This window comes from Mesorhizobium sp. A556 (assembly GCF_054489545.1).
On record NZ_JBTMXA010000015.1, the window covers coordinates 1 to 55089 of the forward strand.

Genomic DNA, 55089 nt, shown 5'->3' on the forward strand with positions numbered 1-55089 from the left:
ATTGCCATCAGCGACCTCTTCGGGTGCAATCCCGCGATGGATGCGTTCCATGTCTGCCGACAGCGCCCTGACGCGTTCCATCTCGAACGCAAACATCGGATCGTTTTTTTTGTTCTGGGTGAACAGCAGCATCTGCAAGCTCCAGTCTCGGTCAGCAGGTTCAGAAACGAATCCTGTGGTCACGAAATCGATGCGACAGGCATATGGCGTCGCTCAGTTGGCGTCTAGACGCCTAAGCTGATTTTTATGGTGAGCGAGAAACGCTCGGGTCCGGGGTCCATTGTCATGCGAAGTCAACAATTGGGCGGCACTTGAAAGCGGCTGCTGGAATTCGAAAAGACTGCCGTATAAAGTCACCGGATGGATGCTTCCTACGAATTTCTACGCGCCGCCCGTGCCTTGCTTGGCATGACCAACGTCAATTTGGCGGAGAAGGCAGGCGTCAGTAAACGATCGCTTGTTCGCATCGAGGCCGGTGAGACGGTGCGGCCCGAAATACGGAAACGCGTTCAGGCGGTATTCGAGGAAGCAGGAATTACCTTCATACCCGATGACCGCGTGTCCGGACCGGGGATGCGCGTTTGGCGGGACATCATTCAGAAAGGAAACTGAGATTCTGACACGTCGATCGTGTAGTCACAGGCGCTGGCAACGACCAGTGAAGTAGGGATTATGCTCTGACACTGCCCGCAGGGGCCAGCTTGGTGAGGCGACTAGGCACCCTCCAAGACTTGGTTGAGAATCGGTGCTGCAAGGGCCGCTTTGTCCCGAGATATAGGGACTGTATATGCCGTAGCGCTGGGTGTGCCTCAAAGGGTTAGAAGACGAATAACGACGCTTCTGGAGAGGCGCCTTTCTTCGATCGCGCGCCAGCCAAAAGTTCGGATGCCCCCTGAGCCTGCCGACCGCGGGGTTCTGTCAGGCTTCCGGCCGCCGCTGGCCACCGAGAACACGCCGCAATTCGTGGCCTGCCGACCCAGATCGTAGTATGCTGGAAACAGTGCCCATCTGGGATACAGATTGGGTACGGTTCTGGGATACAGTCTCAAAATCTGTGGATACGTTAGTGAGGAAAAACAAAGGATTAGCAAAGGTATGGCGCCCGTAGACGGCGCCAACGACGCACGCTACCCGCTCCAGCTTGCTGCACAAGGCTTTGAGCCAGATCCGCAAACCGCTCCAAATAGACAGTTTTACAGCCGGTTTTGCCGAATCGGTTCCGTTTAGGTTCTGGCGAAGGGCAGTGCATGTCTGACTACGTGAAGCAGAGAATGGGTGAAATCCGCGCGGACCACGACAGCAAAGAGGGCGAGCGCATGGCTGCTAATAAGGCCGCTGTGAAGATCGAACGCCAACAAGCCGCGCGTAGGGAGATGTCGAGCGCGGCCATGTCTATTTTCTCCGAGCGAGCAACGCCGTCAAGATCGGCTTCTCCACGGATGTTCGGAAGCGGTTCGAAACCCTTCGAACGGCCTGTGCCCTTGTGCAGCGGATGGCCGAAGCCGGGAATGGCGCGCCGGTCGGCACGGTAGCGGCGAACGACGGTTGCCGCTGCTGCATCGATGCCGGCCTGCGAGGCGTCCTGCTCATCGACGATTTCCTGCAGCAGCACACCCGCCGATTCCGGCGCGCCCAGAATGACCGAGCCGCAGCCGAGCAGACCGGCGGCCACCGCCCCCTGCAGGGCTTCCGGGGCCGCCGCCAGCGTCATGCGAGCGGCCTGCACGCTCGGTACCATGCCGTGTTCGGCGATCGCCACCAGCGTGGCATCGAGCACGCGCCGCTGCACATCGGTCGGCATGGAGCCGGTGACGAGCAGCCACATATGCTCCGTGAACGAAATCGAGCCGATCAGATCCTCGACCAGATCGTGCCCTCGCACGATGATGGTCTCGGCGTTCGAGGTACAGATGGACTGGAAGGGAGCGTCCTGCTTGCCGATCTTCATGGGCTTTTCTCCCTACTGTCAGGCTTGCGCCGGTTCGGCAGTTTTGGCGTGATGGTGGATCCATCGGTGAAACTTCTGCATGTAGCCGTGCAGGAAGTCCCTGGTGGTGGCGTCGGTGATTTCGCCCTCCGGCGTGATCAGGTCCGGCGTAAGGGTGAGATAAACCTCCGGCTGACCCATGGTCGGCATGTCGAGATAGCCCAGGATCGCGCGCAGATGCTGCTGGGCCGCGACAGTCCCCAACCGCCCGGAGGATGCGCCGGCGATCGCCACCGGTTTGCCCGTCCAGGCATTGGCGCCGGCCGGCCGAGACAGCCAATCCAGGGCATTCTTCAGCATGGCGGTGATCGAACGGTTGTGCTCGGGCGTGACGATGAGCACGCCATCCACGGCGTCGATTTCCGTCCATAGCCTTCTTACCTGCGGCGGCAAGCCAGCTTCGAGCACATCCTGGTCGAACAACGGCAGATCATCGATCCGGGGCACGGTGAAGGAAAGCTCTTCGCCCGCAAGGTGCGTCATCGCAGCCGCAAGGCTCCGGTTCAGCGAGCCAGGCCTAGCACTGCCCACCAGCACGGCGACGCGCAACTTCCTCACGGCCAATCATCCTCCCTGTCCATGCCCGGTCGTGCTTTTCGCTCGATCTTCTCGGCATATTTATTTCGCTAAGCGAATTTAATTTCGGAAGATGACTATAGCGCCGGCAAGCTGTCAAGCCCCACCGGGAGACTTTTGCGAATCCGCAAACGTGCGGGCTCCGGCCCACAGGGGACCGGAGCCCGCGAAGGCTCAAGGCTGTCTAAAGTGGAAAATCAGTGGGGGAGGAGGGAGTGCAGCAACGCCGGATAGCGCATCATCAGGCCGGAAATGCGCGAAGCGGCCACCTGCATTTCGGCCAGCCGATCTCTCAGCAGATCCTCCGGCTTCAATCTCGGGGAATAGCCGGACGTATTGATGGCGGCGACGACACGCCCCGTGCTGTCCTTGACCGGCACGGCCAGGGCGGTAATGCCGTAGTCGAGCTGATCCACCGTGATCGAATAACCCTTGGCGCGCACATCGGAGAGCGTCGCGCGCAATGCCTTAGGATCGGTGACCGTCACGTCGGTCAGCGAACGCAGCTCGACGCCGGCGAAATAGGCATCGATCTCGCCCGCCGGCAGATAGGCCAGCAGCACCCGTCCCATCGACGTCGCATAGGCCGGATAGGTCACGCCGACGCTTGCCATGCGCCGCGCCGCACGCGCTTCCGACAGATGAGCGATATAGAGCACGTTCGGCCCGTCGAGCACGCCGACATTGGCCGCATCGCCGAACAGCTCGGTGATGCGGAACAATTCGGGCATGATGGTTTCATCGACGCGCATGGCCTTAAGGTAAGCCGAGCCCAGCGTCAGGATCCGGGGTGCCAGCAGGAAATGCTTGTTGTTGCGCCGCACGAAGCCCAGCGCCTCCAGCGTATGCAGATTGCGCCGCACGGTGGCCGGCGCCATGTCGACCTTACGCGCCAGTTCCGTCAGCGTCATTTCCGGATTCTGGTCATCGAACGCCTCAATGACCGCAAGCCCCCGCGCCAGCGCTTCCACATATTCGGCGTTTTTCTCTTCGGCCATAGGTGATCCGACATCTTGAGCTACGACAAGGAACCAATCGTGTCCCTGATTCCTGCCGCAGGACATTGTAACTGCGACATGACCGATTGAACAATATTTCGTCTAGCGAATGCAAGCCTTCAGACCCACCGCCCGATTGAAGGCCCCAGGGTCATGTCTGGATGGCACCGCACCGAATGCGCTCAGGGCCCTCACTCACCGAAGAAATTGCATGCACCGCAATGCCGACGGCAAGGCCGATGATGTGTTCTGCTGTCGTTGGCACTCTTGATGCCTCGATGCGCCACCATGCATAGCCGCTAAACGGCAAGAACAGGACGACGGCCGTGATGAGGCCGGGATTATAGCTGCGGGAGTGGATGGCGCTGGCTACACGGACAACGGCGTTGATCAGCATGAGGTAGACCGCGATCAGGCCTAACCCAAGATCGACACCCCAGGCCAGATAAATGACGACGACATCCAAAACCCAAACCGCGCCGATGTTAATGACGAAGACGGCAGCCGGCGTGAGCACCTCCTCGCCGTGCCCGACCATGCGGTTGACATAGAGCCGGAAGCGGTCGCCATCATGTTCCTCGTACTGATGCAGCATATAGATCGGCAGCAGCAGGAAGATGGCGGTGAAAGGCGGACTCCAACCGTTGGCGAGGAGCGGCGTCAGCGCCAGGATCATGATGCCGGCAAGAAAGCCACCGTCCAGTACGTGAATAACCGTCCCATGATCAGCCCCTCTTCCAAGATAGTAATTACTGCATGGTCCCGGCCGCACGGTTCACCGACGAGAAGCGCACCTTCGTGTCGGAAGCCAGCGTTTACCGGCTTCTCAAGGCCCACGACCTGATCACCAGCCCGGCTTATTTGCTGATCAAGACGGCCGATGCGTTCCACGCCAAGACTACGCGGACAAACGAGATGTGGCAGACAGGCTTCACCTGCTTCAAGATCATTGGCTGGGGCTGGATGTACTTGTCCACCGTGCCCTGGAAGCTGTGCAGCACGATGACCGGGCGATCCGCACCTTGTCGGAATGACCGGGGTGCGGTTGCGCCAAGGCACAGGTCTTTATTGCCGATGGGGGCTTCCGGCTCGAAGGCTCGCCGGAAGCGCGCCGATCATTTTGAAACGGCAACCAGTGCTTTTTGTCGGCTCCGGCCCGGCCTTGCGCCGTCACCGTTCAGCCGGCTTGGTTCCGCCAGTGCCTTGATCTTCTTTTCCTGGCGCTCACGGCCATATGACGTGATCCCGATCACGCTCGAGGTTCGGGGACCATCTTCGCGGCCGTCTTTCGGCTGCCTGGAGGCTATCTGGCCGTTTGCGCACGCCAACTGCGCTTCTGCCACGCCCGTCGCCGCCACCGCACTTCCGAGTTGCTGTTTCAACGCGGCGACCTCGCCGGCCTCCGCGATGCTCCTCCTGACTGCGGTTTCGAGCTTGGCCTTCATGACTTCGGCCTCCGCCCTGAAGCGCTCGTTCGTAGCTACATGGCGGTTCTGTACTTCTTCGAGATCGGCTTCCAGGGTCATCATGCGCTCCTGGCCTTCAGCCAACCGCACCTGGGAAATTTCGGACTGCTTCTGCAGGCGCCGACATTCCTTCTCGGTGTTGTCGTGGCGCATGCGCAAATCCGCCATTTCGGCTGCTTCGGCTTTACGAATCGCGGCGGTTTCGCTGAGTTTCATCTCGAGTTCGGAATAATGCTGCTCGACCGCCGCCAGGCTGATTTGCTGGTTCACGCATTTCTGGCGCAGCAACTCGTTTTCGCGGGCATAGCGGTCGACCGTGGTTGTCTTTGTGGCGAGTTCGTAGATGAGTGTCGTCTTCTCGCTGTCTGCCTGCGCAAGTGCGTCGCGTATCTCAACGGCTTCGATCTGGGATCGGCCGAGCGCAATTTTCACGTCGTCATAGTCCTTGATCAGGAGCTCTATCCGGCGCTTGCTGGCTTCCTCCGCGCTTTCCAACTGGCTTTGCGCGTGTTTTGCCTGTTCGAGTTGTTCCGACAGGCGACGATTTTCGCTCGAAAAGGCGTCGTTCGCCTCTTCGAAATCATTCGCCCTGAGAACGCCTGACCGCAGGCTGCCGAGAAGGCGGTTCGCTGTCACGTGAGCGGCCCCTATGGCGGCCAGCGTCGTGTCGAGGACTTCCAGGCCTGAGGCGGAAGCGCGCATCTCACCCTCGAAAGCGGCAAGTGCGGCAAGGCTGGCCTGGGTGATGGAGGTATGTTTTGGTTCAGTCGGGGCTGCATCCGTCACGTCGTCTCCAGCCGGTTCCAGATCGGGAATGCGTTCCCAGTCACCGGGCAGTTCTTCCGTAACATTATCCTCCAGTACATCTTCCAGCTCGTCTTCGAAGCTGGCAAATTCCATCTCTGGAACTCGAATTTCTTCGTGGGATACCGTGGCTTTGTATTTCGTCATGCCGAACATGCAACTGCCTCCGCTCTACTCAATTAACGGGAGCTTTCATCACGTCTCTCGTCGAACTGTTTACGTTGTGTAAAGCATGTAATCTTTATTTCACAGGGATGTTTAATGTCGTAGTTAATATGATCGTTCAAATTTATGCTATTTTTCCTAAATCTGAAAATTAGTCTTGGCGAGCAAGGTCCATTCTCCTCCTACTCGTGAATTCAGCAAGGCTACGGGGTGCCTCACAGGCACACTTTGCCGGGCACGCGCGAGATCGGCGCAGATTGTCCCGTGGCATGACCGATGCGGTCGGGGCCGGACGAGTCATCGACCTGGCGCAGACAGACTCGGTGGACTTCTATCGCTTCCGGCGGAAGACTTCTATCTAGCCATAAAGCGTTCTACCTACACTGTTGGTATATGCCCTCATGGGATGAAAGGGGCGTCATGTTCACCATTGAGGCGCTTGCGACGTTCAGGCAAGAGGTCAAGAAAAGCCGGTTCCTGGCGGTTGCCGGACCTGTGTCGAGCGAAGAGGCCGCAAAGCAGTTCGTGGCCGCACACTCGGATTCTGCCGCGAACCACAATTGCTGGGCATGGCGTGTCGGCCAGAACTACCGCTTCAGCGATGACGGAGAGCCAGGAGGCACCGCTGGCAAGCCCATTTTGCAGGCGCTGGACGGTCAGTCGCTCGACAATCTCGCCGTCGTGGTCACGCGCTGGTTCGGAGGCATCCTGCTCGGTAGCGGCGGGCTCATGCGCGCCTATGGTGGAACCGCTGCGGCTTGCCTGCGGGCCGCCCAAAAAATCCCGATCGTCGTGACCGTCGACACGTCGTTCATGTGTGGATTTTCCGATCTGGCAATGGTCCAGGCACGGCTATCGACCTTGCCCGATGTCCGGATCCTATCCGAGAATTTCGTCGCGAGCGGCGCGGAACTGGCGGTTGCGCTCCCCGAAGCCGAGGCCTCGTCCATCGTAAAAATGATCGTCGATCTTACCAGCGGTCGCGCACGGGTCTTGTAGGGCACCAGACTTCGCGGCCAATCGACAGTCGGGCTATGCCGCCGGCAAAATGCCGAACTCTTCAGGACTGAGCATGAGGTCCGCCAGCGTATAGCGGTCGACCGTGGCCGTGAAGGCCGCGAGCGCCTCCGAAAGAACGCCGCGCAGGCGGCAGCGCGGCGAGATGAGGCAGCGGTCGTCGCTGCGGAAACATTCGACCAGCGCGAAATCCGGCTCGGTCGCCCGCAAGACGTCGCCCAGGCAAATCCTCTCCGGCGCCATCGCCAAAGTAAGGCCGCCAGAGCGGCCGCGCACTGCCCTCAAAAAGCCCCCGCGCGTCAATTGATTGGCGACCTTCATCAAGTGGGCGCGCGAAATTCCGTAGAGTTTCGCAGTCTCCTCGATCGTGACCAGCCTGTCGCCCCGTGCGCCGGCATACATCAGCAGACGCAGCGCGTAGTCTGAAAAATCGGTCAATCGCATCTTGAATTCCTTGGCAACGGGTGCTGCTCGACAATAGACCATAGCCAATAACGGCAGGTCGCGCTCCGATCAAACATGCCTCGCTCAACGCGCAAGGCGGCGCGCCGCCGCTGCAGCCAGCACGCAAAGCACCGCCAGCTTGACGATTTGCAGCGCGATATAGACGACATGCAAGCTGGATTCGGGCGGCTGCTGCCCGGTGATGATCAAGCCGACGCGCTGGTCGAGAACCGGCAGCAGCCAAATCGTTTCGACCACGACCATGGCGGCCACGACGACCGCGACGGCAAGCGAAAGCCATGCTCTTGGCCCGCTCACGACAAGAGCAAGCAACAGGATGGCCAGCGCCCATTCGACCTTGTTGAAGACGCCGAAGGTTTGACGTCCGACGTCGAGCGCAACGGCGAGCGACAGGCTCGGCGCCAGGAATTTCGCCGGCGTCGCCAGGAACGAGACGCCGAGCAGGAGACCGATCCACAGCATGGCCACCACCAATTCGAGCACCAAACGACCGCGCTTGTCGACCCGATCCGCCATTGCAATTTCCTTGCCGATAATAATATGTATATTAAATATACCTTTTTATGGAGGCACGCAAGGAACCCTCGATGGCCGGAGCGCGGTTGCCGACGATTGTCGAGGTCTTACAGGAGGATAAAACGATGGCACCGAACGTTCGCCTGAAAACGGTCGAGGACGCTAGCCCGATGCCGTCGCCAGTAACTGCTGCACCCGGCGCGACGATAGAATTCGCCACCGAAGACATCGTCGTGGACGCGACGCTTGTCGCAAGCCTGCTGAAACTTGCCCCGCAGGATGTTCCCGAACTGATGCGGAGCAAGGCCATCACGTCGATCTGCGAACGCGGCATCGACGACCATGAAGGCGAATACCGCCTGAGCTTTTTCTTTCAAAATCGCCGCGCACGCCTCACAATCGACGGCAAGGGCAATGTCCTTCGTCGCTCGGTCATCGATTTCGGCGATGTGGCCCTGCCCCGGCAATTGCACAGCGTGGGTAGCTGAGCGGCCTGGCCGGTTCATGCCCTGACGCAAAACGAGGATCCGTCATGCCTTTCAACGAACGTTCCAAACACATCACGCAAGGCGTGGCACGCTCGCCCAACCGGGCTATGTATTACGCGCTCGGCTACGAAGAGGCCGATTTCGACAAGCCGATGATCGGCATCGCCAACGGCCACTCCACCATCACGCCGTGCAATGCCGGCCTGCAGCCGCTTGCCGACGCGGCTATCGCCGCCATCAGGGACGCGGGCGCGAACCCGCAGGTGTTCGGCACGCCGACCATTTCCGACGGCATGTCGATGGGCACCGAAGGCATGAAATATTCGCTGGTGTCGCGCGAGGTAATCGCCGACTGCGTCGAGCTTTCAGTGCAGGGCCAGTGGATGGACGGGGTGCTGGTGCTGGGCGGCTGCGACAAGAACATGCCGGGCGGCATGATCGGCATGTTGCGCGCCAACGCGCCGGCGATCTACGTCTATGGCGGCACCATCAAGCCCGGCCGCTGGAAGGGGCAGGACCTGTCCATCGTCTCGTCGTTCGAGGCGGTCGGCGCGTTCATGGCCGGCACGATGAGCAAGGAGGATTTCGATGGCATCGAGCGCAACGCCTGTCCCTCCACCGGCTCGTGCGGCGGCATGTATACCGCCAACACGATGAGTTCCTCGTTCGAGGCGCTCGGCATGTCGCTCATGTATTCCTCGACCATGGCCAGCCCCGACCATGAGAAGCTCGAAAGTGCCGCCGAATCCGGCCGCGTACTGGTCGAGGCGGTGAAGAAGAACATCAAGCCGCTCGACATCGTCACCCGCGAAAGCATCGAGAATGCGGTGGCGCTGATCATGGCGATCGGCGGCTCGACCAACGCAGTGCTGCATTATCTCGCCATCGCGCATGCCGCCGAAATCGAATGGACGCTGGACGATTTCGAGCGCGTGCGCCGCAAGGTGCCGGTGTTGTGCGACCTGAAGCCTTCCGGACACTATATGGCGGTCGACCTGCACCAGGCCGGCGGCATCCCGCAGGTGTTGAAGCTTCTGCTCAATGCCGGCCTGCTGCACGGCGGCTGCCTGACCATCACCGGCCGGACGCTCGCCGAGGAACTGGCCGATGTGCCCGACGCACTGCGCGCGGATCAGCATGTCATCAAGCCGATCTCGGAAGCGCTATACCGCGAAGGCCATCTCGCCATCCTGAAAGGCAACCTTGCCAAGGATGGCGCGGTCGCCAAGATCACCGGCCTGAAAAACCCGGTGATCACCGGCCCGGCGCGCGTCTTCGACGACGAGCAATCGGCGATGGAAGCGATCCTTGCCGACAGGATCAGGCCGGGCGACGTGGTGGTGCTGCGCTATCTCGGGCCGAAAGGCGGACCGGGCATGCCGGAGATGCTCGCCCCGACTTCCGCGCTGGTCGGGCGCGGCCTCGGCGAAAGCGTCGGCCTCATCACCGACGGGCGCTTTTCCGGCGGCACCTGGGGCATGGTGGTCGGCCATGTCGCGCCGGAGGCCTATGAGGGCGGCACGATAGCGCTGGTCGAGGAGGGCGACCCGATCACCATCGACGCGCACAGGCTCCTGCTGCAACTGGACGTAGACGAAGCCGAGATCGCCCGCCGGCGGGCGGCATGGGTGCAGCCGGAACCGCGCTACAAACGAGGGGTTCTGGCCAAATTTTCCGCGCTGGCTCGCCCGGCCAACGAGGGCGCCATCACCGGCTAGGCCCACCCTGCCCGACGGCCGGACCGGCCTCTATCTTCCGGACCGCGCCGTACTATTTTCAGGCAGGACAGTCGCTTCTCTTAAAACATACATTGACGATACCTCTTTTGAGGCGTAGACAAAATCACCAGCCACCGGCTGGCCCTGTAGGGCTTTTTCCAACGTCCTTTCTCGTGTGGGTATCCAGTCTGGACCTCACTTACGAAGAATTCTGGCCGACCAAAATCAAGGAGCGAACTCATGTCCGATGTCACCGAGACCGTTGTCGATGTGCGCATGCTGGTACCGGCGCAGCGCCACGCCAAGATCTTCCAGCTCGTCGACGACCTCGCGGCGGGCGCGTCTTTCACTCTGGTGAACGACCACGATCCGAAGCCGCTTTACTATCAGCTTGAGGCCGAGCATCCGAAGCAGTTCTCATGGACCTACCTGGAGAGCGGTCCGCAGGTGTGGCGGGTCGCGATAGGCAAGCTCGCCGCCTGAAAGCGCCGCCGAGCGGGCGCGCCGAAACGGCGGCGCACGCCCAGCAGCTCCGATTGCCGAATGTCGATCGGTCCCAAGCCTCAACCCAAGGAGAATTTCCGTTGAACGGCGTCTCGCTGTCCCGCTGGACAATGTCTTACTTCGCCGCGGCGGTCGTTTCTCTCATCGCCGCCTTGAGCCTGATGGCGGCGGGTTATGGTTTCCCCCACACGCCCATCGACGCGCCCGAAACGCTCGTCGTCGTGCACCTTGTCGCGATCGGCTGGTTGAGCCTGCTCATGTGCGGTGCGATGTTCCAGTTCGTGCCGGTCCTGATCGCCCGTCCGCTCATCCACGACCGACTTCCCCTGCCGGCGCTCGCCTGCCTGCTGTGCGGGCTTGCCGCGCTGCTCTGCGGCTTTCTGTGGCTCGGCGGAACGATCGATACGACGCTGCCCCTGTTTCCCATCGCCGCGGTTCTGCTGGGGTGCGGTTTCGCGCTCGTCTTGTGGAGCCTCGCGCATACGCTGATAGTGGCCCGGCCGCTGCCCTTGCCGGCGCGGTTCGTCGGCATCGCGCTGGTCAGCGTAGCGCTGACGGCTGCCCTTGGCATCGTCTTTGCACTGGTACGCGGCGGCATGCCGCTTGCACCGCACATGGTCGATCTTGCCGTAGCGGGCGTGCCGGTTCACGCAATAGCCGGCCTTGGCGGCTGGCTCACTTTCGCGGCGATGGGCGTCAGCTACCGCCTGCTTGCCATGTTCATGCTCGCGCCGGAACTTGACCGGCGGGGCAGCCGCGCGGCGCTTCATCTTGGAACAGGCGCGCTCGCCATCGCCATTCTTGGCGCAATTGCCGCCATTTGCCTCGGCTGGGACCGCAATGCCTTCCTGCTTGTCGCCGGCGTGCCAGCGCTCGGGGCGTTGGCGCTCTATGGCCGGGATATGCTCAGCCTCTATCGCCAGCGCAGGCGGCGCGTCATCGAGCTGAACGCCTGGATGGCCGTGCTGGCTTTCGCTTCGCTTGGCCTTGCTGTCCTGCTCGCAATCGCCCTGCTGGTTCTGAACAGCCTTCAACAACAGGTGGGCGCGCTCGTCTTCCTGATCGCTTTCGGCTGGCTGTCGGGGCTGGGGCTGGCCAAGCTCTACAAGATCATACCGTTCATGACCTGGCTGGAATGCTACGGGCCGATCCTCGGTAAGAAGCCGACGCCGCGCGTGCAGGACCTTGTGGTGGAGAAGCGGGCGCGAAAGTGGTTCTACCTGTATTTCCTGGCCGTCTGGCTCGGCACCATTGCCCTTCTGTGTGGGCAGTTGCTGGCGTTCCAGCTTGCCGTTGGCGTTATTCTGGTCGCCGTGCTGGGGATCGCCGTGCAATTCGTGCGCGCCCGCATACTCGCCGACGTGAAGGCGGAAAGCCGTCTGGCCAACGAGGCGCCCAGGCCGGCGCTGCTGTATTCCTTTGCAAGCAAACCATGATGTGAAAGAGGATGACGCAACCATGACGACGACATTCGTGGATCTCGATGTCCGCCCCGCGCTGAAGGCGGGCGAAGAACCTTTCGGCCAGATCATGGCGGCGGCCTCGGCGCTTTCGCCCGGTCAAGGTCTGCGGCTTCTGGCGACATTCAAGCCGGTGCCGCTGTTTCAGGTGCTGGGCTCCAAGGGCTTTTCGCATGAATCGCGGGAGATCGGCGGCGGGGATTGGGAAGTCCTGTTCACGCCCACAAATCAGACCAAGCCAGCCGACACACCACCGGTTTCCGCCGAAGCTTCCGATAGCGGCCATTGGCCCGAACCCGCCCGCCACGTCGACAACCGGGATCTCGACCCGCCTGAGCCGATGGTGCGCATCCTGGCGGCGGTCGAGGCGATGAAACAGGGCGAAGTCTTGTCGGCGCTGTTGTGTCGCGAGCCGATCTTCTTGCTGCCCGAACTCGCCAAGCGCGGCCATGAATGGCGCGGCGGTTTCGAACCCGACGCGACGAGCTACAAGCTTCTTGTCCGGATCGGGCGGGCGGAGGCGGTGGCCAAATGACCGTTGAGGCAACCGACTTCCTCACCGACCAGATCAGGGAGGCGCTGCGCCTGGTGATCGACCCCGAGCTTGGCGACAACATCATCGAACTGGGGCTGGTCTACTATGTCGCGGTGCAGGATGGCGGCGTCGCCAACATCGTCATGACGACGACCACGCGGGGATGCCCGGCGACCGAGTACCTCAAGAACGGCGCGCGCGAAGGCGCATGGACAATCCCGGGGGTTGAATTCGTCGACGTGACCCTGACCTACGAGCCGCCCTGGACACCGCAGATGATGACGTCGGCCGCGCGGCGGCGGCTCGACATCGCGGATGGTGATGACCGATGAGTTGCGGCATAAGTGGACACGCCGACACGGCCACTCGAGATCGCCAGCGAACCCCGTCGCCGATATCCTGCTTGAAAGTGTCGCGGCTCTGGCGGCCAGCGGGGATATCGACCGCGCTTGCCGCCTTGCCGGCCGTGCCTATGTCGCCTTGCGGCTGAGCGAGCCGTGGACAGCCCGTCGCTTCGACGTTCTGTTGCACCGGTTGACGCGCATGTCTGACAAAGCATGAGCGTCCATTCTACTGGCCTGCCCCTTCCTTGACGATGTCGTCCAGCAGGTCGTTGACTTGGTCGCGGCCGTCGCCCTTGGGCAGGCGGCGGAAACCGACCACGACCGTGCCGGGCTTGGCTTGCGCCTCATAGGCGAAGACGATGTAGGGACAAAAGGCGATGTTGCCGATATCGGCCTCCATCACCGCGCGCGAGACCACCGCCGAACAGAACTGCATGAACTCGGCGTTCTTGTAGAGCGCCTTGGCCGCGCCGACATCGCCGGCAGTGCGCTTCAGCATCTCGCCGATATGGCCGTGATAATCGACATTGTAGCCGCGATTGATGATGGCGTCCTGAATGTCCGCCGTCACATCGGCGAAGGGGACGTCCGTCTCATAGGTCGTGACCAGTTCATCGGCATTGGCAGCACCGGCAAGTCCGAGCAACGAACCGGCAAACACGGCGGCGGCAAGGGCCGCGATCCTCAGTCTGGTCATTTCGTCCTCCCTAAGCGCTGCCCGGCTTGCTTTCGGCGCGGGTCTTGCGATTATACATAGAAGAGTCGCTATGTTTAGGCATAATATCGATGCGCCGGCTTTTTGGGGCGTTGCGGTGCGGAGCCGGCCGAATAGAGCGCAGAGGAACGCCGATGGAAAACCGTCAGACGCAATTCAGGGCCGCTTTCGGGCGCAGGGACGTGTTCAAGCTGGCGGGCGCGGCGGCCGCATCGCTGGCATTTGCCGGCCGGGCGCTGGCCGTCGGCCGGCTGACGCTGGGCGACGCGGAAATCGTCACCGTCAATGACGGCACGCTGACCTTGCCGATGAGCTATTCCTATGGCGACGCGCCGCAACCCGAACTTGTCCGCCTGCTTGCCGACAACGCCATGCCGACCGACACCCTGCGGCCGGACTGCAATGTGACGATCCTGAAACGCGGCAACCGTCTCGCCGTCTTCGACGCCGGCTCCGGGCCGAATTTCATGGCGACTGCCGGCCGGCTCGTCGCCAATCTCGCCGAGGCGGGAATAGACCCGGCCGCCGTCACCGACGTCGTCTTCACCCATGCGCATCCAGACCATATTTGGGGCGTGACCGACGATTTCGACGAACTGGTTTTCGCCAATGCAAGCTATCACATCGGCCAGGAGGAACATGATTTCTGGTCATCGCCGGATGCGCTGCAGGCGGTTCCCGCCGACCGGCAAAGCTTTGTCGTCGGCGCCCAGTCTCGCTTCGAGGCGATCCGCGACCGGCTGACTTTTTTGAAGGCCGGGGCCGAGGTTCTGCCCGGCGTCGAGGCTGTCTCGACGCCCGGCCACACACCCGGCCATATGAGTTATATCGTTCATTCGGGGGCCGATCAGCTCGTGGTGGTCGGCGACGTGATCACCCAATCGATCGTCTCGTTCGCGCATCCCGAATGGCCGGCCGGCGCCGACCAGGACCCGACACTCGCGATCGAAACACGAAAGGCGCTGCTCGACCGGCTGGCCGGCGACCGCTCGCGCGTCGTCGGCTACCATTTCCCGCATCCGGCGACAGGCATGGTGGAACGCGGCGGCGGCGCTTACCGGTTTGTCGCGGGTTAAAGCATGCCTCCCGAAAGTGGGAACCGGTTTCGGGGTAAAGACATGCGAGAAAACAAGGACCTGAAGCTCGGCAAGAATTTGAAAAATCTCGACGGGCTTCAGGAATTCCTGAACCGCGCCGCCAGGCCGCCGAAGGCGGCGAAGGGCGAGCCTTCCAGCAGATAGGCGAGGCCCATGCGCGCGCCGAGCACGATGGAGGCCATGGCGAGCGGCGCGGAGATAGCCAGTACCGACACGGCGCTGATGCCCTGGCCGATGGTGCAGCCCATGGCGAAGATGCCGCCCGCGCCCATCAGGAAACCGCCGACCAGATGGCGGCCGAGTTCGCGGGCGTCGTCGCAGGCTTCCCAGCGGATGTCGCGGCGGCGCCACGCGCAGAGCGCCGCGCCGAGAATGACGCCGGCGACGAGGCCGACTCCATAGTCGGGCAGAACGCCGGTGAAAGTGATTATTTGCAGGATGGAATCGCCGACCGGGGCGACGAAGGAGGCCGATTCGATCTGCACCGGAGCGAAGGAATGGCGGCTCGCCAGCGTCGTCGCCAGCCAGCCGAAGGCGACCACCAGGCCGATTGCCGTTCCGGTGGCGATCAGGCCCGACCGGGCGCGGTAGGAGCGCGCCGCAAACACCCATGCCAGCATCGCCGCGGCGACCACTGCTGCGACCGCCAGGCGCATGTCGACGCCGGCAAGGCTCGACAGGATTGCCCCGAGCGACTGGTCGCCGGCGAAGGAAAGGTCGGCCGCCAGACGGTCGACGATTTCGACCCGTCCCTGCGCGACGAGACCGCGCTGCGCCGAAAGCGCCGACAGGCCGAGAACGGCCAGCACCACCAGCGAGCGCAGGCTGCCGCCCCCAAGCCGCACCAGCGCGCCGAAGCCGCATGTGCCCGCCAGCGCCATGCCGAACCCGAAGCCGAGGCCGCCGATGATCGCGCCTGTCCAGGCAAGGTTTGGCGACAGATAGAAGCTGGCATGGGTGTCGGCGAGGCCGGCAAGTTGCAGCGCTTGGGTCGCTACAAGCGCGACCGCCGCCGCAAGCACCCAGGTGCGCACGCCCGAACTGTCGCCGGCGTGCCAGTGCCGCTCCAGCGCGCTCATGGTGCAAAAGTGCTGCCAGCGCGCGACGAAGCCCATGCAAGTGCCGGCCAGAAGCCCGGCGAGCGGGAGGAACCAAGACGAGGCGACGAATTCCATGGCTTCCTCCCCCTTGCGTCCTAAAGCCCGTCGCGATTTTTCATAGTCGCTTGCCGCGCTTTTGGTCCTTGTTTTCTCGACATACTCTAGCCCTGTTCGCCGCGCACGGGCGCGCAAAATAGTTGGTAGAGCGACCCGATGATGGCCGAAACCTCCGCGCCGGCGATCGAATAGTAGATCACCCTGCCGTCGCGCCTGGTCTTGACCAGGCCGTCGAAGCGCAGCCTGGCCAATTGCTGCGACACCGCCGCCTGCGGCAGGCGCATGATGTTTTCGAGATCCGTGACCGATTTTTCGCCCTCCGACAGGATGCACAGGATGAGCAGCCTGCTTTCATGCGACAGCGCCTTCAAAAGGTCGCTGGCCTTGCGCGCCTGCGCCAACAGGAGGTCGAATTCCTCTTGAGACTGGTCGGGACTGAGTTTTGGCAGATTCAGCATGGCGCGGCCAACCTTCGAGTAGAAATCGTGTCGGTCCATGACGGCATCGTCAGCGGCCTATCCATTGCCTGGCGGCAGCTTGGCGAGCATCTCGTCGACAAGATACCAGAAGAACTGGTCGCCCGGATAGCCTCTGAGGCGGGCGACCTCCCTGCCCTCGTCCAGCAGGATGAAGGTGGGCGTGAAACGTTCGGCCGAAATACCCGCAAGATCCTCCGGCCAGGGGGCTGTGATGTCGACGCGCCGCAGCGGCGCGCGCATCCCTTCCGGCGTGTTCGGCCAGGTCGGCGCTATTTCGGCGTCGAAACGCGCGCACCACGGGCAGCCGGGCTGGACCAGCATGAGCATTTCGGCCGCGCCGGCGATGCCCGGCAGGGCCATGAAAGCGAACCAGCAGATGACAAGTTTGAGTGCGCGCACGGCAGGGAACCAGTTTGTCGATTGCAATATATAGTCATTTCTGAATATCTTGGTAGCCCATTGCAGTGCGCGCTTGAGATATGGGGAAAGCGCGCCGGACCGCGGGGAAGAAAAATGCTCGACGTCACCATTGGCGGCGCCTTCCTGGCCGGTCTGCTGTCCTTCGTATCGCCTTGCGTGCTGCCGATCGTGCCGCCCTATCTGGCATGGCTGGCGGGGGTAAGCTTCGACCAGCTCAAGGCCGACAAGCAGGCCTCTGCGCAGCGGCAAAAGATTCTGCTTTCCGCGCTGGCCTTCGTGCTAGGCTTCACCACGGTCTTCGTCGCGCTGGGTGCAACCGCAAGCTTCGTCGGCAAGGCGGTCGCGCAGTATTTCGATACGCTGTCGATCATCGCCGGCGTCGTCCTCATCGTCATGGGGCTGCATTTCATGGGCGTGTTCCGTATCGCGCTGCTGTTTCGCGAGGCGAGGGTCCAGGTCGCACGCAAGCCGGTCGGATTGGTGGGCGCCTATGTCGTGGGCCTTGCCTTCGCTTTCGGCTGGACGCCGTGCGTCGGGCCGGTGCTGGCGGCGATCCTGTTCGTGGCGGGTTCAGCCGGCACGGCGGCCAAGGGCGCGCTGCTGCTCGCCGTCTATTCGCTCGGCATCGGGATCCCGTTCCTTCTGGCAGCCGCCTTCGCCGGCCCGTTCCTGCGCTGGGCGACCGGGTTCAGGCCCCATATGGAGATGGTCGAGAAGGCGATGGGCGGGCTTTTGGTGATAACCGGCATCCTGTTCGTGACCGGAAAGATGTCTGTGATATCCTACTGGCTGCTCGAAACATTCCCCATATTCCAGTCGATCGGATAGGATTTCGTCATGCTCAAAGCCGCATTCGCCCTTCTCGCGCTCCTGATCGTCGGCACCGCCCCGGCCTTTGCCGAAACGGGCGACGACGGCCTGCACAAGGAGGACTGGTTCAGCCTGACCTTCCGCGACGTGGGCGAAGACATCGCGCAGGCGAAGTCGCAGGGCAAGCGGCTCGCCATCATCATCGAACAGCGCGGTTGCATCTATTGCCGGCAGATGCACGAAAAGCTGTTGAGCGATCCGGAGGTGCGCGACTACATCAAGGCCAACTACATGGTCGTGCAATACAACATGTTCGGCGACGAGGAGGTCACCGACACGGACGGCGCGGTGCTGACCGAAAAGACGGCCACGCGCAAATGGGGCTATCTGTTCACGCCGACCATCGTGTTCCTGCCCGAGGACGCGCCGCAAGACAAGTCGGTCGCGCAGGCGGCGGTTGCGGTCATGCCCGGCGCCTTCGGCAAATGGACCTTCCTCGACATGTTCAAATGGGTGCGCGAGAAGGGCTATGAGACAGACGAGCCGTTCCAGATCTATCACGCGCGCCACATCGCCGAGGCACGCGCCGCCGGCAAGCTGGACGCGGAATAGCCTTCCGCCGGCCCGGTCGTTCGGCATATATGCAGAAATTCATATTTTTCGATTGACCTTTCCCGGTCGGCGTTTATCTTGCGAACCGGAGGGATGGAACCGCGCGCGGTTCCGCAAAAATATTGAACGCGACATGGGAGGGACTGCCGTTATGCAAGCGGGGAAGGTTATTGTCGTCGCAGCGACCCTGTCGATGCTGGCGGGCGCGGCCTGGGCCGCCGACGCGGCACCGAACGACGTGAAGTTCGTCGACAATGCGGTTTCTCAGTCGCTGACCGGTAAGCCCGGCGACGCCGCCAAGGGCGCGGAAGTTCTCGTCAGCCGCAAACTCGGCAACTGCCTCGCCTGCCACCAGGTAAGCGCGCTGAACAAGGAACTCTTTCACGGCGATCTCGGTCCGTCCCTGGACGGTGCGGGAAGTCGCTGGAAGCCGGAAGAACTTCGCGCCATCGTCACCGATTCCAAGCATGTGTTCGGCCCCGATACGGTGATGCCGGGCTTCTATTCGCTCAATGTCGGCGTGAACGTTAGCAAGGATCTCGTCGGCAAGACCATTTTGACCGCCGAGCAGGTCGAGGACGTGGTCGCCTATGTGGCGACGTTGAAGGACTAGCGCGGCAAGCGCGGGAGACGGACATGAATTTGAACAGACGGCAGGCATTGGCGGTTTCGGCGGGCGCGGCGGCGTTCGTCCTCGCGGGCGCGCGGCTCGATCCCGCCAGCGCGACGCCCGAGGCCACAGCCAAGGCGATCGCCGACTTCGCAGGCGGCAAGACGCCGGAAACAGGCAAGCTCACGCTTACCGCGCCGGAAATCGCGGAGAACGGCAACACGGTGCCGATCTCGGTCAGCGTCGACAGCGCGATGAGCGGCGGCGACATGGTGCAGTCGGTCATCATCCTGGCCGAAGGCAATCCCAATCCGGCAGTCGCGACATTCAACTTTACCGCCATGAGCGGGGCCGCGGAGGCGACGACGCGCATGCGGCTGGCCAAGACGCAGAACGTGATCGCCGTCGCCAGGATGGCCGACGGCTCCGTCTACATGGACAAGAAGGAAGTCAAGGTCACCATCGGCGGCTGCGGCGGCTGACGGCGGCAAGATTTTAGGAGCATTGACAAATGGCAACACCCAAACCGCGCGTCAAGGTGCCGAAAACGGCGAAGGCGGATGAGATCATCGTCATCAAGACGCTGATCAGCCACACGATGGAATCCGGTCAGCGCAAGGACAAGGACGGCAAGGTGATCCCGCGTGAGATCATCAACAAGTTCAGTTGCGAGTTCAACGGAACGCCGGTGTTTTCCTGCGACATAGACCCCGCCGTCTCGGCCAACCCGTATTTCGAGTTCAAGGCAAAGGTAACGGAGAGCGGCACGTTCAAGTTCACCTGGGTGGACGACAACGGCTCGATCTACACCGACGAGCAGAAGATCGAAGTGAGCTGAGACGGCAGCACCGGCCGACTGCCGGAGCGGGTTGACAGGGAACTGGGGAGGGAAGGCAAGTTGAACAAGACAGTGCTGGCAATCGCGGCCGCGGCGATATTCACGACCGGCCTTGTCGCCGTCGCCTATTCCGATCCGGTCGACGATCAATTGGTCATCGACGGCAAGGAGATGATCACCAAGACGAAGGCGCCGGAGGGCTATCCGATCGACACCGTCTATTCCGGCTGGCTGTTCCGCGAAGCCGAGACTCGCGCGCTGGAGGCCGATTCCTTCGCCAACCCCGGCATGCTCTATGTCGAGCGCGGGCAGGATATCTGGAACACGGTGGACGGAACCATGGGCAAGTCCTGCGCGTCCTGCCACAATGACGCCGCCGAGACGATGAAGGACATCGCCGCGCACTACCCGAAGTGGGACGACGATGCCAAGCGGCCGGTCAATATCGAGCTGCAGATCGACAAGTGCCGCACCGAGCACATGGGCGCCGAAGCCTACAAGTTCGACACCGCCGACCAGAAGGCGCTGACCACCTTCATCAAATACCAGTCTCTCGGCACGCCGATGTCGGTCGACCTCAAGCAGGGCGACATGCAGAGTTGGTGGGACAAGGGCAAAACCGAATACTACACCCGCACCGGTCAGTTGAACCTCGCCTGCGCCTCCTGCCATGAGGCCAGCATGGGCAAGCACATCCGCGCCGACCATCTGAGCCAGGGCCAGGCCAACGGTTTCCCGACCTATCGGCTCAAGCAGGCCGACATGGTGTCGCTGCACAACCGCCTGCGCGGCTGCATTCGCGACACGCGCGCCGAAATGCCCAAGGCGTTCTCGGACGAGTTGATGGCGCTGGAGGTCTATGTGACCTGGCGCGGCACGGGCTTGTCGGTGGAAACGCCGGCGGTGAGGCAGTAGCTCTCCCCTGCCCGCGAAAGTTCACGCTGCCCCCCTCATCCGTCACTGGGTGACACCCTCTCCCCGCAAACGGGGAGTGGGGAAGGCGTTGTTTACCCCGCGCCATACCCTTAAATCGACAAGGAAGCCCCATGTTCTCACGCCGCGAATTCCTGATGGCCGCGACCGCGCTTTCGGCGATCGCCGGGCCGGGGCTGGTCGGCCGCTGGTCGCGCGCGGCCGCAGCACAAGCGCTGAAGGAAAGCGACCTGCTCGACTTCGAGCCGATGGGCAATGTCACGCTTGTCCACATCACCGACATCCATGCGCAACTCATGCCTATCTATTTCCGCGAGCCGTCGACCAATCTCGGCGTCGGCGCGGTGGCCGGCCTGCCGCCGCATGTCACCGGCGCGGATTTTCTAAAACTCTACAATATTGAACCGGGTAGCCCGCACGCCTATGCGCTGACCTCCGAGGACTTTTCGGCGCTGGCCAAGACCTACGGCAAGATGGGCGGGCTGGACCGCATCGCCGCGATTGTCAAGCGCATCCGCGCCGAGCGCGGCGACAAGGTGCTGCTGCTCGACGGCGGAGACACCTGGCAAGGCAGCTACACCTCGCTCCAGACCAAGGGGCAAGACATGGTGGACGCCTTCAACGCGCTCGCCCCCGACGCCATGACCGGCCACTGGGAATTCACCTACGGCACGGACCGGGTGAAGGAGATCGTGGACGGCCTGCCGTTCTCCTTCCTCGGCGGCAACATCTTCGACACCGAATGGGACGAACCGGCCTTCGACGCCATCAAGATGTTCGAGAAAAGCGGGGTGAAGATCGCCGTCATCGGCCAGGCATTCCCCTATACGCCGATCGCCAATCCGCGCTGGATGTTCCCCAACTGGTCGTTCGGCATCCGCGAGGAGGAGGTGGCGAAGAACGTCGCGGCGGCGCGCAAGCAGGGGGCCGACCTCGTCGTGCTGCTGTCGCACAACGGCTTCGACGTGGACCGCTCGCTGGCCGCGCGCGTCGAGGGCATCGACGTGATCCTGACCGGCCACACGCATGATGCGCTGCCCGAGCCTGTGCTGGTCGGCAAGACGCTGCTGATCGCCTCCGGATCGCACGGCAAGTTCATTACCCGCCTCGATCTCGACGTGCAGGACGGCGCGGTGAAGGGCTTCCGCCACCGCCTGATCCCGGTGTTTTCCGACGTGATCGCACCTGACGCCGACATGACAAAACTGGTCACGGATCTGCGTGCGCCTTACGCGGTGGAACTCAAGCGCGAGCTGGCCACCACCGAGGCGCTGCTTTACCGGCGCGGCAATTTCAATGGCACCTTCGACGACCTGATCTGCGCAGCGCTCATGGAAGTGCGCGAGGCCGACATCGCGCTCTCGCCCGGCTTCCGCTGGGGCACGTCGGTGCTGCCGGGCGAAACGATCACGGTGGAGGACCTCTACAATGCCTGCGGCATGACCTATCCGGCCGCCTACCGCTCGGCCATGACCGGCGCGACGCTGAAGACCATTATGGAAGACGTCGCCGACAACCTCTTCAACAAGGACCCCTATTACCAGCAGGGCGGCGATATGGTGCGCGTCGGCGGCATGGGCTACGCGATCGACCCGAACGGCGAGATGGGCGGCCGCATCTCCGACATGACGCTGTTGAAGACTGGCGAGGCGATCGACCCCGCGAAGGAATACCAGGTGGCCGGCTGGGCCTCGGTCAACGAGGAAACGCAAGGCCCGCCGATCTGGGACGTGGTGGAGCAGTACCTGACGCGCCATCCCACCGTCCAACTCGAAGAAAACCGGTCGGTAAAAGTGGCCGGCTGAGCCGCTGCAACCGGTAGACAGCGCAGGTGCGCCCTGATACATATAAACAATCATATGTATCTATGAATGTGGAGGCGGCGATGGCGGAACGGAGCGGGAGCGGGCAGTCGCGGCGCGGCTTCCTGAAAGCCGGGCTGGCCGGCGGGGCGGCGCTTGCGGGGGGGCTGGCGTCCGGCCGAGCGCTAGCCGCCGACGATCCGGCGATCACGCAAATCCAGGACTGGAACCGCTATTCCGGCGACGGGGTGGACGCGCATCCCTACGGCATGCCTTCGCCCTTCGAGAAGGATGCGGTGCGCCGCAACGTGCCCTGGCTGACGGCCGATCCGATCTCCTCGGTCAATTTCACGCCCCTGCACAAGCTCGACGGCATCATCACCCCGAACGGGCTCTGCTTCGAGCGTCACCACGGCGGCGCGGCGGTGGTCGATCCGGCAAAGCACCGGCTGATGATCAACGGGCTGGTCGAAAAGCCGCTGGTCTTCACCATGGACGATTTGCGGCGCTTCCCGCGCGTGAACAAGATCTACTTCCTCGAATGCGCCGCCAATTCCGGCATGGAGTGGCGCGGCTCGCAGTTGAACGGCTGCCAGTTCACGCACGGCATGGTGCATTGCGTGCTATATACCGGCGTGCTCTTGAAGGACCTTCTGGCCGAGGCGGGCGTCAAGGCTGCGGGCAAATGGGTGCTGGCCGAGGGCGCGGATTCGGCCGCCATGACGCGCTCGATCCCCATGGAAAAGGCGCTGGACGACTGCATGGTGGCCTTCGCCATGAACGGCGAGGCGCTGCGCGTCGAGCAAGGCTATCCGGTGCGGTTGGTGGTGCCGGGCTTCGAAGGCAATATGTGGGTGAAATGGTTGCGCCGGCTGGAAGTGGGCGACGCGCCCTGGGAGCAGCGCGAGGAAACCTCGAAATACACCGACCTTCTGGCCAACGGAAAGGCGAGGCATTTCACTTGGGCGATGGACGTGAAGTCGGTCATCACCAATCCCAGTCCGCAGGCTCCGATCACGCATGGCACGGGGCGGCTGGTGCTGACGGGGCTGGCATGGTCGGGCAATGGCACCGTGGCGCGCGTCGACGTCTCGACCGATGGCGGCCGTAACTGGAAGCCGGCGCGCATCGACGGGCCGAGCCTGCCCTTTGCGCTGCACCGCTTCTATCATGAGATGGACTGGGACGGGTCCGACATGTTCCTGCAGTCGCGCGCGATGGACGAGAAGGGCTTTGTCCAGCCGACAAAACAGCAACTCAGGGCAGTGCGTGGCGCGAACTCCATCTATCACAACAACGGCATTCAGACCTGGTACGTGAACAAGGACGGAGCGGCCGAAAATGTCGAGATTTCCTGAAAGCGCGCTCGTGGCCGCGCTGGCGGCGCTCTGCCTGGCCGGACCGGCTTTCGCCGGCGATCTAGCCGCCGGCGAGCAGGTGTTCAAAAGGTGCAAAGCCTGCCACGCCGTCGGCGAAAGCGCGAAACACCGCGTCGGGCCGGAGCTTAACGACCTGATCGGCCGCATGGCCGGCACCGCCGAAGGCTACCGCTATTCGTCGGCCATGGAGAAGGCCGGCGCGGGCGGGCTGGTGTGGAACGCGGAAACGCTGGCCCAGTTTCTCGACGATCCGAAGGGCATGGTGAAGGGGACGAAAATGTCCTTCGCCGGGCTGAAAAAACAGGCCGACATCGACAATGTGATCGCCTATGTCGCAACCTTCTCGAAGCCGGCCGATGCGGGCGAGACAGCGCCGAAGCCCGAGGACAAGAAGACTGAAACGACGCCGGCGGAACCGAAAGAGGCGAGCGCCGAGGCCGAACCCGGCAAGCCCGCCGTAGTCGCGACGCCAGCCGGCGAAGGCGCCGGATTAACCTATCATCTCGGCCGCGTCGCCACCGCCGGCGAGATCGCCGCCTGGGACATCGACGTGCGCCCGGATGGCGTTGGCCTGCCGGAAGGCCACGGCACCGTGACCCAGGGCGAAAAGCTTTTCGACGAGAATTGTTCGTCGTGCCACGGCGATTTCGGCGAGGCAGTCGGCCGCTGGCCGGCGCTGGCGGGTGGCCAGGGTTCGTTGAAGGACGACCGTCCGGTCAAAAGCGTGGGCTCCTACTGGCCATATCTTTCGACGGTTTACGATTACATCCGCCGCGCCATGCCGTTCGGCAATGCGCGCTCGCTGTCGGACGACGACGTCTATGCGCTGACGGCCTATGTGCTCTATCTCAACGATATAGTGACGGATGAGGATTTCGAGCTGTCGAAAGCCAATTTCGGCACGATCGAGATGCCCAACAAGCAAAATTTCATCGCCGATGATCGCGCCGAGGAACCGGAATATCTCGCCAACAAGGGCAGTCCCTGCATGACGGACTGCGCTCCGGGGGCGGCCAGGATCACCATGCACGCCGAGGTGCTGGATGTTACCCCGGAAGTCCAGGAAGGCGACGACAAGAAGCCGAGCGCAGGGATCGAGTAGGTCCGAGGCAGGGTCCGCGACGGCATCGGTTCCGCTCGTTCGTTTGTGCATAGCGGCCGGACTTGCGCCCGCTTCGCGCGGGAACGAAATTCCAAAACTCGCCGCCGATAGGAGCCCGTTCCACGAAATAGGCAGGATCGGCATTATCTTTATCGCCGTGGCGCGTATTTCGAAAATCCATACCTGCCCCGGCACGCCAGCCATGACTATCCTTCGTCGGAACGTAGGAGATTGCCGTGGATATGGTCCCGCTTATCGACGCCTTTGGCGAAACGCAGGCTGCGGCCATAGGCGGTGCCGTACTTGGGCTTCTCTTCGGATTTTTCGCCCAGCGCAGCGCTTTCTGCACCCGCTCGGCCGTGCTCGACATCACGCGCGGCCGCGACTTGAAGGCGCTCGCCGTCTGGACGGCCGGCTTCGCCGCGGCGATCCTCGGCGTGCAGTTTCTGCTCTATGGCGGCGTGCTCTCCGCCGTCGACACGCGCTTCTTCGGCACGCCGCAGAGCTTGTCGGGCGCGCTTGCCGGGGGCCTCGTCTTCGGCGTCGGCATGGCGCTGACGCGCGGTTGCGTGTCGCGCCTGCTGGTGCTTGGTGCTTCGGGCAATCTGCGCGCCGTGTTCTGCATCCTCGTCACCGGCCTTGTCAGTTGGGCGACCTATGACGGCATTCTCGTGCCGCTGCGCGACTGGCTCTCGTCTCTCGCCAGAACCGGGCTGATCGGCGGCAACGACCTGCTGGCCCTTGGCGGTCTCGACCAGCGCGCGGGCGTGGCAATCGGCGGCGTCCTCGCCATTGTCGCGCTGGCTGTGACCCTCAAGGCGCGGCCTACCCTGTGGCGCGTTGCGGGCGGCGTCGGAGTCGGCCTGACGGTGGTGGGCGGCTGGTACTTCACCTATCAACTTTCGCTACAGGTGTTCGACCCGATCCAGGCCGAAAGCCTGTCCTTCATCCGGCCGCTGGCGACCAGCGCGAGCCTGGCAACCGACGCGGTGTCGGGATTCGGGCTCGATCAGGGCCTGCTGGCGGGAACGCTGGTCGGCGCTTTCCTGGCAGCGATCCTGTTTCGAGAGTTCCGGATCGTCACCTTCGCCGAACCCGGCGCGCCGTCGATCCTGCGCTATGCGGCAGGCTCGGTGCTGATGGGATTTGGCGGCATTCTCGCGGTCGGCTGCACCATCGGCGCAGGCTTCACCGGCGGTTCGGTGCTTGCCGCTACCTCTCTTCTGGCGCTTGCCGCGATGATGGCCGGCGCGGCGCTCGCCGACCGTCTGGTCGACGGCCGCGTCAACAAGGCCGCCACCGTTGGAGGAGCGGCGGTCCCGGCCGAGTAGCGGCGGCGCAGCGCCCGCCTGACAACCCAAGGTCGCCACGACGAGAATTTCAGCTGAGAGACGGCGGCCCGGGGAGATTGTCCCCGCCGTCCAAGGCATCGGCGAAGCTGTGGTTGATGTCCCTGTGCAGGGCTTCGTCTTCCCGGATCGCAGCAATGGCATCGCTCAACCGCGCGTCGGGCGGCAGGTTCCAATAGGCAATCGCCAATGCCGGCGCCGGCGGGTTGTCCTGCCGGCCATCCTGGATTTCATCGAGATATTGTCCGTAACCACGCACGGCATCTTCGGCGAAGTATCCGGCAATGCGGTGGCCGGTGCGCGGGGAAAAAAGATAGAGCAGAAAGTGGGCATTGTAGAAAAGCCCTTGCGCGATCAGCACGACAAAACGCTCGAACAGGTTCGGGCGGTCGATTGCCACGAACACCATCAAATGCGCCCGCTGGGTCTCGGCCTCGTTCAGCAAGGCGCGAATCCAGCCGCGATCGTCGATCATAAGACGCAGGCATTTGAGATGAAGCAGCGTTGCCGCCACCATGCCGGGAACCGCCGCAATCGTCTCAAGCACGATCGTGCGGTGGCGGTAGCGCCGGCCAAACAACGCGCCGGCAACGAACTGGACCATGCCGACCAGACGATAGGCGATGCGATCGGAAACCGTCCGCGGGACGTGGTGGCGCGACAGATCTGTCTTGTCTATGGTCAACATGGCTCGCAACAACATCCTATGGCGTCTCTCACATTATAAGCAGATCGATCGCTGACAAAGGCCGACAATGAATTCCGCAGCAATATCTGTGGAAGGCACCCGTCGCGGGCCGTTCTAGGCTGCCGCAGCGTGTCTGGTTTTGCGGCAAAACAAGATATGCTGATTAAACTGCGCAAGCGCTGCAAGACCCACCGGCCGCATGACCGTCACGTCGGATGAACAGGAGATCGGAAACACAGGCGATGGTGGGCGGACAAACGGACCTGAACATACTGGCGGGTACCGAAATCTTCCGCTCGCTGCCGATGGAGGCCATCGAGGAGGCCCGTGGCCTGGCCGTCCGCAAGCGTATTGCCAAGAGAACGGTGCTTTACCACCAGGGCGATGCGGTGGACAGTTTCCACGTCGTCATTGTCGGGCGCCTGCGCGCGGTCCAGACCGCCCCGGACGGCAGCCAGGTCGCGCTGCGTTATCTGGGACCGGGCGAGTTGGCGGGCTATGCCGCTCTCGCGGGAATTGCGGCCTATCCCGGCACGGTAAGCGCCGTCGAAGACACCCACCTGTTTTCCTGGTCCACGCATACCATTCAGCAGTTGATGGGCAAGCATGTGCAGATCGCGATAAACGCGGTTGCGGTGCTGGGAACGCGTTATCAGGAAACACAGACAAGGTTGCGCGAGCTTTCCACGGAAACCGTCGAGCGCCGTATCGCCCATACGTTGACGCGTCTGGCAAAACAGGCCGGACGACGCACTGCCCAGGGGATCGAAATCTGCTTCCCGCTGTCGCGGCAGGATTTTGCCGAACTGGCGGGAACGACGCTGCATACGGTCAGCCGAACGCTTAGCGCCTGGGAAAAGGACGGCATCGTTTCGAGCACGCACCGATATATCGTCATCCACCGGCCCGATGTCCTGGAAGAGATCAAGGAGGATGTGACCTAGCCGGGGCTCGTCATCTCCCCTGGGGTGCGGCGGCGCGCCGCCGCCTGGCGAAGAATCGAAATTTTGTCCGGCAGCAAAGATTCCGCCAGGCATCGGTTTAGGACTGGCGTCAACAAAGGCCACGAAGGAGAGTGGAAATGTTGACGAGACGCGAAGCCCTGTTTGGAACGATGACCGGAGCGGCCACGGCGGCCCTCCTGACGGCGGTGGCGGCAACGCCCGCAAACGCACGGACCGCGATAGCGGATATAAGCACCCTGCCCCGCGAACGCATAACGCTGGTCAAGCCGCCCTTCGTGCATGCGCACCAGCAGGTCGCTACCGGCGGCCCCAAGATCGTCGAATTCCAGTTGACCGTGAAGGAACAGCCCATGGTCATCGACGACGAGGGAACGACCATGCAGGCCATGACCTACAATGGCTCGATCCCCGCGCCGATGATGGTGGTGCACGAAGGCGACTATGTGGAACTGACGTTGGTCAATCCCGAAACCAACGAAATGCCGCACAATGTCGACTTCCATGCCGCCACCGGCGCTCTGGGTGGTGCCGCGCTGACGGAGGTCAATCCCGGCGAACAGGCGACTTTGCGTTTCAAGGCGACGCGCGCCGGCGCCTTCGTCTATCACTGCTCGCCGGCCGGCATGATCCCCTGGCATGTGGTGACGGGCATGAGCGGCACCATCATGGTGCTGCCGCGCGAGGGGTTGAAGGATGAAAACGGCAAGCCGCTGCACTACGACCGCATCTTCTATATCGGCGAAAACGAGTTCTACATCCCGCGTGACGAGAACGGCAAGTTCAAGGACTACGCATCGCTTGGCGAGAGTTATGACGACACGCTCAAAGTGATGCGCGGCCTGATCCCGACCCATGTCGTGTTCAATGGCAAGGTCGGTGCGCTGACCGGCGACAACGCGCTCAAGGCCAATGTCGGGGAGACGGTCCTGTTCGTCCATGCGCAGGCCAATCGCGACACCCGCCCGCACCTGATCGGCGGCCACGGCGACCATGTGTGGGAGTTGGGCAAGTTCCACAACCCGCCGGCCAAGGACCTCGAAACCTGGTTCGTGCGCGGCGGCTCTGCGGGAGCGGCGCTCTACACTTTCCGGCAGCCGGGCGTCTATGCCTATGTCAACCACAACCTCATCGAGGCGGCCGAACTCGGCGCCACCGCGCACATCATGGTGGAAGGCGAGTGGGACAACGACCTGATGGCGCAGGTGAGCGCGCCATCCCCGATCGCCTCCCTCTGACGGGCCAAAGCTCGAAGACGAATGGCGGCCCGTCGATTTCGGCGGGCCGTTCTTTTGAGGGCAAAACCATGCGATTGCCGATAATGGCGGCGGCGGCACAGCCGCAATGGCACTGGCCATCGGTGCTGTGGCCAAAACCGCGAAAGAGGCAGTGGTGCCGCCCGTTGCGACGGTTTCGGTGAACCCTGGCGCTCAGGCGCCCTTCGGTGCCGCCGCTTTTTCCATTTCCTCAAGCGCAAGCGCGGAATGGGCATAGGCACCCCCTGCCCGCATTTCGGCCGCGATCCAGATCGCTTCCATCAATTCCTGCTCGCTGGCGCCATGGCGCAAGGCGGCCTTGGTGTGTCCCTTGATGCAATAGGGGCATTGCGTGACATGCGCCACGGCAACCGCGATGAGTTGCTTGACCTTTACCGACAGCGCCCCTTCGGCAAAGACTTTCTGGCTGAACGCCTGGAACGCCGCCTCGGTGTCCGGCGCAAGCGCGCGGCGCTTCTTCGCAAGTTCCCCGGTAGCGGTCGGATACATTCCTTCGGACATTTGTATTTCTCCTTTTCAAGGCGCCATAAATAGTTCGGGGCCATGCGGCGCTCGGCGTCGGCCGTTACCGCAGGTCACAAGATCATGCGGTGCTATGCCACCAAGCCTGCATGCTGGGATGCAGGCGGCAAGTTGTCGGTGACGACATAGGTCATCATTCACACTCTACGAGCAGCAATTTACGGCCGCCGAAATTCGCGGCCGGACAGTCTTTTCCTTCTCCGGCAACTCGATCATTCAGCGGTGATCAATGCTGGTTCGGCGATGCGCTCCGCCTCTGCCCGCGCCACCGCGATGGCCATCCAGTCGCGACAAAGGCCCCGATCCTCCCGCGAGAACGCCATTCTCCCCTTCATATCGTCGAATGTCTCGCCGACGCGGCACCGGTCATAGTCTGCTCGAATGAGGGCTTCCAGATATGTGCGTTCGGCTTCACCGGCCGGCCTGGCGAAATCATGCGAATTGGTCACCATGACAGCTTCCTTTCCTCCGCATCGGAGACATGAATATCGGGACGCTCGGCCCGTTCGATGGCGGTGAGCACCCATGAAGGGCATTCGCCAAGAGATTGGGATGGCTCCGACGCCTCGCTGATGTCAACACTGGAATCTTCAGGCGAGCACTTGCCATCGATCCCGCCCTGATCGCTTGACAAGCCGCCCGTTAAGCCCAGACTTCGGGCGACCCCGAACTGCCGGTAACGGCTCGGGGTGTCGGCGGCCTTGACCTTGCCCCCTTTCCTGGGCGAGGGAAGATCAGGCGGTTTGATGCCGACCTTTGGAATAAACGGGCAGGGTAAAGAATATGATTGCAAACAAACCCACTATTCTCGTCAGCAAGACGGACCATGACCGCCTGACCCTGCTCGCCAACGGCCTGCTGGACAAGAAGCCCGAACTGGCCGACGAACTGCTCTCCGAACTCGAGCGCGCGGAAGTCGTCGAGGCATCGGCGATCCCGGCCGATACCATCCAGATGGGCACCCCGCTGGAATACGAACCCGATGACGGCCACAAGCGCCGGGTGACGCTGGTCTATCCGGCCGAAGCCGACATCGCGGAGGGCAAGGTCTCCATTTTAACGCCGATCGGCACGGCGCTGCTGGGTCTTCGCCCCGGACAATCCATCGACTGGGTCGCCAACGACCAGCGATCCCACCGCCTGACCGTCGTCTCCGTCGGCTAAGCGCCGAAAAAACTCCGGATTGATGGTGGTCGCGGCCCCGATCACGGTGAAGCCGATCAGGGCCGAGGCGGACGCTGTTCGGCAGAACTCTTGGACAGCGTCAAGGCTCCGCCTTTGTGAGCCGCGACATGGTCGGTCTTGTCGCTCTTGATCTCGTATTGCGGATCTTCTTCGGAAGCCGGCTTCCGAATTCCAGGTCACATGATCGCCGATCTCGCAAGCCGGCCGTCCCGTCGCCCCTTGCTTGCCAACAGAGCCTTTCGCTTTTCCAGCTGGACCACTTCGAATGACCCCTGCTGGCCATTCTCTCGGGGCCGGCATGGGGATAGGGTGCGGTGAGATCAAGCGAACCCGCCTGGCAGAACATCCCCGCGAAATGAAGCAAGAACTGAACCCGTCTCCATCCACACAACCGCGCACCTATATGGCCGTGCTGGTCGTTCTCAGCCTGACACATCTGCTCAATGATCTAATCCAGTCGCTCATCCCGGCTATCTATCCGATCATAAAGGAGACATATGCGCTCGATTTCGTGCAGATCGGGCTCATCACCCTCACCTTCCAGATCGCGGGCTCGCTGCTGCAGCCGGTTGTCGGGTTCGTCACAGACCGGCGCCCGATGCCGTACTCGACCATCGTCGGCATGACCTTCACCCTTGCCGGGTTGGTCAGCCTCGGCTTCGCACCGAGTTACGGCATCATCCTTGTTTCGGTCGCCTGCATTGGCATCGGCTCGGCAATCTTCCATCCCGAGGCGACCCGTTTGGCGCGTCAGGCTTCCGGCGGCCGGCATGGATTGGCGCAGGGCGTCTTCCAGGTCGGCGGTCAGGCCGGCGGTTCGCTCGGGCCCTTGTTTGCCGCCTTCATCATTGTGCCGCATGGCCAGGCGAGCCTCGCCTGGTTCACGTTGGCGGCCCTGTTGGCTATGGCGTTGATGACCTGGACTGCGGGGCAACATGCCGTAATCCGCCGACACATCGCCACCCTGAAAGCCTCGCTTTCCGGAAAACCTTCAAGAAGCCGGCGGCTTTCGAAGGCGACGGTCATGACCGGGATGGTTATTCTCACGCTGCTGATGTTCTCGAAGGTTGCCTATGTCGAGAGTTTCCGGTCTTTCTATACGTTCTACCTGATCGAACGCTTCGGCGTATCGATCCCGACCTCCCAGATCATGCTGTTTGTCTTTCTGATAGCTCAGGCGGTCGGCGTGTTGATTGGCGGCATCGCCGGCGACAGGATCGGCCGTTATCGCATCATCTGGATTTCGGTGCTCGGCCCGCTGCCGTTCACGCTGCTGCTGCCCTATGCCGATTTCTTCTGGACGGGCGTGCTCACGGTGCTGATCAGCCTCATCATCGCAAGCGCCTTTGCGTCAATCCTGATCTACGCCATCGAGCTTATCCCGGAGCGGATCGGCCTGATCGGCGGCCTGTTCTACGGTCTCAACTTCGGGCTGGCGGGGATCGCGGCGGCTATTTTAGGCGGACTGGCGGACAGCATCGGCATTGAAAGCGTCTATTGGCTGTGCGCCTTTCTGCCTCTGGCCGGCCTACTGACATGGTTCCTGCCGCGCATAGAAGAAGGCATCAGCGCCGGCAGCAAGCGATCGTAGAGTGTTATGCTGGCGCCTTTAGCGGTTCCCGGAAAGGAAACGACAAGTTGCGCATACTTTTCATCGGAGATGTCGTTGGCCGATCAGGCTGCGCCATTGTTTCGGAACTGCTGCCCAAGGCGATTGCCGACTGGAAAGTCGATCTCGCTGTCGTCAACGGCGAGAACGCCGCCGATGGCTTCGGCATCACCGAAGCCATCTATCACGAGTTCATCGCGGCCGGCGCCGATGCGGTGACATTGGGCAACCACTCATGGAGCAAGAAGGAGGCGCTGAGCTTCATCGAAAACGCGCCACGCCTGATCCGTCCGCTCAACTATATTCCCGGAACGCCGGGGCGCGGCAGCGCTCTGGTCGAAACCAAAAGCGGCAAGCGCGCCCTCGTGATCAATGCGCTGGGCCGTCTGTTCATGGACCCCGTCAACGACCCGTTCGGGTTGCTGGATCAGGAAATTTCCGCCTGCCCGCTGAAAACAGCGGCGGACGCGATCGTGGTGGATTTCCATTGCGAGGCCAGCAGCGAGAAGCTCGTCGCAGGCTATTTTTGTGACGGGCGCGTCAGCCTCGTGGTGGGCACCCATACGCACATTCCAACCGCCGATCATCGTATCCTGCCTCTTGGCACCGCTTACATGACCGATGCCGGCATGACGGGCGACTACGATTCCGTCATCGGCATCAAGAAGGAGGAGATGGTGCGCCGCATCACCACCGGCATTCCCTCCGGGCGCTTCGAGGCCGCCGACGGCGGCGCAACACTATGCGGGATCGCAGTCGAGACGGACGATGCGACCGGGCTTGCGACCCATGTCTCTCCGGTACGCATGGGCGGGCAGCTTGAGCAAGTGCTGCCCCCATTCTGGTCAGGGAAATAGAGCAGGTGAAATCATCCTGCGTGCGGCGACAAATGCTCATGTATCGCCATCCATTGGCCGTCTCGCACGACGAATAATATCGTCTCGCGCTCACGGTTAGTGGACGTTCCGGCCTTGGTGCGCACAAGCGTTTCGATCGCATGCGTGAACAATGCCGTATCCCCCAGAACCTTGACGTCCTGATCGCTGGAGACACAGCCGAGAACCTGGAACCCGGTGTCTTCCACCCAACTGTCCCACAAGCGGCGATAGGCCTTGGTGCTGGTCAGGCGTGTTTCGTGATTGTGGAAGATGAAGATCGCGTCAGGGGCAAAGCGTGCAAAATAGGCATCGACCGCGCCGCTGCCGAACACCTCCACCAAGGCGGCCGCCGCTGCCCCAAGGCTGGGACGCGGCGGCCTATAAGGTGAAGAGCGTGGCGCCCGACCAGCTGCTTTCGGGCGGGGATGTGATAGACCTTGGCGACAGACAGTTCGAGGTCATCCACACGCCGGGCCATTCACCCGGCGGAATCGCGCTGTACGAGGTGGCGACCCGGACGCTGATCGCCGGCGACATCGTCTATGACGGTGATCTGGTGACGGATGCTTTTCATTCCAACCGCGACGATTATCGACGCTCGCTCGAGCGCCTTGCACGGCTGCCGGTTTCCATCGTCCACGGCGGGCATTTCCCCAGCTTCGGCCCGACGCGGCTGAAACAGATCATCGATGCCTATCTGGGATAGTGACCCGGCCGGCGCGAACCATTCAATCAATGAAGCACCTGGGCCAGAAACTTTCCCAATCTCGGCAATTTCGGATCGCTGAAGAGAGCCTCCGGTTCGTTCTCCTCGCCATCGGCACTCGATCGAATGCCCGGAGGGCTGCAACATGGTCGACGCTTCCGCCGACAGGGGGGCAATTCATTTTGGCTTCATACTCACCAATGATTTCAGCCTGCTGGCATTCAGTTGCTTCATAGAAGCGCTGAGGCAATTGGAAGACCACGGCACCCTGACGGGACGGCGGTTCTGCAGCTGGGACGTTCTGGGCAGCCCGACGAACCGATACGGGCCAGTTGCGGCGTCGCAATCACGCCCACCAAACCCTTCGACGATCCTCAAAACTTCGAATATGTCGTCGTCAATCCCACTTCACCCGCCAGTTCGGCCGGCTTTTTCGCACGACCCCCAATCAGTTGCGCAAGAGCAACGACTAGGATCAGCACGGCGCAAATGCGACGGATCGAACCGTTCTTTCCCTACCTGCTCACGGTGCGCGCCGCGCTGCCCGACGATACGCTCATGAGCGCTTCTACATCGATGTTCTCTTCCTTGAATACTTCCCGGGCGATGCGGAACGCCTCGACACCCGCCGGAACATCGCAATAGACCGCGACCTGCACCAGGGTATCGCGATAACGAGCGGGGCCAGAGCGCCGTGCGTCCAATCGGACGCACGGCGCTCTAACACTTTGATTGAGCATCGGAATAATCCAAAAGCCGGCTCCACAGCCGGTTGCGATTCTCGTGCTTATCGACATCCTTTTCGCGATAGGCCGCCTCGTTCGGGCAACGGCATGGCAGCGACTCGCAACGTGCCCGCTGCCATGCCGTAATTCAATATCCGATTGCGGCACCCCCGGTCGCCCGGCTGTCGATAGCGCCATAGTAGCGCGCGCCGCCGCCCGCCTGGATTTCCTTCAGGTCCTTGCCGCCGACGAGGATGCCGGCCGCCTTACCCCAGATCGTCCAGTCCTGATCGACGCCGACGTCATAACCCATGCCCGTCAACAGCCTCAGCGTATCGGGCGATAGCGCATAAGGCTCCGTATAGACCTTGTCCGGCAGCCATTGGTGATGGATGCGCGGCGCATCGATCGCCTCCTGCAGGCTCATGCCATGGTCGACCACGTTCATGATGGCTTCGAGCGTGATGGTGATGATGCGCGAGCCGCCGGGGCTGCCGATCACCATGAACGGCTTGCCGTCCCTGGAAACGATGGTCGGGCTCATCGACGACAGCGGCGACTTGCGCGGCTCGATGGCGTTGGCCTCGCCCTGCACCAGCCCGTAGAGGTTTGGCACGCCGGGCTTGATAGTGAAATCATCCATCTCGTTGTTGAGGAGAATGCCCGTTCCCTCGGCAACCTTGCCTATGCCGAAAGAGCCGTTCAAAGTATAGGTCACGGCAACCGCATTGCCGTCCTTGTCGATGATCGAATAGTGCGTCGTTTCTTTCGACTCCGCGCCGCCGTTGATTGTCAGAGCCTTGCTGACGCCTGCCCGGTACGGATCGATGCGGGAACGGATTTCCTCGGCATAGGCCTTGCTGGTCAGCTTCGTCACCGGATTGTTCACGAAATCCGGATCGCCAAGCGCGGTGTTCCTGTCGACATAGGCATGGCGCATCGCCTCGACCATCAGCCGTGTCGTCTCGGCCGAGCCATAGCCAAGATAGGAGATCGGATAGCCTTCCAGCACGTTGAGGATTTCGCAGATCACCAGCCCGCCGGACGAAGGCGGCGGCGAGGAGACGATGTCATAGCCCCGATAGCTGCATTGCACCGGCGCTAGCTCGCGCACCTTGTAGTGTTGAAAATCCTCCTTCGCCAGAATGCCGCCATTGGCTTCGCTGGCCTTGACGATCAGGTCGGCAATTTCGCCCTCGTAGAAGGCGCTGGTGCCCTGTTTTGAAATCGCCTTCAGCGACTTGGCAAGATCGGTCTGCACCAGTTTTGCGCCAAGTTCGAGGGGTTTGCCGTCGGGTAGAAATATCTTCGCCGCCGCCGGGTCTTTGGCCAGCATGTCATTCCCGTCGGCGAACGAGGCAATATCGCCAGGCTCAAGCACAAAGCCCTCGGCGGCCAGTTTGATCGCCGGAGCGAGCAGTTCCCCGCGCTCCTTGGTGCCATATTTTTCGCGGGCCGTCTCAAAGCCGGCAACGGAGCCCGGAGTTCCAACCGCCAGGTAGCCGTCCGTACTGGCACCGGGGACGGGCTTGCCGTCCTTGTCGAGATACATGGTCTTGGTGGAAGCAAGTGGCGCCCGTTCGCGGAAATCGAGAAAAGTCGTCTTGCCGTCCTTGAGGCGAATGGTCATGAAACCGCCGCCGCCGAGGTTACCAGCTGTCGGATAGACGACAGCCAGCGCATAGCCGACCGCAACGGCGGCATCGATGGCGTTGCCGCCGCTCTTCAACACATCGACGCCGACCTGCGAGGCCAGATGCTGGGCCGTCACCACCATGCCGTTCTGACCTTCGACCGGCGCTGGTGAAGCCGCGAACGCGGCGGGCACCGTAGTCAGCGTCAGTGTGATGGCGATGGAAAGCGTTCTGAACTGCTGCATGTCCTCCTCCAGTCGTCACCTGCTCCCAGACATGGAAGCGACGTTGCCTAAGCTTTGGCGCACCCTCGAGCGAATGCAAGCGGAAGTTTGCTGACGGTCAGAAGGCGATTCGTGCATCCCCTAAAGGCCCATGATCTCCATCAGCTTGTCTGTGCGGATGGCTTCGATCTTGAAGCGGTCATATTGCGTGCCGCCGCAGTCTTCGGCTGCCAGCATCGCGTTGACCACGGCTTCCTCCACACAATCGACGACCGCCATGTAGACGGGGTCGAACAAGCGGTCATCCAGCATTTCCAGGGTGCGAAGCTTGGTGGAAGCAGACGCATATGGTGCGGCGTTGGCGGTGGAGAAGGCGAGAAAAATGTCGCCTGAGTTGTTGCCGCCGGGCGAACCGTTGCGGCCGATGCCGATGGTGCAGCGGCGGGCGACGCGCTTGAGTTGGTGGGGAGCCATCGGGATATCGGTGGCGACCACCGCGATGATCGAGCCGCGCTCGGGCATGCGACTGGCCTTGGTGTCGTCGGTCATATGCCGGCCCACCGGCACGCCGCAGATTGTCAGCCAATCGCGCTGGCCGTGATTGGCCTGGACAAGGACGCCGACCGTATAGGGCCGATCGCCGATCGCGAGCTTGCGGGACGCTGTGCCGGTGCCGCCCTTGAAGCCATAGGTGATCATGCCGGTACCGCCGCCGGTGTTGCCTTCGGCGACGGGGCCGGTGGAAGCCGTGTCGAGCGCGGCCCGCACATCCGCCTCGGTCACGGCCTGTCCGTTGATGTCGTTCAGGATGCCGTCGAAGGTTTCCGCCACGACAGGCATGATCCAGCGCGGCTCGTCGCCATGATAGGTCGAATGATAGCGTTCCAGCATCCATTTGACCGTCGCATGGTGGGCCATGCCGACGCTGTGCGTATTGGTGATCGTCACGGGGCCCAGAAAATAGCCGCCGTCCTCGATCCAGTGCGTTCCGGTCATTTCGCCATTGCCGTTGAGCCTGTGGACGCCGGCATATACCGGCACCGGCACCGGCGAGCCCGGATGCGGCACGATTGCCGTGACGCCGGTCCGAACCAGCCTGGTCCGGCCCGGTCGCGGCGTCTCCTCGAGCAGCGTATGAAGCCCGACCGCGACGCCGGGAACATCGGTGATCGCGTTATGTTGCCCGGTGGTACCGGTGAAGGGCAGGCCCAGTTCGCGCGCGCGCATTTTCCGGACGGGAGGCTGTTGTTTGTTGTTCATGACCATTTCTGACGGGAGCGGAGGTAAAGGCCGAGCGAAGCGACGACGAAGGAGAAGGTCAGCATCATCACCGCGATGGCGTTGATTTCCGGCTTTATCCCTCGCCGCAGCATGGCGAAAATGAAGACAGGCAGCGTGGTTACATCGACGCCGGCGATGAAATAGGTGATGACCAGGTCGTCCATCGAAATGATGAAGGCCAGAAGTGCGCCGCCGATGACGCCCGGCATCAGCTGCGGCAGCACCACCTTGCGGAAGGTTGTCCATTCATTCGCGCCAAGGTCGGCGGATGCGTGTTCGAGGCTGCGATCCATGCCGGCAAGGCGGCTCGAGACGACGATGAAGACATAGGAAATCAGGAAGGTGCATTGGCCGATGATGATCGTGCCGATGCCCAGGTGAATGCCCGCGTTGACGAAGAAGATGAGCAGCGCGATGCCGAGCACGATGTCGGGGATCAGCATCGGCATGAACATCAGTGCCTGATAGATGCGCGCGCCGAGGAAATTGTAGCGATAGAGGGCGAGCGCGATGGCGGTGCCGAAAACCGTGGCGATCACGGTCGTGCTGGCGGCGATCAGCAGGCTGTTGCGAAGTGCGGCGACCAACTGGTCCGTCGATTCGATGTAAAGGGCGGCTTCCGACACGGTGGTCTTGAAACCCAGCACCTGCCAGTACCATTCGGTGGTGAACCCGGACCAGGTCATCATGTTCACCGGGTTCGAATTGAACGAATAGACGACGATCAGCGCAAGCGGCAGGTAGATGAAGGCGAAGAAGAGCGCCGTGTAGGCGGTGAGGCAATGTTTGAGGAGCGACGCGAGCGATTTCATGGCGGGTTCCTCTCAGCGTTCGGCAGCGGCGTTGCCGCGGCGTCCGGCGATGAAAACATAGCCCATCATCACCACCAGCATGACGCTCATGACCATCATGGCCAGCGCCGACCCGAACGGCCAGTTACGCGCCGACAGGAATTGCTGCTCGATCAGATTGCCCAGCATCATCACCTTGGCACCGCCGAGGATGGCCGGAACGACGAAGTTGCCGAGCGCGGGGATGAACACGATGATCGAGCCGCCGATGATCCCGGGCGCGGTCAGCGGCAGGATGATGCGCAGGAAGGTGCGCACCGGACCCGCGCCGAGGTCCTGCGAGGCCCGCACCAGCGACCAGTCCAGCTTCTCGACGCTGGCATAGACCGGCATGAACATGAACGGCACGAAGATGTAGACCATGCCGAGGATGATCGCGCCGGGCGTGTAGATGAGATCAAGTGGCCGGTCGATGATGCCGAGCGAGGTCAGGACGCCGTTGACCAGCCCCGTCTGGCGCAGGATCAGCAGCCACACGAAGAGACGGACGATCAGGCTGGTGAAGAACGGCAGCGCGATCAGGAACAGGCAGAAGCTTTTCCATCGGCCCGACAGCATGCTGATGCAGAACGCCGCCGGGTAGCAGACGAGCAACGTCACCACGACGGTCAACGCCGCGATTTTGACCGAGCGAAAGAATATCTCCAGATAGATCGGATCGAATTCCTCGAAGACCGGGTTGGCGAAGCCCAATATGCGGCCGAAATTATCGGGGTAGAATGTCCACTCCACACCGCCGTAAAGACCGGGCGCGAGGAAGCTGGTCACCACCATGATGCCGAGCGGGATGAGAAAGAAGACCCCCAGGAAAAGCGAGGCCGGGCCAAGCAGCAGCCCCAGTTGAAAGCGCTCGCGCGTGCGGTTGCTCATTCGCCGGGCTCTCCCTCATCCCGGCTCATGAGGTGGACATGAGCGGGTTCGTAGGTGAGTTGCGCACGGCGTGCGGCATCGGCCTTGGCGATCGCGTCACGCATGGCGGCGGGAACGGATACGGTCAGCGCCCGGCCGCTTTCGGTTCGCGTGTAGATCTCGAACGACGCGCCGACGAAGATGATCTGGTCGATGGTGACGTCGATGCGCGGGCGGCTGTCATTTTCCTGCGCCAGCGAAAACTGCTCGGGCCTGATGATGGCGATAGCCTTGCCGTCCTGTCCGGTGGTCGAGCCGGGCAGTGACAGGAAGTCGCCGTCGTCGAGCACCATGCGGCCCTTTTCGACGCGTCCCTCGAACATGTTGTTGGCGCCGACGAAGCCGGCCACGAAGGCATTTTGCGGCCTGTCGTAGATATCGCGCGGAGATGCGAGCTGCTGGATGCGGCCACGCTTAAGCACCGCGATGCGGTCCGACATGGTGAGCGCCTCTTCCTGGTCGTGCGTGACGAAGACGAAGGAGATGCCGAGTTCGTTCTGCAGCGTCTTCAGTTCGATCTGCATGGAATGGCGCAAGCCGCGGTCGAGCGCCGACAAGGGCTCGTCGAGAAGCAGCAGCTTCGGCCGTCCAACGATGGCGCGGGCGAGCGCGACGCGCTGTTGCTGCCCGCCCGAAAGCTGGCGTGGATACCGTTTCTCCAGCCCGTCCAGGCCTACCATGGCGAGTGCGGAGCCGGTCCTTTCCCGTCGTTCCCTTGCCGCAACGCCGGCCACTTCCAGCGCGTAGCCGACATTTTGCCCGACGGTCATGTGCGGGAAAAGCGCGTAGTTCTGGAACACCGTGTTGACCGGCCGCCGATGCGGCGGAACATTCGTCATGTCTTCGCCGTCGATCAGGATGGTTCCGCCATCAAGGCGCACGAACCCTCCGATCGATTGCAGGAGTGTGGTCTTGCCGCAGCCGGAAGGGCCGAGAAGCGTCAGGAACTCATTGCGGCGAACGCTCAGGTCGATCGTGTCGATCGCTTTTATCTCGCCTCCCTCGGGAGAAGCAAAGCGCTTCCTCGCGCCGATCAGCTCGACGATTGAATCCTGCATCCCTCGAGTTCCCGCAATTATTGTTATCTAAGTAACTGTTGCTTTGAGTTGAGATTTTGATATCTTTTTCCGATCGAAGTCAACGGCCGAAGAAGGCCGACACTTCGAAACGGGAAATTCACGGGCTGCGCACGGTCGTGCCCGGCCCTCGGGAGGAGGATAAATCATGGACCACATTCGATCGTTGGTGCGGCGGGTTCTGCGCGGCACCGTCTGTGCCGGCGCGATACTTATGTTCTCGGGAGCGGCCATCGCAGCCGAGGAGTTGAACATCTACAACTGGGGCGAATACATCAATCCGGAAGTACTGAAGCGGTTCGAGGCCGACACGAAGATCAAGGTCAATCTTTCAACCTATTCGTCCAACGAAGAGATGCTCGCCAAGATCCAGGGCGGGGCGACCGGCTACGACATCGTCTTTCCGTCCGTGCATATGCAGGACATCATGGCCAAGCTCGACCTGCTCGAGAAAACCGACATCAATCAATACGAAGGCTTCAAGAGTATCGATCCGGCGTCCCTGCGCGCCGAGAGCGATCCGAAGGGCGAATACTGCCTGCCTTACGCGTGGGGCACGGTGGGCATCATGTATAACCGGACCGTTCTCGGAAAGGACATCACCGGCTGGCGCGATCTGATCGAGACGGTAAAGGCCAAAGGCCTGAGGTTCACCCTGCTGGACGATATGCGCGAGGTCATGGGGGCAGGACTCATCATCAACGGGCACAGCGTCAATTCGAAAGATCCGGCAGAACTGCAGCAGGCCGCCGACACGGTGATCGCGATGAAGCCCTATGTCGCCGCGTTCACCTACGATTCCCGGCCGATGGTGATATCGGGCGATGTCGCCGCCGCGCATTATTTCATCGGCGCCATGGACGACGTCTTCGCCCATCCGAAGGATCTTGGCTATGTCATCCCCGAGGAAGGCGCGACCATGTACCAGGAAGATATCTGCGTGCTGAAAACGGCGCCGAACAAGGCCAACGCCATCAAATTCATGCAGTTCTACACGCAGCCGGAAATCCCCGCCCTCAACATGGCGCAGCAGACGAACGGCACCACGAACCTGAAGGCACGCGCGCTCACGCCCGACAACATCAAGAACAGCGAGGAAATCAACCCGCCGGCCGAGACCATGAAGCGCTTGCAGATATTCGAAGATCTGGGAAAAGATATCCGCCAGTACGATCGCCTGTGGACAAAGATCAAGACGGCCCAATAACAGGGCGCATCATTCACGCCGCTTCGAAAGGGTCGAGGCGGCGTTGCCCGACCGGAGGCTTATGTCGAAAATAATCCTAGAGCGGCTGGGTAGCGAGGAGTTGCGTCGGTCGAAGTCCGACAAGCTGCTCGCCCAGTATCTGGAAAGGCATATCGCCGAGCTTCCGTTCGAAACGGCCCGCTCCATCGCCGCCAAGGTCGGGGTCAGTCCGATGACGGTAGGCAGGTTCCTGCGTCGGGTCGGCTATGACGGGCTTGAACCGCTCAAGCAGGAGTTGCGGCACGCGCGCTCGAATCCCGCCTGGCAGGTCAAGGGCAAGGTCGACCGCCTTCGCGCCGACATCCGCGAAGGCAAGCTGCTCGCAAAACTCATCAACGAGCAGATCGACAATCTGCGTCAGGTCTACGAAATGACGACCGGGCCGGAATGGCAGGCCAGCGTGGAAACGCTCATCGATGCGCGCGAGGTCTATGTCGCCGCCTACCAGAATATCCGCGGCACTGGCGAATATATGGCCGCCCAGCTTTCCTATGCGCGCCCGCATGTGTTGTTTGTCGATGGGCTGAACGGCACCTATTCCGAAGTGCTGGATGGAGCCGTGGACGGCCGCGTGCTGTTCCTGATCGAAGCCCGGCGCTTCGCCTCGAAGGCGCTGCCCTTGGCGCTGGAAGCTCGAAAGTCGGGCGTGAAAGTCGTGCTGCTGACCGACGAATTCTGCCCGTGGGCCAAGGAAGCTTCGGATATCGCGTTGATCATCCCCGGCCCGCACGGCCCGCTCTGGGATGGCTCGGCGACGATCCTGGCGGTCCTCGATCTCCTGTTGTCCAACATCATCGTCGTGCTGGGCGACAAGGTGCATCACCGCGTCGAAATGCTGACCCGGCTGCAGGATTTGTTCGGAGACTTCGAGGAGAATTAGAACAGGTCCGGCTCACCCAGCCCGTCTCGCGTCTTTCTTCCCCGGCGAGCAACTGTCCACCGCATATATGAGAAAACTATAATCGAGAGCGATAACCGCTCTCGAAAGCCTATGGCGACAAGCCGAAATCTACGGGCCTGAGCACGGCCTGCGTTGTCCACCTTCCACGGGGCGCGCGCGCCGTGCCGATGGAGACGGCACAATGTTCGACATTCTCATGCTGGCGATCGGCCTCGGTTGCTTTGCCCTTCTGATCTTCTACGGCATCGCCAGCGAACGGCTTTGAGGAGACGGCCATGACCCTCGACTATGCGATGGGCGGTCTCGCGATCGCGCTCATTCTTTTTTACCTCGTCTACGCGCTGCTGCGGCCTGAAAGGTTCTGAACCATGACCGTGAATGGCTGGCTTCAGATCGCGCTGTTCTGCGCGATCGTCATTGCGCTGATAAAACCGCTTGGCTGGTACATGACGCGGGTCATGGCGGGGGAGCGTACCTTCCTCTCGCCCGTCCTGCACCCTGTACAGCGGCTGCTTTATGCCGGCGCCGGCATCGACGAGCGGCAGGAACAGCATTGGCTGACCTATACGATCGCGATGCTCGTCTTCAACGCGGCCGGCTTCGTCGCCTTATTCGGCCTACAGCGCCTGCAGGGCGTGCTGCCGCTCAACCCGATGCAGATGGGCGCTGTCTCGCCGGATTCCGCCTTCAATACAGCCGTCAGCTTCGTCACCAACACCAACTGGCAGGGCTATGGCGGCGAAAGCACCATGAGCTATCTCGTCCAGATGGCCGGGCTGACGGTGCAGAACTTCGTCTCGGCCGCCACCGGCATGGCCATCGCCATGGCGCTGATCCGCGGCTTTTCGCGCGCCTCGGCAAAAACCGTCGGCAATTTCTGGACCGACCTGACGCGCTCGACCCTCTATATCCTGCTGCCGCTCTCGATCCTGTGCGCGCTGTTCTATGTCAGCCAGGGTGTCGTCCAGACGCTCAGCGCCTCCATCGACGCCACCACGCTGGAAGGCGCAAAGCAGACCATCGCCGTCGGCCCGACCGCCTCGCAACTTGCGATCAAGATGCTCGGCACCAATGGCGGCGGCTTCTTCAACGCCAATTCGGCGCATCCCTTCGAGAACCCGACGGCGCTGACCAACCTGGTCGAGATGGTGTCGATCTTCGCCATCGGGGCTGCGCTCACCAACGTCTTCGGCCGTATGGTCGGCGACGAGCGCCAGGGCTGGGCGATCTTCGCGGCGATGGGCGTGCTGTTCCTCGCCGGCGTCGCCGTCACCTACTGGGCTGAAGCGGGCGGCAATCCCGCCTTTAGCGCGCTCGGCATCGATGGCGGCAACATGGAAGGCAAGGAGGTGCGCTTCGGCATCGCCGTTTCCGCCCTGTTTTCGGTCATCACCACGGCGGCGTCCTGCGGCGCGGTCAACGCCATGCTGGACAGCTTCATGCCGCTCGGCGGCCTGATCCCGCTCATCAACATGCAGCTTGGCGAGGTCATCATCGGCGGCGTCGGCGCCGGCCTCTACGGCGTCCTTCTCTTCGTCATTCTGACAATCTTCATCGCCGGGCTGATGGTGGGGCGCACGCCCGAATATCTCGGCAAGAAGATCGAAGCGAAGGAAGTGAAGATGGCGATGCTCGCCGTTCTGTCGCTGCCGCTCGCCATCCTCGGCTTCACCGCCGTGGCGGTCGTGCTGCCCGCCGGACTTGCCTCGCTCGCCAACGCCGGGCCGCACGGCTATTCGGAAATCCTGTATGCCTACACCTCCGCCGCCGCCAACAACGGCAGCGCGTTTGCCGGGCTGTCGGCCAATACCCCCTGGTACAACCTCACCATCGGGTTCGGCATGCTGATGGGCCGTTTCCTCGTCATCGTGCCTGTGCTCGCCATCGCCGGTTCGCTCGCGGCCAAGAAGACCGTGCCGGCCTCGTCGGGCACGTTCCCCACCCATGGCGGCTTGTTCGTCGGGCTGCTGGTCGGGGTGATCCTGGTGGTCGGCGGCCTCACCTATTTCCCCGCACTCGCGGTCGGCCCCATCGTCGAGCATTTCGCCATGCTTGCCGGCCAGACCTTCTGAGGAATGCAATCATGGCCAGATCCGCCGAAATCAGCGTTTTCGATCCCACCGTCGTGTGGCCGGCCGTCGGCTCGGCCTTCTCCAAGCTTCACCCGCGCATCCAGATCCGCAACCCGGTGATGTTCGTGGTCGAGATCGTCGCCACCCTCACCACCTTGATCTTCCTTCGCGACCTCGTTTTCGGCGGCCACCGGTTGGGCTTCTCCTTCCAGGTCATCCTCTGGCTCTGGTTCACGCTGCTGTTCGCCAATTTCGCTGAGGCCGTGGCCGAGGGGCGTGGCAAGGCACAGGCCGACGCGCTGCGCAGGACGCGCACCGAAACGGATGCCAAGCGCCTTGCCGACGACGGCTCGACCTACGAGTTGGTGCCGGCGACCAGCCTCAAGGTCGGCGATGTCGTGGTGGTCGAGATCGGCGACATCATCCCCTCCGACGGCGAGGTGATCGAGGGCATCGCTTCGGTCAACGAAGCGGCGATTACCGGCGAATCCGCGCCGGTAATCCGCGAATCCGGCGGCGACCGTTCCGCCGTCACCGGCGGCACCCAGGTCCTGTCCGACCAGATCAAGGTCCGCATCACGGCCGCTGCCGGTTCCACCTTCCTCGACCGCATGATTTCGTTGGTCGAAGGCGCACAGCGCCAGAAGACGCCGAACGAGATCGCGCTCAACATCCTGCTCGCCGGCATGACGCTGATCTTCGTGTTCGCGGTCGCCACCATTCCGAGTTTTGCCACCTATGCCGGCGGCACCATCCCCATCGTGGCGCTGGTGGCGCTGTTCGTGACGCTGATCCCGACCACCATCGGCGCGCTGCTTTCGGCCATCGGCATCGCCGGCATGGACCGGCTGGTGCGCTTCAACGTGCTGGCCATGTCGGGACGCGCCGTCGAGGCAGCGGGCGACGTCGATACGCTTTTGCTCGACAAGACCGGCACGATTACGCTCGGCAACCGGCAGGCGACGGAGTTCCTGCCGCTGGCCGGCGTGGACGAGCACGAACTGGCGGACGCCGCGCAACTGTCCTCGCTGGCCGACGAGACGCCGGAAGGCCGTTCGATCGTGGTGCTCGCCAAGGAGAAATACGGCATCCGTGGCCGCGAAATGGGCGAACTGCACGCCCGTTTCGTTCCCTTCAGCGCTCAGACGCGCATGAGCGGCGTCGATATGGACGGCGCCAGCATCCGCAAGGGCGCGGTCGATGCGATGCTTGGCGACCAACGCCACAACACGACGGAAGCCGCGCGCGAATTACGCCAGATCGCGGAACGGGTAGCAAAGACCGGCGGCACGCCGCTGGCTGTGGCGCGCGACGGCAGGCTGCTCGGGGTCGTACACCTGAAGGACATCGTCAAGGGCGGCATCCGCGAGCGCTTCGCGGCCTTGCGCCAGATGGGCATCCGCACCGTCATGATCACCGGCGACAATCCGATGACGGCCGCGGCAATCGCCGCCGAAGCCGGCGTCGACGATTTCCTCGCCCAGGCGACGCCGGAGGACAAGCTGGACCTGATCCGCGCCGAACAGGCCAAAGGCAAGCTGGTGGCGATGTGCGGCGACGGCACCAACGATGCGCCCGCCCTTGCCCAGGCCGATGTCGGCGTGGCGATGAACACCGGCACGGTTGCCGCGCGCGAGGCCGGCAACATGGTCGACCTCGACAGTGACCCGACCAAGCTGATCGAGGTGGTGGAGATAGGCAAGCAGCTTTTGATGACGCGCGGCTCGCTGACCACCTTCTCCATCGCCAACGACGTGGCGAAATATTTCGCGGTTCTTCCGGCCATGTTCGTCGCCTTCTATCCGCAGCTTCAGGCGCTCAACATCATGCGGCTCTCCTCGCCGGAAAGCGCCATCCTGTCGGCCATCATCTTCAACGCGCTGGTCATCGTCGCGCTGATTCCGCTGGCGTTGAAAGGCGTGAAGTACCGCGCCATCGGTGCCGGCGCGCTGCTGCGCCGCAACCTTTTGATCTACGGCCTTGGCGGTGTCGTCATTCCCTTCGTCGGCATCAAGGCGATCGATATGCTCATCACAGCCATTGGCCTTGCCTGAAAAGGATATTCGAGATGTTCGCCCAGATCCGCCCCGCGCTGTTCATGATCGTGGCATTCACCGTCCTCACCGGCATTGCCTACCCGCTTGCCGTCACCGGCATCGCCCAGACGGTCTTTCCGGCTCAGGCGAACGGCAGCCTGATCGAGCGCGACGGCCATGTCGTCGGCTCGGCCCTGATCGGCCAGGCCTTCACCAGTGATCGCTATTTCCATCCACGGCCTTCCGCCGCCGGCAATGGCTATGACGCCTCCGCTTCCGGCGGCTCCAATCTCGGCCCGACCAGCGCCAAGCTGATTGCTCACGTGAAGGCGGATGCCGAGGCGTTGGCGGCAGAAAATCCCGGCACGCCGGTGCCGATCGATCTCGTCACCACCTCGGGCAGCGGCCTCGATCCGGAGATATCGCCGCAAGCGGCGCTGTTTCAGGTGCCGCGTATCGCCGAAGCGCGTGGGCTTTCGCAGGACGCGGTGCAGGCACTGGTGCTGGCCCACAGCCAGGGACCGACAGGCGGCATATTGGGCGAGCCGAGGGTGAACGTGCTCGAACTCAATCTGGCGCTGGATGAGGTCAAACCGCAATGAGGCGACCTCCTAAGAGACGGGTCTGCCCCTTGCAGAATCGCCGGCCGGCGGCAATGCTCCGGCACCGCCAACGGCATGACTGAAAGGGCGGCTTGAGCACACGACCGATGCCGGACCATAGTGGTGAACCCAAGCGTCCCGACCCCGAGGCGCTGCTTCGGGAAGCGGCGACGGAGACGCGCGGCCATCTGAAGGTTTTCCTTGGCGCCGCCCCCGGTGTCGGCAAGACGTACGAAATGCTTCTGAGCGCCGCAGCCCAACGTCGCGCCAGCGTCGATGTCGTCATCGGCCTCGTCGAAACGCATGGGCGCGTCGAGACCGAGGCGCTGATCCACGATTTCGAGATCGTTGCGCTCAGACGCGTCGCCTATAACGGCCGGCATCTGGAGGAGATGGACCTCGAAGCCATCCTGGCGCGCAAGCCAAGCCTGGTTCTTGTCGACGAACTGGCGCACACGAACGCGCCGGGCAGCCGGCACCCGAAGCGCTATCAGGACGTCGCTGACCTGCTTGCCGCCGGAATCGACGTCTATACGGCGGTCAACATCCAGCATCTGGAAAGCCTCAACGACGTCGTCCAGCAGATCACCCGCATCCGGGTGCGCGAAACCGTGCCCGATGCCTTCCTCGACCAGGCGGACGAGATCGAGGTGATCGACCTGACGCCTGCGGACCTGATCCAGCGGCTGAAGGAAGGCAAGGTCTATTTCCCGAAGACGGCCGAGCGTGCGCTGTCGCACTATTTTTCGCAGGGCAATTTGACGGCGCTGCGAGAACTGGCGTTGCGCCGGACCGCCCAGCGCGTCGACCAGCAACTGCTTACCCACATGCAGGCGCACGCGATCTCCGGTCCATGGTCGGCCGGCGACCGTATCCTCGTCGTTGTCAACGAGCATCCCAAGGCGGCGGCGCTGGTGCGCTACGCGCGGCGCATGGCGGAACGGCTGCGCGCGCCATGGACCGCGCTCTATGTCGAAACGCCGCGCTCGCTCAGGCTCGACGAGGCCGCGCGCGACCGCATCGCCGCAGCGTTGCGCATGACGGAGCGGCTGGGCGGCGAGGCGGTGACCATCCCCGGCCGCGAGCTTGCCGGGGAAATCCTAGACTATGCGGTGAAGAACAATTTCAGCCATATCGTCATCGGCCGCAGCCAGCGCTCGCGCCTGCACGAACTGCTTTTCGGTTCGATCACCTATGAGATCGTGAAGCGCGCGGGCAACGTTGCAGTGCATGTCGTCACCGGCGGCGACAAGGCAGCTACCGTGGCCAAGACTGTCGACACGCGCCCAGTGACATCTTCTTTCGACATGTGGCCTTATGTGGTCAGCGCCGGAGTGGTCGCCATCGCGCTGGGCTGCGGCGAGGTGCTCTCCCGCTTTCTCGACGTGCAGAATGTCGCGCTCGTCTTCCTCACCGCGGTGCTCGTCAGCGCCGTCGCCTTCGGCCTGCCGGCCGCGCTGTTTGCCAGCCTGCTCAGCGTACTTGCCTTCAACGTGTTCTTCCTGCCGCCCTATCTCAGCATCACCATAGCCGACCCCGAGAACGTGGTGGCGCTGTTCTTCTTCCTGGTGGTGGCGGTGATCGCCTCCAACCTGACGGCCAGCGTGCGCGCGCAAGCCATGATGGCGCGCCGGCGCGCCCGGACCACCGAGGACCTTTATCTGTTCAGCCGCAAGCTGGCCGGCATAGGCTCGATGGACGACCTTCTATGGGCGATTTCCTCGCAGGTCTCCTCCATGCTCAAGGTTCGGGTCGTGCTCTTCCTTCCCGTGAACGGATCGCTCGAACTCAAGACCGCCTGGCCCCCCGAGGACGTCGCCGAAGAGGCGGATCTGGCGGCGGCGAAATGGTCGTGGGAAAGCAACAGGCCGGCGGGGCGCGGCGCCGACACGCTGCCGGGAGCCAGGCGCCTGTTCCTGCCGATGCGGACAGGCCGCGGCCCGGTCGCGGTGATCGGCATCGACAGCGACAAGCAAGGTCCGCTGTTGACCCCCGACGAGCAACGCCTGCTCGATGCGCTGTCCGATCAGGCGGCACTGGCCATCGAGCGCATCAACCTGTCGGAGGATTTCGACAAGGCGCAGCGCGCCGCCGAACGCGACCAGTTGCAGGCGGCGCTGCTCACCTCCATCTCGCACGATTTGAGGACGCCGCTTGCCTCCATTCTTGGCGCGGCGGATGGGCTGGCGGCGCTGCCGGACCTGACGCCGGACGATCGCAAGGCGCTTTTATCCACCATCCAGGAGGAGGCGGAGCGGCTGAACCGCTTCATCGCCAACCTGCTCGACATGACCAAGCTGGAATCGGGCGCGATTGCGCCCAATCTGGATCTCGTGGACATCGCGGACGTGGTCGGCAGCACGCTGCGCCGGGCGGAAAAAATCCTCGCCGACCACCCAGTCGTGACCGCTCTTGCGGCTGAACTTCCCATGCTAAGGCTCGATCCCGTATTGTTCGAGCAGGTGTTGTTCAATCTCCTGGACAATGCGACGAAATACGCGCCCACCGGCACGACGATCACGATAAAGGGCAAAAGGGAGGGGACGGCGGTGCGTCTTCAGGTGCAAGACGAGGGGCCGGGTATCCCGAAAGCGCAACTGGAACGCGTCTTCGACAAGTTCTTTCGCGTACGCAAATCAGACAGCCAGCGTGCCGGCACCGGCCTTGGCCTTGCCATTTGCCGTGGCTTCGTCGAAGCCATGGGCGGAACGATCGAAGCGGGCAATCTCTCGGAGGGGGGCGGAGCCGTCTTCACCATCAGCCTGCCAGTGCCTGAAGCAAGCAGACCGGAGGCCACGCCGTGAACGCAAATGCCGTCACGATCCTGATCGTCGACGACGAGCTGCCGATCCGTCGGCTGTTGCGCACCAGCCTGGGCTCGCAGGGTTTTGAGGTGAACGAGGCCGCCGATGGAAGCAGCGCGCTTGCAGAAATCGACCGTTCCCTCCCCGATCTGGTGATCCTGGATCTCGGGCTTCCCGATATGGATGGGTTGGAAGTGATCCGTGTCTTGCGGGGCAGCGGCAACGCGGTGCCGATCCTCGTCCTGTCGAGCCGCTCCGACGAGAAAGGCAAAGTCGAGGCGCTCGATCTCGGGGCCGACGATTACGTGACGAAACCGTTCGGCTCGGCGGAATTGTTCGCCCGCATCCGCGCCGCACTTCGCCACCGACTTCAGCAACAGGGCGAGCAGCCAATTTTCCGCAGCGGCGATCTGGAAATCGACCTGGTACGACGCATCGTGCGCGTGCGCGGTGAGGAAGTGAAGCTGACGCCCAAGGAATACGACATCCTGCGCATGCTGGTCGCCCATGCCGGCAAGGTGCTTACGCATCGCATGCTGATGAGGGAAGTCTGGGGCGGCGAGACGGATGTGCAATATTTGCGCATCTACGTGCGCCAGCTTCGCCAGAAGATCGAGGCCGATCCGGAGCGGCCGCAACACATCCTGACCGAAACCGGCATCGGCTACCGGTTGACGATGGAGTGACCGAGGCGATGGCCGGACCGAACGGAAGCGCCCGGCATGATGCGGCCACGGGATTCAAGAAAGGCGGCCCGAGGGCCGCCTTTTTGTCATGGGGTGGTTGTAGCGTGCGCAAGGCGCCTCGCGGGCTTTAGGCGTTGGCCTGCTCAGCCTGTCTTTCTCCGCGTAGCGAACCAAACAGGTTTTCAGGCACCCCTCGCAACGTTCCGTATTTGCGCTGGCACCATGGGCACCGAGCCGCCGCTTTCGGGCGGGGTGCCGCACATGATGAGCAGAAACGTAGCGTAGACATGGTAAAACCTCCTCCGCCCCGGAAAGGGCTTCAGGGGCGCAATCTGACAAAAATCGGGGGCGGCTCGAAAGCCACGGCCAATGAAGCTGACGAATGTCACGGAATTGAGGCGCTACCCGTCCGGTCACAGAAGAAGTGCTACCGATCGGACATGGACAGGGCTTCTTCCAGGTCGTGCGCGAGCACCGGCACAGATGCCTTGAGCAAGTTGTCTTTACTCACCCTTGACCCCTGAAAGGCCATATGAAAATGGGTCAACCGTTGCGGCAGGGGAATAGGTGATGACGGAGCGTCCCAATGTATTGTTTATCTGTGCGGACCAGTGGCGCGCCGACTGTGTTTCAGCGCTCGGCCATCCCGATGTGAAGACGCCGAACCTCGACGCGCTGGCGGCGGACGGTGTGCTGTTTCGCAAACATTTCGGTCAGTGCACGCCCTGCGGTCCCTCGCGCACCAGCGTGCTGACCGGGCTTTACCTGATGAACCACCGCTCCGGCCGCAACGGCACGCCGCTGGACGCGCGCCATACCAATGTCGCCCTGGAAGCACGCAAGGCTGGCTATGAGCCGTCGCTGTTCGGCTACACCGATACCAGCATGGACCCGCGCAGGCTGGCCCCGAACGATCCCGTGCTGACCGGTTACGACAAGGGCGTGATGCCCGGCTTTGTCGCGCCGCTGCACCTCAACGATGACATGGAGCAATGGATCGGTGATCTCGTCGCCAAGGGCTACGATGTAGCGGATGGCCGCGGGGGCGTGTTCAAGCCAAGGGCGGATTTCGACAAGCCTGCGGATCGCGGTTTCCGCTTCATCCCACCCAAATATTCGGCTGAGCACAGCGAGACGGCGTTCCTGACCGACGCCTTTCTCAAATGGCTTTCGATGCGCAGCGAAAAGCCGTGGTTCGCGCATTTCGTATTCTATCGGCCCCACCCGCCCTTGGTCGCACCGGAGCCGTATAACAGCGCCGTTCACCCGAAGGACGTGGCTTTTCCGGCGCGCGCCGAAACGCTTGAGGAGGAGAAAAAGCAGCATCCGCTGCTGGCCTATGAGCTTGATCGGTTGAGCCAGCCAGGCGTGTATGATGAGCACAGCCCGCTTGATCCGGTGTCGGCAAACGACCTCGAAATCCGGCAGATGCGCGCCGCCTATTACGGACTGGTGGCCGAGGTCGACCATCATCTCGGCCGCATCATCGACCACCTCAAGGCCAGCGGCCAGTATGAGCGCACGCTTATCATCGTTACCAGCGACCACGCCGAAATGCTCGGCCAGCATCACGTCTGGGGCAAGGAAATCTATTTCGACCAGGCGTTCCACCTGCCGCTGGTCATTCGCGATCCACGCCAGAGCGCCGATGCCATGCGAGGAAAACGCGTCGATGTTTTCACCGAGGCGGTGGACGTCATGCCGACCATTCTCGACGCGATCGGCGTGGAGGTTCCGCGCACCTGCGACGGCCGCTCTCTCGCTCCCTTGCTGCGCGGAGAGACGCCGTCCAACTGGCGCGAAGAGGTGTTCTTCGAGCACGATTTCCGCGCCGTGGCGACCCAGAAGGCGGAACTGGCGCTCGGCATTTCGTCGGACGAGTGCAGCTATGCGGTGATCCGCGACGAACGCTACAAATATGTGCATTTCGCGGCACTGCCGCCCCTTTTGTTCGACCTCGTCGAGGACCCGAATGAGATGCACAATCTTGCCGGCAAGGCCGAAATGGCTGCGACCGTTCTTCACTATGCGCAAAGGATGCTGAGCTGGCGGCTCACCCATGCCGACCGCACCCTGACCAATATGCAACTGACCAAAGAGGGCGTGATCTCTCGGTCGTAGTGACGAATTGACGATCGCCGGGCATCCCGCGCGATATCATAAACCTGGCTTGGTGTTTTCTGATGACTGGTTTTTTTTTGGGCATAGATGCCGGCTCGTCGGTCACAAAGGCGGCGGTTTTTGACGATCTGGGCAATGAACTCGGCACGGGGAGCCACCGCATCCGGCTATACCGACCGCACGAAGGCTGGTCCGAAATCGATCCGGCCGAAGCCTGGGAGGCGTTCACGATTGCGATCGGCGGCGCTCTCCAGGCTGCGGGCGTAACCGGAGCGGATGTCTCGGCCATCGGCATCTCGGCCGCGATGGTCGGCGCGTGGCTGGTGGACGAAAGCGGCAATCCGCTGCGCCCCGGCATCCTATGGGAGGACAGCCGGGCGCAGGAACTGCTGGATCGTCGTGTCGCGAAGGTTCCAGACTTCTACCAGCGCATCTTCCAGTCCGATGGATGTGTTTTGCAACAAGGCTGCACCTTGCCGCTTCTCGCCTGGTTGCGAGAATATGAACCAGCGGTGCTTGAGCGTGCGGCGCACGTCTTCAGCTACAAGGACTATCTGCGCATGAAGCTTACCGGCAAGGCTTCGGCCGACCGGACAGAGGCGGCGGTCGCACCGGGAAATGCGAGCCTGCGCGACCGCAGTGACGCCATGCTTGCACTGTTCGAAATCACGGATCTTGCGCACAAATTGCCGGTGGCTGTCGAATCGGAGACGATCGGTGGCTTCATTACCAAGGCTGCGGCCGTCGCTACCGGTCTGGCCGAAGGCACGCCCGTGGCGATCGGCGCGGGCGACGTGCCGTCGACGGTCGTCGGCGCAAGCGCGCTTCAAGCGGGGATGGTCACGGCGGTCCTCGGCACGACGTGCATGGTCGGGGTGGTCAGTGACGAACCGGTCTTTACGCCGCCCAATCTCGGGCTGCTGTTCACCTTGCCCGGCGAGGCCTGGTTTCGCGCAATGGTCAACGTCGCCGGCACGCTCAACCTCGATTGGGCGATGGAAACCCTGTTCCCGGATATCGTTGGCAAAGCTGACGCTTACGCGCAGATGGAATCGATGATCGCACCCCTTCCCATCGGCAGCGAAGGATTGGTCTATCTGCCGTATCTCAGTGAGAGCGGCATTATCGCGCCGGTCGTGCAGAGGCAGGCGCGCGCCAGCTTTCACGGGCTCACATCGCGTCACAAGCGGCCCCATCTGATCCGCGCGGTTTATGAAGGGGTCGCACTGTCGATCCGCGATCTGATCCAGGATATCGACGGGGGCGGCAAGGACATCCTGCTGACCGGCGGCGGCGCGCGCAGTTCCATGTGGGCGCAGATGATTGCGGATTGTCTCGATGCCACCGTCACCGTCCCTGCCGGTACCGAATTCGGCGCACGCGGCGCAGCGTTACTCGCCGCTACAGCTATAGGGCGGTTTGGCTCGATCCGGGAGGCTTCGGTTTCAACGCGGCGGATACAGCGTCAGCATAGGCCCGATCGATCCACGAAGCCTGATTGGGACCGCGCGTTTGTCGCTTATCGCGCTCGACGCGACAGTGCGTTGGGAATCTAAGGCAACCGGACTTTACGGCTTACCGAGAGTGGTGCATACCACAGTCGGTTTGGAATATACCACGTGATGCCTGATAGCCTGACAGCCGGATCGCTTCCTCTTTATCAGCGTATCGCGAGTTCATTCGCGGCGCGCATTGCATCCGGCTCGCTGAAAGTCGGCGACAGGCTGCCGTCGGAACGACAGATAGCG

59 protein-coding genes and 1 pseudogene (1 of these 60 only partly in view) are annotated in these 55089 nt (G+C 62.5%); 37 read left to right on the forward strand and 23 right to left on the reverse strand.

Features of this window, described 5'->3' with window-relative positions; translation table 11 throughout:
- The first annotated feature begins 360 nt into the window (after positions 1-360).
- On the forward strand, positions 361-612 hold the full coding sequence (locus ACX3P0_RS21505; RefSeq protein WP_459091749.1) for a helix-turn-helix transcriptional regulator: 252 nt from the start codon (positions 361-363) through the stop codon (positions 610-612).
- Between the two features lie 643 nt (positions 613-1255).
- On the opposite strand, the gene ACX3P0_RS21510 is transcribed toward ACX3P0_RS21505, so the two are convergent.
- From ACX3P0_RS21510 to ACX3P0_RS21525, 4 genes are all read right to left on the reverse strand, one after another.
- Complete coding sequence (locus ACX3P0_RS21510; RefSeq protein ID WP_459091751.1) at positions 1256-1948, reverse strand: citryl-CoA lyase; 693 nt, start codon at positions 1946-1948, stop codon at positions 1256-1258.
- Between the two features lie 18 nt (positions 1949-1966).
- Entirely contained in the window at positions 1967-2545 is a 579-nt protein-coding gene (locus ACX3P0_RS21515; protein ID WP_459091753.1) for an NADPH-dependent FMN reductase, read from the reverse strand.
- 215 nt (positions 2546-2760) lie between these two features.
- A complete protein-coding gene (locus ACX3P0_RS21520) occupies positions 2761-3561 on the reverse strand; it encodes an IclR family transcriptional regulator domain-containing protein (protein WP_459091755.1) in 801 nt (266 codons plus the stop codon).
- Between the two features lie 151 nt (positions 3562-3712).
- Positions 3713-4237, reverse strand: a complete 525-nt coding sequence (locus ACX3P0_RS21525; protein ID WP_459091757.1) for an HXXEE domain-containing protein — start codon at positions 4235-4237, stop codon at positions 3713-3715.
- Positions 4238-4326: 89 nt separating this feature from the next.
- Here ACX3P0_RS21525 and ACX3P0_RS21530 point away from each other — a divergent pair.
- Positions 4327-4566: pseudogene (locus ACX3P0_RS21530) on the forward strand (IS3 family transposase); the annotation flags it as partial.
- A 110-nt stretch (positions 4567-4676) separates the two neighbouring features.
- On the opposite strand, the gene ACX3P0_RS21535 reads toward ACX3P0_RS21530, so the two are convergent.
- On the reverse strand, positions 4677-5987 hold the full coding sequence (locus ACX3P0_RS21535; protein WP_459091759.1) for a hypothetical protein: 1311 nt from the start codon (positions 5985-5987) through the stop codon (positions 4677-4679).
- 429 nt (positions 5988-6416) lie between these two features.
- On the opposite strand from ACX3P0_RS21535, the gene ACX3P0_RS21540 reads away from it, so the two are divergent.
- Entirely contained in the window at positions 6417-6995 is a 579-nt protein-coding gene (locus ACX3P0_RS21540) for an IMPACT family protein (protein WP_459091760.1), read from the forward strand.
- A gap of 33 nt (positions 6996-7028) precedes the next feature.
- On the opposite strand, the gene ACX3P0_RS21545 is transcribed toward ACX3P0_RS21540, so the two are convergent.
- Together ACX3P0_RS21545 and ACX3P0_RS21550 are read right to left on the reverse strand one after the other, a co-directional pair.
- Positions 7029-7457, reverse strand: a complete 429-nt coding sequence (locus ACX3P0_RS21545) for an RrF2 family transcriptional regulator (protein WP_459080344.1) — start codon at positions 7455-7457, stop codon at positions 7029-7031.
- Between the two features lie 84 nt (positions 7458-7541).
- Positions 7542-7994, reverse strand: coding sequence for a hypothetical protein (locus tag ACX3P0_RS21550; protein ID WP_459091762.1), 453 nt, complete (start codon positions 7992-7994; stop codon positions 7542-7544).
- 71 nt (positions 7995-8065) lie between these two features.
- Here ACX3P0_RS21550 and ACX3P0_RS21555 point away from each other — a divergent pair, with 71 nt between their 5' ends.
- From ACX3P0_RS21555 to ACX3P0_RS21580, 6 genes are all read left to right on the forward strand, one after another.
- Positions 8066-8482: a DUF6522 family protein gene (locus ACX3P0_RS21555; RefSeq protein ID WP_459091764.1), complete on the forward strand. Its 417-nt coding sequence runs from the start codon at positions 8066-8068 to the stop codon at positions 8480-8482.
- A 44-nt stretch (positions 8483-8526) separates the two neighbouring features.
- Positions 8527-10200, forward strand: coding sequence for a dihydroxy-acid dehydratase (ilvD, locus tag ACX3P0_RS21560; protein WP_459091766.1), 1674 nt, complete (start codon positions 8527-8529; stop codon positions 10198-10200).
- Between the two features lie 240 nt (positions 10201-10440).
- The gene (locus ACX3P0_RS21565; RefSeq protein WP_459091768.1) at positions 10441-10683 is read left to right on the forward strand and encodes a DUF2249 domain-containing protein; all 243 of its coding nucleotides are present in this window, start codon (positions 10441-10443) and stop codon (positions 10681-10683) included.
- Between the two features lie 101 nt (positions 10684-10784).
- Positions 10785-12140: a hypothetical protein gene (locus tag ACX3P0_RS21570; protein WP_459091770.1), complete on the forward strand. Its 1356-nt coding sequence runs from the start codon at positions 10785-10787 to the stop codon at positions 12138-12140.
- Positions 12141-12162: 22 nt separating this feature from the next.
- The gene (locus ACX3P0_RS21575) at positions 12163-12699 is read left to right on the forward strand and encodes a DUF2249 domain-containing protein (protein WP_459091772.1); all 537 of its coding nucleotides are present in this window, start codon (positions 12163-12165) and stop codon (positions 12697-12699) included.
- Positions 12696-13031 carry a metal-sulfur cluster assembly factor gene (locus tag ACX3P0_RS21580; protein WP_459091774.1) on the forward strand — a complete coding sequence of 112 codons (336 nt, stop codon included), beginning with the start codon at positions 12696-12698 and terminating at the stop codon, positions 13029-13031. Before ACX3P0_RS21575 ends, ACX3P0_RS21580 begins: the two co-directional genes overlap by 4 nt.
- 238 nt (positions 13032-13269) lie before the next feature.
- Here the strand turns inward: ACX3P0_RS21580 and ACX3P0_RS21585 are convergent, their stop codons facing one another.
- Complete coding sequence (locus ACX3P0_RS21585; protein WP_459091776.1) at positions 13270-13740, reverse strand: DUF302 domain-containing protein; 471 nt, start codon at positions 13738-13740, stop codon at positions 13270-13272.
- Between the two features lie 152 nt (positions 13741-13892).
- Here ACX3P0_RS21585 and ACX3P0_RS21590 point away from each other — a divergent pair, with 152 nt between their 5' ends.
- Positions 13893-14834, forward strand: a complete 942-nt coding sequence (locus tag ACX3P0_RS21590) for an MBL fold metallo-hydrolase (protein ID WP_459091778.1) — start codon at positions 13893-13895, stop codon at positions 14832-14834.
- Positions 14835-14932: 98 nt separating this feature from the next.
- Here ACX3P0_RS21590 and ACX3P0_RS21595 read toward each other — a convergent pair whose 3' ends face one another.
- From ACX3P0_RS21595 to ACX3P0_RS21605, 3 genes are all read right to left on the reverse strand, one after another.
- Positions 14933-16030 carry a YeeE/YedE family protein gene (locus ACX3P0_RS21595; RefSeq protein ID WP_459091780.1) on the reverse strand — a complete coding sequence of 366 codons (1098 nt, stop codon included), beginning with the start codon at positions 16028-16030 and terminating at the stop codon, positions 14933-14935.
- An 86-nt stretch (positions 16031-16116) separates the two neighbouring features.
- Complete coding sequence (locus tag ACX3P0_RS21600) at positions 16117-16509, reverse strand: ArsR/SmtB family transcription factor (RefSeq protein WP_459091782.1); 393 nt, start codon at positions 16507-16509, stop codon at positions 16117-16119.
- 18 nt (positions 16510-16527) lie between these two features.
- A complete protein-coding gene (locus ACX3P0_RS21605) occupies positions 16528-16851 on the reverse strand; it encodes a thioredoxin domain-containing protein (protein ID WP_459091902.1) in 324 nt (107 codons plus the stop codon).
- A 153-nt stretch (positions 16852-17004) separates the two neighbouring features.
- Here ACX3P0_RS21605 and ACX3P0_RS21610 point away from each other — a divergent pair, with 153 nt between their 5' ends.
- The 10 genes from ACX3P0_RS21610 to ACX3P0_RS21655 all read left to right on the forward strand — a co-directional run bounded on the left by ACX3P0_RS21610 (position 17005) and on the right by ACX3P0_RS21655 (position 26328).
- Positions 17005-17739 carry a cytochrome c biogenesis CcdA family protein gene (locus ACX3P0_RS21610; RefSeq protein WP_459091784.1) on the forward strand — a complete coding sequence of 245 codons (735 nt, stop codon included), beginning with the start codon at positions 17005-17007 and terminating at the stop codon, positions 17737-17739.
- A gap of 9 nt (positions 17740-17748) precedes the next feature.
- Entirely contained in the window at positions 17749-18333 is a 585-nt protein-coding gene (locus ACX3P0_RS21615) for a SoxW family protein (protein ID WP_459091786.1), read from the forward strand.
- A 151-nt stretch (positions 18334-18484) separates the two neighbouring features.
- Positions 18485-18946, forward strand: coding sequence for a sulfur oxidation c-type cytochrome SoxX (soxX, locus tag ACX3P0_RS21620; protein ID WP_459080358.1), 462 nt, complete (start codon positions 18485-18487; stop codon positions 18944-18946).
- Between the two features lie 23 nt (positions 18947-18969).
- Positions 18970-19425 carry a thiosulfate oxidation carrier protein SoxY gene (gene soxY, locus ACX3P0_RS21625; RefSeq protein WP_459091788.1) on the forward strand — a complete coding sequence of 152 codons (456 nt, stop codon included), beginning with the start codon at positions 18970-18972 and terminating at the stop codon, positions 19423-19425.
- Between the two features lie 29 nt (positions 19426-19454).
- Positions 19455-19781: a thiosulfate oxidation carrier complex protein SoxZ gene (soxZ, locus tag ACX3P0_RS21630; RefSeq protein WP_459091790.1), complete on the forward strand. Its 327-nt coding sequence runs from the start codon at positions 19455-19457 to the stop codon at positions 19779-19781.
- Positions 19782-19841: 60 nt separating this feature from the next.
- Positions 19842-20696, forward strand: a complete 855-nt coding sequence (gene soxA / locus ACX3P0_RS21635; RefSeq protein WP_459091792.1) for a sulfur oxidation c-type cytochrome SoxA — start codon at positions 19842-19844, stop codon at positions 20694-20696.
- A 131-nt stretch (positions 20697-20827) separates the two neighbouring features.
- Positions 20828-22519: a thiosulfohydrolase SoxB gene (gene soxB / locus ACX3P0_RS21640; RefSeq protein WP_459091794.1), complete on the forward strand. Its 1692-nt coding sequence runs from the start codon at positions 20828-20830 to the stop codon at positions 22517-22519.
- 80 nt (positions 22520-22599) lie between these two features.
- The gene (gene soxC, locus ACX3P0_RS21645; RefSeq protein ID WP_459091796.1) at positions 22600-23874 is read left to right on the forward strand and encodes a sulfite dehydrogenase; all 1275 of its coding nucleotides are present in this window, start codon (positions 22600-22602) and stop codon (positions 23872-23874) included.
- A complete protein-coding gene (locus tag ACX3P0_RS21650) occupies positions 23858-24997 on the forward strand; it encodes a c-type cytochrome (RefSeq protein ID WP_459091798.1) in 1140 nt (379 codons plus the stop codon). The genes soxC and ACX3P0_RS21650 overlap by 17 nt, the downstream gene beginning before the upstream one ends.
- Positions 24998-25239: 242 nt before the next feature.
- Positions 25240-26328: a YeeE/YedE thiosulfate transporter family protein gene (locus tag ACX3P0_RS21655; protein WP_459091904.1), complete on the forward strand. Its 1089-nt coding sequence runs from the start codon at positions 25240-25242 to the stop codon at positions 26326-26328.
- Positions 26329-26377: 49 nt separating this feature from the next.
- On the opposite strand, the gene ACX3P0_RS21660 is transcribed toward ACX3P0_RS21655, so the two are convergent.
- Positions 26378-27034, reverse strand: coding sequence for an alternative oxidase (locus ACX3P0_RS21660; RefSeq protein WP_459091800.1), 657 nt, complete (start codon positions 27032-27034; stop codon positions 26378-26380).
- Between the two features lie 242 nt (positions 27035-27276).
- Here ACX3P0_RS21660 and ACX3P0_RS21665 point away from each other — a divergent pair, with 242 nt between their 5' ends.
- Entirely contained in the window at positions 27277-27978 is a 702-nt protein-coding gene (locus ACX3P0_RS21665; RefSeq protein WP_459091802.1) for a Crp/Fnr family transcriptional regulator, read from the forward strand.
- A gap of 137 nt (positions 27979-28115) precedes the next feature.
- Complete coding sequence (gene nirK, locus ACX3P0_RS21670; protein ID WP_459091804.1) at positions 28116-29234, forward strand: copper-containing nitrite reductase; 1119 nt, start codon at positions 28116-28118, stop codon at positions 29232-29234.
- Positions 29235-29426: 192 nt separating this feature from the next.
- Here the strand turns inward: nirK and ACX3P0_RS21675 are convergent, their stop codons facing one another.
- The 3 genes from ACX3P0_RS21675 to ACX3P0_RS21685 all read right to left on the reverse strand — a co-directional run bounded on the left by ACX3P0_RS21675 (position 29427) and on the right by ACX3P0_RS21685 (position 30588).
- Positions 29427-29774 carry a carboxymuconolactone decarboxylase family protein gene (locus ACX3P0_RS21675; RefSeq protein ID WP_459091808.1) on the reverse strand — a complete coding sequence of 116 codons (348 nt, stop codon included), beginning with the start codon at positions 29772-29774 and terminating at the stop codon, positions 29427-29429.
- 233 nt (positions 29775-30007) lie between these two features.
- Positions 30008-30247 carry a hypothetical protein gene (locus tag ACX3P0_RS21680; protein WP_459091810.1) on the reverse strand — a complete coding sequence of 80 codons (240 nt, stop codon included), beginning with the start codon at positions 30245-30247 and terminating at the stop codon, positions 30008-30010.
- Positions 30241-30588, reverse strand: a complete 348-nt coding sequence (locus tag ACX3P0_RS21685; protein ID WP_459091812.1) for a hypothetical protein — start codon at positions 30586-30588, stop codon at positions 30241-30243. Before ACX3P0_RS21685 ends, ACX3P0_RS21680 begins: the two co-directional genes overlap by 7 nt.
- On the opposite strand from ACX3P0_RS21685, the gene rnk reads away from it, so the two are divergent.
- The gene (gene rnk / locus ACX3P0_RS21690) at positions 30579-30959 is read left to right on the forward strand and encodes a nucleoside diphosphate kinase regulator (protein WP_459080372.1); all 381 of its coding nucleotides are present in this window, start codon (positions 30579-30581) and stop codon (positions 30957-30959) included. The genes ACX3P0_RS21685 and rnk overlap by 10 nt on opposite strands.
- A 56-nt stretch (positions 30960-31015) precedes the next feature.
- Here rnk and ACX3P0_RS21695 read toward each other — a convergent pair whose 3' ends face one another.
- Positions 31016-31150 (reverse strand): hypervirulence associated TUDOR domain-containing protein, encoded by a 135-nt coding sequence (locus ACX3P0_RS21695; RefSeq protein ID WP_459091906.1) that lies wholly within the window; start codon positions 31148-31150, stop codon positions 31016-31018.
- Positions 31151-31335: 185 nt separating this feature from the next.
- On the opposite strand from ACX3P0_RS21695, the gene ACX3P0_RS21700 reads away from it, so the two are divergent.
- Positions 31336-32571: an MFS transporter gene (locus ACX3P0_RS21700; RefSeq protein ID WP_459091814.1), complete on the forward strand. Its 1236-nt coding sequence runs from the start codon at positions 31336-31338 to the stop codon at positions 32569-32571.
- Between the two features lie 47 nt (positions 32572-32618).
- The gene (locus ACX3P0_RS21705) at positions 32619-33446 is read left to right on the forward strand and encodes a TIGR00282 family metallophosphoesterase (protein ID WP_459091816.1); all 828 of its coding nucleotides are present in this window, start codon (positions 32619-32621) and stop codon (positions 33444-33446) included.
- Positions 33447-33457: 11 nt separating this feature from the next.
- Here ACX3P0_RS21705 and ACX3P0_RS21710 read toward each other — a convergent pair whose 3' ends face one another.
- Positions 33458-33805, reverse strand: a complete 348-nt coding sequence (locus ACX3P0_RS21710) for a nuclear transport factor 2 family protein (RefSeq protein ID WP_459091908.1) — start codon at positions 33803-33805, stop codon at positions 33458-33460.
- Between the two features lie 47 nt (positions 33806-33852).
- On the opposite strand from ACX3P0_RS21710, the gene ACX3P0_RS21715 reads away from it, so the two are divergent.
- Positions 33853-34173 (forward strand): MBL fold metallo-hydrolase, encoded by a 321-nt coding sequence (locus ACX3P0_RS21715; RefSeq protein WP_459091818.1) that lies wholly within the window; start codon positions 33853-33855, stop codon positions 34171-34173.
- 515 nt (positions 34174-34688) lie between these two features.
- Here ACX3P0_RS21715 and ACX3P0_RS21720 read toward each other — a convergent pair.
- The 6 genes from ACX3P0_RS21720 to ACX3P0_RS21745 all read right to left on the reverse strand — a co-directional run bounded on the left by ACX3P0_RS21720 (position 34689) and on the right by ACX3P0_RS21745 (position 40855).
- Positions 34689-34832, reverse strand: coding sequence for a hypothetical protein (locus ACX3P0_RS21720; RefSeq protein ID WP_459091820.1), 144 nt, complete (start codon positions 34830-34832; stop codon positions 34689-34691).
- Between the two features lie 214 nt (positions 34833-35046).
- Positions 35047-36777 (reverse strand): gamma-glutamyltransferase, encoded by a 1731-nt coding sequence (gene ggt / locus ACX3P0_RS21725; protein WP_459091822.1) that lies wholly within the window; start codon positions 36775-36777, stop codon positions 35047-35049.
- A 120-nt stretch (positions 36778-36897) separates the two neighbouring features.
- Entirely contained in the window at positions 36898-38016 is a 1119-nt protein-coding gene (locus tag ACX3P0_RS21730) for a DmpA family aminopeptidase (RefSeq protein WP_459091824.1), read from the reverse strand.
- On the reverse strand, positions 38013-38849 hold the full coding sequence (locus ACX3P0_RS21735) for an ABC transporter permease (RefSeq protein WP_459091826.1): 837 nt from the start codon (positions 38847-38849) through the stop codon (positions 38013-38015). The genes ACX3P0_RS21730 and ACX3P0_RS21735 overlap by 4 nt, the downstream gene beginning before the upstream one ends.
- A gap of 12 nt (positions 38850-38861) precedes the next feature.
- A complete protein-coding gene (locus ACX3P0_RS21740; protein WP_459091828.1) occupies positions 38862-39758 on the reverse strand; it encodes an ABC transporter permease in 897 nt (298 codons plus the stop codon).
- Positions 39755-40855 (reverse strand): ABC transporter ATP-binding protein, encoded by a 1101-nt coding sequence (locus ACX3P0_RS21745; RefSeq protein ID WP_459091830.1) that lies wholly within the window; start codon positions 40853-40855, stop codon positions 39755-39757. Before ACX3P0_RS21745 ends, ACX3P0_RS21740 begins: the two co-directional genes overlap by 4 nt.
- A 166-nt stretch (positions 40856-41021) precedes the next feature.
- Between ACX3P0_RS21745 and ACX3P0_RS21750 the strand changes: the two genes are divergently transcribed.
- The 11 genes from ACX3P0_RS21750 to ACX3P0_RS21800 form a co-directional block, all read left to right on the forward strand.
- Entirely contained in the window at positions 41022-42080 is a 1059-nt protein-coding gene (locus ACX3P0_RS21750; protein WP_459091832.1) for a polyamine ABC transporter substrate-binding protein, read from the forward strand.
- A 61-nt stretch (positions 42081-42141) separates the two neighbouring features.
- A complete protein-coding gene (locus ACX3P0_RS21755) occupies positions 42142-42999 on the forward strand; it encodes a MurR/RpiR family transcriptional regulator (RefSeq protein ID WP_459091834.1) in 858 nt (285 codons plus the stop codon).
- A 296-nt stretch (positions 43000-43295) separates the two neighbouring features.
- Positions 43296-43385 carry a K(+)-transporting ATPase subunit F gene (kdpF, locus tag ACX3P0_RS21760; protein WP_459091836.1) on the forward strand — a complete coding sequence of 30 codons (90 nt, stop codon included), beginning with the start codon at positions 43296-43298 and terminating at the stop codon, positions 43383-43385.
- A 3-nt stretch (positions 43386-43388) separates the two neighbouring features.
- Complete coding sequence (gene kdpA, locus ACX3P0_RS21765; RefSeq protein WP_459091838.1) at positions 43389-45092, forward strand: potassium-transporting ATPase subunit KdpA; 1704 nt, start codon at positions 43389-43391, stop codon at positions 45090-45092.
- An 11-nt stretch (positions 45093-45103) separates the two neighbouring features.
- Positions 45104-47146, forward strand: coding sequence for a potassium-transporting ATPase subunit KdpB (kdpB, locus tag ACX3P0_RS21770; RefSeq protein WP_459091840.1), 2043 nt, complete (start codon positions 45104-45106; stop codon positions 47144-47146).
- A 14-nt stretch (positions 47147-47160) separates the two neighbouring features.
- The gene (gene kdpC / locus ACX3P0_RS21775; protein ID WP_459091842.1) at positions 47161-47730 is read left to right on the forward strand and encodes a potassium-transporting ATPase subunit KdpC; all 570 of its coding nucleotides are present in this window, start codon (positions 47161-47163) and stop codon (positions 47728-47730) included.
- Between the two features lie 107 nt (positions 47731-47837).
- Complete coding sequence (locus ACX3P0_RS21780) at positions 47838-50534, forward strand: ATP-binding protein (protein WP_459091844.1); 2697 nt, start codon at positions 47838-47840, stop codon at positions 50532-50534.
- Positions 50531-51220, forward strand: coding sequence for a response regulator (locus tag ACX3P0_RS21785; RefSeq protein ID WP_459091846.1), 690 nt, complete (start codon positions 50531-50533; stop codon positions 51218-51220). Before ACX3P0_RS21780 ends, ACX3P0_RS21785 begins: the two co-directional genes overlap by 4 nt.
- A 570-nt stretch (positions 51221-51790) precedes the next feature.
- Complete coding sequence (locus tag ACX3P0_RS21790) at positions 51791-53341, forward strand: alkaline phosphatase family protein (RefSeq protein WP_459091848.1); 1551 nt, start codon at positions 51791-51793, stop codon at positions 53339-53341.
- Positions 53342-53403: 62 nt separating this feature from the next.
- Positions 53404-54897, forward strand: a complete 1494-nt coding sequence (locus ACX3P0_RS21795; RefSeq protein ID WP_459091850.1) for an FGGY-family carbohydrate kinase — start codon at positions 53404-53406, stop codon at positions 54895-54897.
- Positions 54898-54963: 66 nt separating this feature from the next.
- Positions 54964-55089, forward strand: partial view of a GntR family transcriptional regulator gene (locus ACX3P0_RS21800; protein ID WP_459091852.1) — the 5' end (the start) only. It continues 621 nt past the right edge of the window; 126 of the gene's 747 nt are visible here — the first part of the coding sequence; the start codon lies at positions 54964-54966; its stop codon lies off the right edge, out of view.

Coding starts and splice junctions, on each gene's coding strand:
- ACX3P0_RS21505 (WP_459091749.1), top strand. CDS start 361: ATGGATGCTTCCTACGAATTTCTACGCGCCGCCCGTGCCTTGCTTGGC.
- ACX3P0_RS21510 (WP_459091751.1), bottom strand. CDS start 1,948: ATGAAGATCGGCAAGCAGGACGCTCCCTTCCAGTCCATCTGTACCTCG.
- ACX3P0_RS21520 (WP_459091755.1), bottom strand. CDS start 3,561: ATGGCCGAAGAGAAAAACGCCGAATATGTGGAAGCGCTGGCGCGGGGG.
- ACX3P0_RS21525 (WP_459091757.1), bottom strand. CDS start 4,237: ATGATCCTGGCGCTGACGCCGCTCCTCGCCAACGGTTGGAGTCCGCCT.
- ACX3P0_RS21535 (WP_459091759.1), bottom strand. CDS start 5,987: ATGTTCGGCATGACGAAATACAAAGCCACGGTATCCCACGAAGAAATT.
- ACX3P0_RS21540 (WP_459091760.1), top strand. CDS start 6,417: ATGTTCACCATTGAGGCGCTTGCGACGTTCAGGCAAGAGGTCAAGAAA.
- ACX3P0_RS21545 (WP_459080344.1), bottom strand. CDS start 7,457: ATGCGATTGACCGATTTTTCAGACTACGCGCTGCGTCTGCTGATGTAT.
- ACX3P0_RS21550 (WP_459091762.1), bottom strand. CDS start 7,994: ATGGCGGATCGGGTCGACAAGCGCGGTCGTTTGGTGCTCGAATTGGTG.
- ACX3P0_RS21555 (WP_459091764.1), top strand. CDS start 8,066: ATGGCCGGAGCGCGGTTGCCGACGATTGTCGAGGTCTTACAGGAGGAT.
- ilvD (WP_459091766.1), top strand. CDS start 8,527: ATGCCTTTCAACGAACGTTCCAAACACATCACGCAAGGCGTGGCACGC.
- ACX3P0_RS21565 (WP_459091768.1), top strand. CDS start 10,441: ATGTCCGATGTCACCGAGACCGTTGTCGATGTGCGCATGCTGGTACCG.
- ACX3P0_RS21575 (WP_459091772.1), top strand. CDS start 12,163: ATGACGACGACATTCGTGGATCTCGATGTCCGCCCCGCGCTGAAGGCG.
- ACX3P0_RS21580 (WP_459091774.1), top strand. CDS start 12,696: ATGACCGTTGAGGCAACCGACTTCCTCACCGACCAGATCAGGGAGGCG.
- ACX3P0_RS21585 (WP_459091776.1), bottom strand. CDS start 13,740: ATGACCAGACTGAGGATCGCGGCCCTTGCCGCCGCCGTGTTTGCCGGT.
- ACX3P0_RS21590 (WP_459091778.1), top strand. CDS start 13,893: ATGGAAAACCGTCAGACGCAATTCAGGGCCGCTTTCGGGCGCAGGGAC.
- ACX3P0_RS21595 (WP_459091780.1), bottom strand. CDS start 16,030: ATGGAATTCGTCGCCTCGTCTTGGTTCCTCCCGCTCGCCGGGCTTCTG.
- ACX3P0_RS21600 (WP_459091782.1), bottom strand. CDS start 16,509: ATGGACCGACACGATTTCTACTCGAAGGTTGGCCGCGCCATGCTGAAT.
- ACX3P0_RS21605 (WP_459091902.1), bottom strand. CDS start 16,851: ATGGCCCTGCCGGGCATCGCCGGCGCGGCCGAAATGCTCATGCTGGTC.
- ACX3P0_RS21610 (WP_459091784.1), top strand. CDS start 17,005: ATGCTCGACGTCACCATTGGCGGCGCCTTCCTGGCCGGTCTGCTGTCC.
- ACX3P0_RS21615 (WP_459091786.1), top strand. CDS start 17,749: ATGCTCAAAGCCGCATTCGCCCTTCTCGCGCTCCTGATCGTCGGCACC.
- soxX (WP_459080358.1), top strand. CDS start 18,485: ATGCAAGCGGGGAAGGTTATTGTCGTCGCAGCGACCCTGTCGATGCTG.
- soxY (WP_459091788.1), top strand. CDS start 18,970: ATGAATTTGAACAGACGGCAGGCATTGGCGGTTTCGGCGGGCGCGGCG.
- soxZ (WP_459091790.1), top strand. CDS start 19,455: ATGGCAACACCCAAACCGCGCGTCAAGGTGCCGAAAACGGCGAAGGCG.
- soxB (WP_459091794.1), top strand. CDS start 20,828: ATGTTCTCACGCCGCGAATTCCTGATGGCCGCGACCGCGCTTTCGGCG.
- soxC (WP_459091796.1), top strand. CDS start 22,600: ATGGCGGAACGGAGCGGGAGCGGGCAGTCGCGGCGCGGCTTCCTGAAA.
- ACX3P0_RS21650 (WP_459091798.1), top strand. CDS start 23,858: ATGTCGAGATTTCCTGAAAGCGCGCTCGTGGCCGCGCTGGCGGCGCTC.
- ACX3P0_RS21655 (WP_459091904.1), top strand. CDS start 25,240: ATGGTCCCGCTTATCGACGCCTTTGGCGAAACGCAGGCTGCGGCCATA.
- ACX3P0_RS21660 (WP_459091800.1), bottom strand. CDS start 27,034: ATGTTGACCATAGACAAGACAGATCTGTCGCGCCACCACGTCCCGCGG.
- ACX3P0_RS21665 (WP_459091802.1), top strand. CDS start 27,277: ATGGTGGGCGGACAAACGGACCTGAACATACTGGCGGGTACCGAAATC.
- nirK (WP_459091804.1), top strand. CDS start 28,116: ATGTTGACGAGACGCGAAGCCCTGTTTGGAACGATGACCGGAGCGGCC.
- ACX3P0_RS21675 (WP_459091808.1), bottom strand. CDS start 29,774: ATGTCCGAAGGAATGTATCCGACCGCTACCGGGGAACTTGCGAAGAAG.
- ACX3P0_RS21680 (WP_459091810.1), bottom strand. CDS start 30,247: ATGGTGACCAATTCGCATGATTTCGCCAGGCCGGCCGGTGAAGCCGAA.
- rnk (WP_459080372.1), top strand. CDS start 30,579: ATGATTGCAAACAAACCCACTATTCTCGTCAGCAAGACGGACCATGAC.
- ACX3P0_RS21700 (WP_459091814.1), top strand. CDS start 31,336: ATGAAGCAAGAACTGAACCCGTCTCCATCCACACAACCGCGCACCTAT.
- ggt (WP_459091822.1), bottom strand. CDS start 36,777: ATGCAGCAGTTCAGAACGCTTTCCATCGCCATCACACTGACGCTGACT.
- ACX3P0_RS21730 (WP_459091824.1), bottom strand. CDS start 38,016: ATGAACAACAAACAACAGCCTCCCGTCCGGAAAATGCGCGCGCGCGAA.
- ACX3P0_RS21735 (WP_459091826.1), bottom strand. CDS start 38,849: ATGAAATCGCTCGCGTCGCTCCTCAAACATTGCCTCACCGCCTACACG.
- ACX3P0_RS21740 (WP_459091828.1), bottom strand. CDS start 39,758: ATGAGCAACCGCACGCGCGAGCGCTTTCAACTGGGGCTGCTGCTTGGC.
- ACX3P0_RS21745 (WP_459091830.1), bottom strand. CDS start 40,855: ATGCAGGATTCAATCGTCGAGCTGATCGGCGCGAGGAAGCGCTTTGCT.
- ACX3P0_RS21750 (WP_459091832.1), top strand. CDS start 41,022: ATGGACCACATTCGATCGTTGGTGCGGCGGGTTCTGCGCGGCACCGTC.
- ACX3P0_RS21755 (WP_459091834.1), top strand. CDS start 42,142: ATGTCGAAAATAATCCTAGAGCGGCTGGGTAGCGAGGAGTTGCGTCGG.
- kdpF (WP_459091836.1), top strand. CDS start 43,296: ATGACCCTCGACTATGCGATGGGCGGTCTCGCGATCGCGCTCATTCTT.
- kdpA (WP_459091838.1), top strand. CDS start 43,389: ATGACCGTGAATGGCTGGCTTCAGATCGCGCTGTTCTGCGCGATCGTC.
- kdpB (WP_459091840.1), top strand. CDS start 45,104: ATGGCCAGATCCGCCGAAATCAGCGTTTTCGATCCCACCGTCGTGTGG.
- kdpC (WP_459091842.1), top strand. CDS start 47,161: ATGTTCGCCCAGATCCGCCCCGCGCTGTTCATGATCGTGGCATTCACC.
- ACX3P0_RS21780 (WP_459091844.1), top strand. CDS start 47,838: ATGCCGGACCATAGTGGTGAACCCAAGCGTCCCGACCCCGAGGCGCTG.
- ACX3P0_RS21790 (WP_459091848.1), top strand. CDS start 51,791: ATGACGGAGCGTCCCAATGTATTGTTTATCTGTGCGGACCAGTGGCGC.
- ACX3P0_RS21795 (WP_459091850.1), top strand. CDS start 53,404: ATGACTGGTTTTTTTTTGGGCATAGATGCCGGCTCGTCGGTCACAAAG.